Source organism: Allobosea sp. OK403 (assembly GCF_900113835.1).
Taxonomy (GTDB): Bacteria; Pseudomonadota; Alphaproteobacteria; order Rhizobiales; family Beijerinckiaceae; genus Allobosea.
In genome coordinates this window covers 955,637-1,013,307 of record NZ_FOQV01000003.1, presented here as the reverse complement: position 1 = coordinate 1,013,307, position 57,671 = coordinate 955,637, and the positions used below count along the sequence as shown (strand labels likewise).

Sequence of the window (57,671 nt, the reverse complement as noted above, 5' to 3'; positions counted from 1 at the left end):
AACCACACCAGCCCATCCCAGTTTGGAGAAGCCGTTTCAAGCAGCCGTCCGATGAACAGAAATCCTTCACGCGCCTCGAACGCGGGCGCTCCCTCTCTTTGCTCCGTAGGGAAGCTCAAAACACCCACCGGCGGCCGATGCTGCTCAGAAAAGCGATTGCGGAATATCGACGCTTCCGCTTCGGTCACGCAGACAATCGCGTCTGCGCTGTCGCAAATGGCCAGTTCGGAGGCTATCATCAATTCGGCTTCCTTCGCGGGCAAAGGCGTTCCTGCCACCTCGGCGCGGAGTATTTCCCTCAACGCGAATAGGGCCTCCGCATCGTAAATAATTCGCACGTCACTGTCCTTTGCGACGTCTCCGCGCAAATGAGCAGAAACAAAGGCCATATTGTGCGGCCGGCTAACCAGCGCCGTATCGAAATATCCTCGCCGAGCCGCCATGAAATCCGCAAATCCGGCGGCCCCGTCGAGTATGATTTCGACATTCTTCGGAATTTCAAGCCAGGTAGCGGACCATTCGATATCGGTGCGGCTAAGAGGGTAGAATACGACATTCCACCCCAGATCAGACGCCGTCCTTAGAATCGCCTTTGTGCGGGGTAACCCGGAGCCTAGGGAAGCGAGAGGGACGAGGTCATCGATAACCAGAAGGCAACGAGCCCGGCTAGCGGCTGCGCGCCTTGCCAGCAGGATATTATCAGCGCTTGGTGGAAGATGCTTCTTACGAAGCTCGGAGGCATGGCGACTTCTGAAGTGCTCTCGGTTCCGCAGGACCAGCTCAAGGGTGTCGCCCCGCTTATTTTCACTGCCAAATTCGAAATGATCAACGGCGGCCTCAGGTTCGTATATCGTACGCAAGCCAATTTCGGCTACCCGCATGCAATAATCTACTTCCTCATAGTATGCGGGAGCGTAGACCGTGTCGAAGCCATTCAGTTTGTTCCAAACAGCGGCAGGTGTCAGCAAGAACGCGCCCGAGCAATAATCGACGTCTCGACGAAACATGGCCTCCCCTGCATCGGGCTCTATCCCACGTCCATAGCCTTGCGTGCTTCCGTCAGACCAAATTATGCTTCCTGCCTCTTGAAGAGACCCATCGGGCAGGATCAATCGTCCGCCGACGGCCCCGGCGTTCGGCTCTTCGTTCAAGGTCGCGAAGGCAGCTTCAATCGCGCCGGGGCGCACGAACGCATCATTGTTTAGAAGCAAAAATGCGTGTCCCCGCGCGACGCTCGCCGCGCGATTGGTCGCGGTCAAAAACCCCTCGTTCACGTCGCTCACAATGACATGAATTCCGTCGACGCGGCTCAACATGTCGGTGGTTTCGTCAGTCGACGCATTGTCAACTAGGATGATCTCAATTCTTGACGAAACCGAATGCAATGCTTGAAGGCAACGTAAGGTAAAATAAGCTTTGTTCCAGACCACTATAAGAACAGAAATCTCTGGTTCTTCGTGGGATGGGAAGACAATTCTAGCGCCGGAATTTAGGAACTCGGTCAGGTCTCTCGTGGCAATATTAACAGATTGTTTTTTCAGATCCTCCAAAGTGGCTCGAGATTTGGGAACCTTGCGCGCTGTCTGTGAAGCGAGCGCCTGCCTCCTATCGGCAAGTCGCTGGCGAAGTTGCAGCGTCACAGTCCACCACAGAACTTTCGCGGTGCGCCTCGCCAACCTTTGCATCGTGGGTCGCTTGGCAAGAGCGGCGCGGATCGGCCCGTTGATTTGCCAGGAAGTCGATCCGACGCGTCCGCTGAGGCTCGCCGCCGATCTATCATGAGCGGGCGACAAGCCTTCAGGCTCGCTGACAGGGACCGCCATGTCGGCGGATGGCGGCGAGGTACGGTAAGCGATCGACGCTCGCAAGCGCCGGGGGAGTTGGCCGGTCACGGTCCAATAGGCGAGCTTTGCCCCCTGCCGCAGGCGGTGGGCGAGGCCTGGATAACGGGTCATGACATATCGCAAGGGAGCCGTGGCGCGCCAACTGAACGATGCCCGCAGGCGCTCGAATTCTTGTTGCACGCTGCCGAATGCCGCGACCGCCGCCGCGAGCTGCATTTCGAGTTCTTTAGCCGTCCGGTGAAGCTCGGCTTCGCGCTCCATGGTTGCTGCGTGACGCTGCCGGACGTTCTGCAATTCGGCTTCGAGCGTCTTGGTCGCTGCGTGCAACTGCTGGTTCTGCAATTGGGCTTGCGCTATCTGACGGGCGGCCTGCGCGTCCATATCGAAGTCGCTCCGATAGACGTACAGACTGCGAGGCGGCGACGGCAGTGCGGCGTCGGAGGCGAAGGCGATAAGATATGGCGCCCGCGCCATCAATTCGCCCGCTTCAATCTGATCGTCGCCTTGCGCTTCAAAGTGTCGTGTGGGTGCGCCCTCCTGGTCGCCCTCGATGAAGGACCCAATCAGCGAACGTTGGCGCGCGATCCGCACATTCCCGAAATGAGCAGACAGTGCGCTCTCGAACTCAGGCCGGTTCACTTCCCTGACGTGAAACGGGTTTGGTGGAATGCCGGGGCCGGAATAAATGTCGCGATCCGGCGTGCTGATGATGAGGAGCCCATTGGGACGCAGGACGCGGCGCAACTCCGCCAGGAAGAGCTCGTGTTCGCCGAAATGTTCGAAAGTCTCGAAGGACACCGCGACATCGATGCTGGCGTCCGGCAATGGAATCGCCCGTGCGTCGCCTTGAATGTAACGCAGATTGGAGCGGACGAACTCCGTGTTGGCGGCATCGACGACGGCTGGATCGATTTCGACGCCGACCACAGATCGCGCCACCTGCGCCAGGATGGCGGAGCCATACCCTTCTCCGGCTGCGATATCGAGCACATCAAGACCATCGCAGAAGTCGCGTGCCAGGAAATAGCGATGATAGTGCTCGACCGCCACCTCGCCCGAGATCGCTGATGTCAGCCTCTCGCCGCTGAAATCCATCGGCGTCGCAGCGGCTTCGCGCTTGAAAATTTCGGTCATCATCGGGTCTCGGGCATGGGGCTGGTGTTGGAGCGGGTTTTAGATGGTTCGCTCGAAACGAACCCGCATGTCAGTGAGTCCGAGCAGGCCGCGATGGCCATTCTTCTGCAGTGATCTGAAAATCAGCACGTCGTTGATAAAGTGATGTTGAGCATGGACCTCGGGCGTGCCGTCGGCGACCCCAACGCAGATGCTGTAGTCGCCATGGACCAGGTAGGGCATCCTGAAATGGAACGACGCCTGCAAGATTTCTCCGGGGGCTGCCCCAAGGTCGCTGCCCTGATAGGTGAGAAACGTGTTTTCACCGAACAGGTTCTGCCCCAGTCGATCGCGAACGTAGAAGCCGAGGATCGGGTTGGCCAGGGGAGCCTGAACGCGCACGCGAACCGCGAGTGTGACCTCCTCGCCGCCCTCTACGGAACGGATCGCCCGACCTGCCTCATTGGCCATCGTCACCTGATTGATCTCGGCTCCTCCGGCGCCAAAGGATGACGTTCCCTGTGCCGGAACAACGACGTTGTCGGCGTCGGCGTCGGCGTCGTGGTCGGAAGGAGGCGGCGTTTCGGGGGGGATAGTCGACACGCGCGTCAAGTTCAGGTCCAGGCCCTGCACCGCGGAATGCATGCGCACCAGATAGGATTCCGAAACGACCTTCGGGACCCCGTCCTCGACGATGGTTCCACCGTCGAGCCAGATGGCTCGATCGCACAAGGAGAGCACGGCTGCAGTGTCGTGGCTCACGAACAGCAACGTTCCCCGCTCGGCGAAACCCCGGAGAAAGCGCATGCACTTTTGAACGAACAAGGCGTCGCCGACGGCAAGTGCTTCGTCGATGATGAGAATTTCGGCATCGACATGCGCGATAACCGCGAATGCGAGCCGCACGGTCATGCCGCTGGAGTAGGTCTTTACGGGCTGATCGATAAAGTCGCCGATATCGGCGAAGGCCTCGATCTGCGGTAGCCGGGCGTTGATTTCGGCCGTGGAGAGGCCGAGCAGGCTGCCGTTGAGATAGACATTCTCGCGGCCGGTAAATTCCGGGTTGAATCCCGCGCCCAGTTCGAGCAGCGCGGCGACGCGGCCCGACGTTTGAACAGTGCCTGTCGTCGGCGCCAGCGTCCCGCATATGATCTGTAGGAGGGTGGACTTGCCCGCGCCATTTCGACCGATGATGCCGACGGTCTCGCCTTTCCGGATCGAAAAGGTCACATCTCGCAGCGCCCAGAACTCACGAAAGTAGCGGTGCACCGAGCGGCCAAGCAGGCGGGCAAGGCGGGGCATCAACGCTTGCTTGAGGCGATCCTCCGGTCGCGCATAGGTCCGGAAACCCTTGCTGACACCGTTGACCGCAACGGTGATGTCAGAGGACATCCGCGAACCCCTTGCGACTGCGCTGGAACCACCAATAACCGAAAGAAACCATGGCGAGGGCCAGCACGTAGTAGGCCGCGAGCGCGTTCCAATCGGGAAGCCGGCGCCAGATCAGGATATCACGCAGCTGCTCGATGGGTAGTGTGAGGGGGTTGAAAAGCACGAGGCCGCGTAGGCCCTCGGGCAAGGCTGACAATGGGTAGAATACCGGCGAGAGGAAAAGCATCATGGTGGTCAGCAGGCCGATGACCTGCCCGATGTCGCGGATATAGACCCCGAGAGCCGCAACGAACCAGGTCAGGCCGAGCGTCAGCAGCACGAATGGGGCGATGACGACGGGCAGCAGAAGCGCGGTGGCATGCACGGGGTTGCCGAAAAACAGCAGCGCGGCGAACAGGACAATCAGGCTGATGCCGGCATGAAACAGAGCCACGCCGACTGTGATGATCGGCAGCACCTCAAGCGGGAATACGACCTTCTTGACGAAATTCGCATGTTCAATCAGCAGCCGGGGCGATCGCGTCAGGCATTCCGCCAAGAACCCGTGCACGATCAGCCCGACAAAGAGAACGACCGCGAAGCTTACGCCGTTGTCCGGCGCTGCGCTGGACCAGCGGGCCTTGAAAACGACTGCGAATACGAAGGTGTACATCGCTAGCATCAGAAGCGGGTTGATCAGCGACCACAACAAGCCGCCGAACGACCCCCTGTAGCGTCCAACAATATCCCGAACCACGAAGCTCTTGATGATCTCGCGATTGCGCCAGATCGAGCCGGCCGCGTCGCTCCACCTGCGGCCCAATCGTCCGACCGTCCTTATACCCATCTCCAAGGTAACTTTCTCGACTTCCAGAATACAGGGACAGGCAGGCCGTTGGAGGTGACAGGAATCCTGATCGTATCGCGCGCATGCGCCTGTCTTACGGTCCGCCAAGGTTCAGGCTCTATATCGAATCGGGTCTGGCGCGTCCACTATCGCAGCTTGCCGGATCCCGGTTGGAAGCTCCCGAAGCAAGGCGGAGGCCCGTGGGGGCCGATCAAAAAGCCACTCCGCCGCGCTCGAAGAGGTTCGCACGGCGGGTCGCTTCGCCGCGGTGCGCGGAGACGGGCTCAAATCCGAACACCGGACCGATTGCAGCTGCGAGGGGCACGGGACTGAAATCCGCATGCTCCGCGGCTGATTAAATCTCTGACCGGTCAGCCGAGGTGCGCACAAGAGCCTCGTCATTCAGCTGCGCTTGTGAAGCGCTCGCTCCCGATCGTTGGTCTCGATGCGCCCGGCTATTTCTGACCATAGACGACCACGCGGGCGCCCCGCTGAAATTGCTCGTAGTCATCATCGGCCGAAGGCAGGACTTCGATCCGGTTGAACCCAAAATTCTTGAGCAGGAAGACGAGTGCGTTCAAGGAGGGGACGAGGGCGATATCGGTGGATCCGCCTTCGCGTCGCGCGGCGTAGTCAACCGACAGGCTGAAGACGCCCTGAACCTCCCGTTGCCATCTGTAGTTTCCATCCTCCAGCCGGCCGGATATGTCATACGGGAAGATTTGGGTTTCGATAAGGATGTGCTTGCGGGCGAGTTGGGATGCCAGGCGGATGACTTGGACGGGATTCTCAAGATGGTATAGGAGGCCATAGACCAGCACGAAATCGGACGTCCATCGATCGTCGATCTCGGTTTTCGTCAGGTCCGCCTTCTCGTAGGTCACGTTCGAAATGCCCAGGGTCCGCGTGATGAGGCGCGCCGCTTCGAGGCTCTCGGGGCGGATTTCAAGGCCCTGTACTGATGCAAAGTGCTTGCTCAGTTCGATCGAGAAAAAACCCTCGTGCGAGGCGAGATCAAGAGCGCTCGACAGTTCACTGCCCTCGACATACATCGAGATAACCTGGCGCAATTTTTCGATCCGCGACCGGTGTATGTGTCGGACTTCTTCTGGAATGTCTGATGTTGTCTTGGCGCCGTTAGGTAGTTCAAATTCATAGAACCACTTGCGGGCCTGGGCTTTACGCAAATCTTCGGTGTGATCGCTCACGACTATCTCCTGAATCGGCGCAACGCCAAATTCCGCAGCTGTTGCGCACTCATGCGATAAGGGGGCCTCATGGGCAAGCCCGAGCAGACCGCGACGACTTGATCCGGCCGGGAGCTACGCGTTGGCGCTCACGAAAGACATGAGCGGCCGCCCCTTGGATCCGAACGATTAGAGGCACCTCAACCCTCGGCTACGCGTAGCAGATATTGTCCATAGTCGCCTTTGGCGAGCTTCTTCCCCTGAGCTGTGAGTTCCTCGATGGAGATCCAGCCCTGCCGGTAGGCGATCTCCTCCGGGCAGGCGATACGCAACCCCTGCCGCGATTCAAGCGTGCGCACGAACTCACCGGCTTCGAGCAGGCTGTCGGGTGTGCCGGTGTCGAGCCAGGCGAAGCCGCGGCCCATGGTTTCGACCGAGAGTTCGCCGCGCTCGAGATAGACCCGGTTGACGTCGGTGATCTCGAGCTCACCGCGCGGCGAGGGCTTGAGATTCCCTGCGATCTCGACGACCTGGGCATCGTAGAAATACAAGCCCGTGACAGCCCAGTTCGACTTCGGGACTTTCGGCTTCTCTTCGATCGAGCTCGCCTTGCCGCTGGCGTCGAAATCAACCACGCCGTAACGCTCCGGGTCGCGCACATGATAGGCGAAGACGCTGGCGCCCTTGGCGCGCGCGGCGGCCGAGGCCATCATCTCCGGGAGCGTGTGCCCGTAGAACAGGTTGTCGCCCAGGATCAGCACAGAAGGCTCGCCGGCGACGAAATCGGCACCGATGATATAGGCCTGCGCCAGCCCGCCGGGATTGGGCTGTTCGGCATAGCTCAGCGTCATGCCCCAATCCGAACCGTCGCCGAGCAGGCGCTTGAAGTTCGGCAGGTCGGTCGGAGTCGAGATGATCAGCACGTCGCGGATGCCCGCCAGCATCAGCGTGGTGAGCGGATAATAGATCATCGGCTTGTCGTAGACAGGCAGGAGCTGCTTCGACATCGCCAGCGTCATCGGGTGGAGCCGCGTTCCGGAACCGCCGGCCAGGATGATGCCCTTCATCGTCGTTTATCCCGTCTGTTCTGTCATGAGCCGCGTCAGGCAGCTCGAAAGCGATCCGCGCCATTCAGGCAGCGTCACGCCATGGATGGTAGCAAGCTTGGTGCAATCGAGTCGCGAATTTGCCGGGCGCGTCGCTGGCGTCGGATAATCGCGGGTCGCGATGCGCTTGACCACAACCGGCGAGGCTCCCGTGGCGGCGCGTTGCGCAAAAATCGCCTCGGCGACATCGGCCCAGACGGCTTTGCCTTGGGCGCTCATATGGAAAACGCCGCGCAGGCGCTCATCCTGCGGCCGGGCCAGCAAATTCCTCGCCACGGAAAAGACGGCGTCGGCGATGTTGAGCGCATTGGTCGGACAACCCCACTGATCGGCGACGACGCCAATCTCGCTGCGGGTCTCGGCCAGGCGCAGCATCGTACGCACGAAATTCTTGCCAAAGGGGCTGTAGACCCAAGCCGTGCGCAGGATGGCGTGGTCCGGGGTCGCGGCCGCGACCGCCGCCTCGCCGGCGAGCTTGCTGCGGCCATAAGCCGAGATCGGCCCGACCGCGTCATCCTCGCGATAGGGCCGGTCCAGAGCTCCATCGAAGACATAATCGGTCGAGATCTGGATCACCGGCACGCGGAGTGCAGCAGCGGCCCTGGCCACTTCGCCGGCAGCCTGCCCATTGATCAGCATCGCGGTCTCGGCCTCGCTCTCGGCGAGGTCAACCGCGGTGAAGGCTGCTGCGTTGACGACGATGTCGGGGTGGCTGGCCGCAATGGCGGGAGCGATCGTCTCGATCCGCTCCAGGTCGAAGCCGGGTCGACCGAGCGGGATGACGACATCACCTGCCGATGCCCGCTCCAGCATGGCGAGCACGACTTGGCCGGCCTGTCCGGTGACTGCGATCCTCATGGCGCCTCAGCCGAAATAGCGCGGCAGGTCGGCAAGGCGCGGATGCTTGCGGTCCTTGTCGGACAGGACGAGCCGGTCATGCGGGATGCGCCAGTCAATGCCCAGCGCCGGATCATCAAAAGCGATGCCGTGATCGTTCTGCGGGCCATAGAGCGCGGTCACCTTGTAGAGCACTTCGGTATCCGGCTCGAGCGTGATGAAGCCATGGGCGAAGCCGACCGGAACCAGGAGCTGCTTCCAGTTCTCGGCCGAGAGCTCGACTGCGACATGGCGACCGAATGTGGGCGAGGAGGCGCGGATATCGACGGCGACGTCGAGGATACGGCCCTTGGCGACGCGCACCAGCTTGTCCTGGGCGAAGGGCGCCGACTGGAAGTGCAGCCCACGCAGCGTGCCGACGGTCGCCGACAGGGAATGGTTGTCCTGCACGAATTCGAGGTCGATGCCGGCTTCCTTGAAGCTCGCGCGGTTATAGGTCTCGGAGAAGAAGCCGCGATGATCGCCGAATTTCTTCGGCGAGATCAGCTTCACATCCGGGATGGCGGTGGCTTCGACGCTCAACATGGGGCGGGGGTCTCGATCCTGTTCGTGGCTGAAATCAGGCCGCGCCGAGGCGCTCGCCGCGATAGACACCACTGCGTATGTCGCCCCACCATCCGGAATTGGCCAGATACCATTCGACGGTCTGGCGCAAGCCGGTCTGGAAGGTCTGCTTCGGCTTCCAGCCGAGCTCGCGACCGATCTTCCCGGCGTCGATCGCATAGCGCGCATCATGGCCAGGCCGATCGGTGACATAGGTGATCAGGCGCTCGCGCGAGCCGGCCGGATCGGGCCTGAGTTCGTCGAGCAGGGCACAGATGCCCTTGACCACGTCGATATTGGCCATCTCGTTATGGCCGCCGATATTGTAGGTCTCGCCGACGACGCCCCTTTGCGCCACCGTCAGCAGCGCGTCGGCATGGTCGTCGACATAAAGCCAGTCGCGCACATTCAGGCCGTTGCCATAGACCGGCAGCGGCTTGCCCTCGAGCGCGTTGATGATCATCAGCGGGATCAGCTTCTCCGGGAAGTGGTACGGCCCGTAATTGTTCGAGCAATTGGTCATCAGCGTCGGCAGGCCATAGGTGTGGTGCCAGGCCCGCACGAGATGATCGGACGCCGCCTTCGAGGCGGAATAGGGCGAGTTGGGCTGATAGGCCGTGTCCTCGCGGAAGAAGCCCTCGGCGCCGAGCGAGCCGAAGACCTCGTCGGTCGAGATATGGTGGAGGCGGAAGGCGGCTTTGCGTGCCTCGTCGAGACCGCGCCAGTGCCGCAGCGCCTCCTGCAGCAAGGCGAAGGTGCCGACGATATTGGTGTCGATGAAGGCCGAGGGGCCGTCGATCGAACGATCGACATGGCTCTCGGCGGCCAGATGCATGACGATGTCGGGGTCGAAATCGGCGAAGATCGCGCGCATGCGCTCGCCATCGCCGATATCGGCCTGTTCGAAGCGATAGCGGTTGCTCTGCGCGACTGGCGCGAGCGAGGCGAGGTTACCGGCATAAGTCAGCTTGTCGACGACGCAAACCTGGTGCTCGGTCTCGCCGATCAGCTTGCGGACGACTGCCGAGCCGATGAAGCCGGCGCCGCCGGTGACAAGGAATTTCAGTGACACGCCGTTTCGCTCCGGGGGGCCGAGTGTGGATTACACGCCATCAGGCGCAGGGAAGAAACAGCCCCCCTATGATCTGTCAAGCATTTGCCGTCGCCGCGGTCGGTATCGGACGTTCTGCGCTTCTATCCGCGCGGTCATTCTGTCGGCCATCGATCAAGGCACGATCGTGCTTTGGCTGAGGGCGTAAGCGATTGCCGGCTCGAAGCGACACGTCAGTGCGCGTTCAAGCCACGCCCGCGGGGGCTGGGCCAAGCCGGCCCCTGAAACCATCGATGATCCCGGCGCGGACTGGGCGTAGCGACCCGGGTGGACCTTTGAGGGCGAGCAGGCTGATCTGGGCAACGAGCCCTGCGCATGATTTGATCCGCCAACCCAGCGGCACATGGCGCAGCCGCGCAGCCGCGATCACATTGCGGGCGTAGTAGTAGTTGCGGATCGGCGTATGCCGCAGGATTTGAGGCTTGCTCAGCTCGTCCTGGCCGACGCTTTCCCCCCACCGATGCGGGACCGTAAGATCGGTTGCGACATAGGATCCCCAGCCGCGATCCCAGGCCCGGAAGCCCCATTCGACGTCGATGCCGGCAATGAAGAAGTCATCCCTGAAGGGGCCGATCGCCTGATAGGCGGCGACGCTGACCAGCGAGCCGGAGGTTGGCGCGAAATCGACTGCGGCAAGGCCGCCGGCGCCGGTCTTGCCGCGCCATTCATAGCGGATTTGCTTGTAGAAACCCTCCTGCGGCGGGACGAGGCGAGGGGCCAGAACGGCAATCATGTCGCCCTGACGCTCCAGCGCGAGGGAGCGCTCGGTCAGGGTTTCGAGAATGCCGGCCGGGGGCTCGCTGTCCTGATCGAGCAGCATCACATGGGTGAAGCCCTGCGCTGCAGCCGCGTCCATCACGGCATTCAGGCCTCGTCCCAGGCCGACATTCTCCGGGCTGGATATCAGCCGCAGATCGGTCGGCGCCAGGGCTGCAATGGCATCGGAATTCACGGGCCCGTTGGCAAAGGCGAAAAGGGTGCACCCGCGCAGCCCCTCGGCTTGATGCGCGAGCAAGACCGTGTCCGGGTGATACAATACCACCGCCGCGCAGGCCCGGCCGCCTCTCTTCTCCACCTCTTGCGGTGTCATTCTGCCGTCATCCTTGTCGAGGGCACTACGCCATATCCGCATCCGCTACGCGACATCAACCTTGCCGCGCCACGCATTGAGGACGGCGAGGGCGTGTTCGCCTGGAGGTGACGAGTGCCTCTCATCAACCCTTCGCGGCCTCGGGTGAAAGCGAGGCTGGTATGGAGTGCGCAGTCAGCGCTAACGACCAATGCCGCTCTTTGCGCCACTTGAATTGCCCGTCGCGTCCACGATCGACAGACACTCCGGCACGGCCGCTTAGCGCGACGCACGATAATGGGCGGCTACTGCCCTTGCTCGCCCTACACCGCCTGCGCGATAAGACACTCGGCCTTGGACGCTCCACCTTGGCGGATTGGATCGGCGATGAGTTTCTTCAACATCCACACGCATGGCTTCGTGCGTATAGCCTGCGCCGCGCCGCGGCTGAAGGTCGCCGATCCCGCCTTCAATGTCGCCGAGACGGTTCGTCTGCTGCGTCGCGCCGACGCGCAGGGCGCTTCGCTTGCGCTGTTTCCCGAACTCGGCATCAGCGCCTATGCGATCGACGATCTTCTGCAGCAGAACGCGCTGCTCGATGCGGTGCTGGCGGCGCTTGGGGTGCTGGTTGAGGAGAGCCGGTCGCTGCAGCCTGTCGCCGTCGTCGGCGCGCCGCTGCGTATTGACGGGCGGCTGTTCAACTGCGCGATTGCGATCCATCGCGGCCGCATCCTTGCCGCCGTGCCGAAGACCTATCTGCCGAACTACCGTGAATTCTATGAGCGCCGGCAGTTCGCCTCGGGCGAGCGGGCGGCGGTGGAAAGCGTCGTGCTCTGCGGCCAGGATGTGCCCTTCGGCACGGACATCCTGTTGAAGGCTGCTGATGTCGCCGATTTCACGATCCATATGGAGATCTGCGAGGACGTCTGGACGCCGGTGCCGCCGAGCTCGTTTGCGGCGCTGGCCGGCGCGACCGTGCTGCTCAATCTCTCCGCCAGCAATGTCACCATCGGCAAGTCCGACTGGCGCCATGCCTTGTGCAAGGCCCATTCTGGTCGGTGCATTGCGGCCTATGCCTATTCCGCGGCGGGGCCAGGTGAGTCCACCACCGATCTCGCCTGGGACGGCCAGGCGATGATCTATGAGAGCGGGGTGCTGATGGCCGAGGCCGAGCGCTTCGCCGCCGAGCCGCAGCTCATCGTCGCCGATATCGATCTCGAGCGGTTGGTGATGGACCGCATCCGCCAGAACACCTTTGGCGATAATGCCGATGCGCTGCGCGACCGGCTGAACTTCCGCATTGTCAGCTTCGAGCTCGCTCCCGATCGCGTCTCCGATCTCGGCCTGGAGCGCACGATCGAGCGCTTCCCCTTCGTGCCGAATGATGATGTGCGACTGAACGAGCTCTGCTTCGAGGCCTACAACATCCAGTCGCATGGCCTGCGCAAGCGGCTGGAGAGCGCGCGCGTCGAGAAGATCGTCATCGGTGTCTCGGGAGGCCTCGATTCGACGCAGGCGCTGATCGTCGCCGCGCAGACCTTCGATGCGCTCGGTCTGCCGCGCAGCAACATCCTCGCCTACACCTTGCCGGCTTTCGCCACGAGCAAGGGCACCAAGGCCAATGCCTGGCGATTGATGACGGCACTCGGTGTCTCCGCGCAGGAAATCGACATGACGCCGGCCTGCCGGCAGATGCTGGTCGATATCGGTCACCCCTTCGCCAAGGGCGAGCCCGTCTACGACATCACCTTCGAGAACGTGCAGGCGGGCGCGCGCACCTCCGTCCTGTTCCGCCTCGCCAACCAGAATAACGGGCTCGTGCTCGGCACGGGCGATCTCTCGGAACTGGCACTTGGCTGGTGCACCTATGGCGTCGGCGACCATATGTCCCATTACAACGTCAACGGTTCGGTCTCGAAGACCCTGATCCAGCATCTGATCCGCTGGGTGGCGCAATCGCAGCGCTTCGGTGCGGAGGCCTCGGCCGTGATGCTGGACATCCTTGCGACCGAGATCTCGCCGGAGCTCGTGCCGGGCGAGGGCGACGGACCGAGTCAGAGGACCGAGGATTTCGTCGGCCCCTATGCGCTGCAGGACTTCAACCTGTTCTACATCACCCGCTTCGGTTTCCGGCCGAGCAAGGTCGCGTTCCTCTCGCACCACGCCTGGTCGGATGCGGCGCGCGGCGACTGGCCACCCAATATCGAGGCGGACAAGCGCGTCGCCTATGACCTGCCGACGATCAAGCGCTGGCTCACCGTCTTCGTGCGGCGCTTCTTCGAGACCAGCCAGTTCAAGCGCTCGGCCGTGCCCAATGGCCCGAAAGTATCTTCGGGCGGTTCACTCTCGCCGCGTGGGGATTGGCGGGCGCCGAGCGATGCATCAGCCGCTGCCTGGCTCTTGGATCTCGAACGCATTCCGTAATGCCTGCTGATGGCGCGCTCGCTGAGCGCCGATCAGGGTAGCTCTCCTGAGTGGAGCGCTTTCGGCTGCGCGCGCTTTGCCCTTGTGCAGCGCAATGCTAGACCGCTTGGAAATTCTGACCGGCAGCCGGGACTGACCGGTGCGCGGCGTTTGGGAGATGGTGGATGCGCCTTGTCATGGTGGGGTCGGGCTATGTCGGCCTTGTTTCGGGTGTCTGCTTCGCCGATTTCGGCCATGACGTGGTCTGTGTCGACAAGGATCCGGCCAAGATCGCGCGGCTGAAGAACGGCGAGGTGCCGATCTTCGAGCCGGGTCTCGATACGATGCTCGAGGCGAATATGCGCGCCGGGCGTCTCTCCTTCACCACCGATCTCACGGAGGCGGCGCGCGATGCCGATGCGATCTTCGTCGCGGTCGGCACTCCGACGCGTCGCGGCGACGGCCATGCCGATCTGACCTATGTCTATGAGGCGACCCGTGAGATCGCCGTGCTCGCGGCGGAGAACGCCGTCATCGTCACCAAATCGACGGTGCCGGTCGGCACCGGCGACGAGGTCGAGCGGATTCTGCGCGAGGTCCGACCCGGGGCCAATATCAGCGTCGTCTCCAACCCCGAATTCCTGCGCGAGGGCGCGGCGATCGAGGATTTCAAGCGCCCTGACCGGATCGTCATCGGCACCGACAGCGATCATGCCCGCTATGTCATGACCGAGATCTACCGCCCGCTCTACATCAACCAGGGCCCGCTGCTCTTCGTCAGCCGCCGGACCTCGGAATTGATCAAATACGCCGCCAACGCCTTCCTCGCGATGAAGATCACCTTCATCAACGAGATGGCAGATCTCTGCGAGAAGCTCGACGCCGATGTACAGGACGTGGCGCGCGGCATCGGCCTCGATAATCGCATCGGCGCGAAATTCCTCCATGCCGGCCCCGGCTATGGCGGCTCCTGCTTCCCGAAGGATACGCTCGCGCTGGTCAAGACCGCCCAGGACGCGAAGAGCCCGACCCGCCTGATCGAGACGGTGGTCGAGGTCAACGGCAGGCGCAAGAAGCGCATGGCCGAGAAGATCATCGCGGCTTGCGGCGGCTCGGTCGCCGGCAAGCGCATCGCCGTGCTGGGGCTGGCCTTCAAGCCCAACACCGACGATATGCGCGATGCGCCCTCCCTCGACATCATTCCGGCCTTGCAGGCGGCAGGCGCGGAGGTCATCGCCTATGACCCCGAGAGCATGGAGCAGGCGCGCCAGGTTCTGAATGTCGGCTTCGCCGAGGGGCCTTATGATTGTATCGAGGGGGCTGACGCCTTGGTGATCATCACCGAGTGGAACGCCTTCCGCGCGCTCGATCTGAAGCGCGTCAAGGCGTCCCTGAAGAGCCCGGTCGTGGTCGACCTGCGCAACATCTACCGGCCCCAGGAGATGAAGGCGCTGGGCTTCACCTATCACGGCATCGGCCGCGGCGCCTGACGGTTCAGCGCAGGAGGCTTGCCGTCCTTCACGGCTCTTCGCGGCGTTTATCTTTGGGCCGACCAAAGGTCGAACCCGAGGGCGAAGCTCCGGACGGCAGGCGGATTTTGATCTTGCATCGGCCTATCCCGAAAGCCGCTTCCCACTTTGCGGGCCGCTGCTCCAAGCCAACAAGAAGCCCGCGGCATCGCTGCCGCGGGCTTCTGTTCTTCACGGAGCTCAGAAAGCTCAGGCGGCGATGCCCTGCACGGTAGGCTTCTCCCACTCCTCGCCCCAGATCATCACGGCGTGGCCGGGCGAGACTTCGCGGTACTGGCGGATCGGCGGGATATAGTCGGCTGCGCGCACCGGGCTCTTGATTTCGTCGTTGGAGACCGGGTTCTTCTCGTGACGGCGCGTCGGATCGGCGATCGGCACGGCGGCGAGCAGGCGCTTGGTGTAGGGGTGCTGCGGATTGCCGAAGATCGCCTCGCGCGGGCCGATTTCGACGATCTCGCCGAGATACATCACCGCGACGCGATGGCTCACCCGCTCCACCACCGCCATGTCGTGCGAGATGAAGAGATAGGCGAGCTTCATCCTGGCCTGGAGCTCGAGCATCAGGTTGATCACCTGCGCCTTGACGGAGACGTCGAGCGCCGAGACCGATTCATCCGCCACGATCAGGCGCGGCTCGACCGCAAGTGCGCGCGCGATGCAGATGCGCTGGCGCTGGCCGCCCGAGAATTCGTGCGGGAAGCGGCTCGCCATATCCGGCTGAAGGCCGACGCGGCGCAGCAATTCGGCGACCTTGTCGCGCGCTTCCGAGCGGGTCGCGAGCTTGTTGATCAGCAGGGGTTCCGCGATCGCCGCACCGACATTCATGCGCGGGTTCAGGCTCGCGAAGGGGTCCTGGAAGATCATCTGCATGCGCTTGCGCTGCTCGCGCAGGTCATGCTGGTTGAGCTTGAGGACATCGACGCCGTCGAGCAGCACCGAGCCCGCCAGCGGCTCGATCAGGCGCATCACCGAGCGCCCGGTCGTCGATTTGCCGCAGCCGGACTCGCCGACCAGCGCCAGGGTCTCGCCGGCCTGCACGCTGAAGGAGACGTTCTCGACCGCATGGACGCGGCCTTGGACCTTGCCGAGCAGGCCGGAGCGGATCTCGAAGCGTGTGGTTAGGTTGCTGACCTCGATCACCGGCCGCTCGCTCGCCTCGACCGTATCGGGCGTCTCGGTCGGCACATCGGATTCGCCGGTCAGGCGATCGACGACGGGGAAGCGCATCGGCCGCCGGCGCCCGGTCATCGAGCCGAGCTTCGGCACGGCCGAGAGCAGGGAGCGGGTATAGGGGTGGTGGGCGCGGGCGAAGATGTCTTCCGTCGTCCCGGTCTCGACCGCCTCGCCATTATACATCACCACCGTGCGGTCGGCGATTTCGGCGACGACGCCCATGTCGTGGGTGATGAAGAGGACGGACATGCCTTCCTCCTCCTGCAGCAGCTTGATCAGTTCCAGGATCTGCGCCTGGATCGTCACGTCGAGCGCGGTCGTCGGCTCGTCGGCGATCAGGAGCTTGGGCTTGCAGGCCAGCGCCATGGCGATCATCACGCGCTGGCGCATGCCACCCGAGAAACGATGCGGATATTCGTGGAAGCGCGACTTGGCCGCCGGGATGCGGACCTTCTCCAGCAGGCGGATTGTCTCGGCCTCGGCCGCCGAGCGCGACAGGTTACGATGCAGGATCAGCGCCTCGGCAATCTGGAAACCGATGGTCAGCACCGGGTTGAGCGAGGTCATCGGCTCCTGGAAGATCATCGCGACATCATTGCCGCGGATCTTGCGCATGTCGGAGTCCGGCAGGGTCAGCAATTCCTGCCCGCTCAGCTTGATCGAGCCCTCGATGCGGCTGTTGCCCGAGGGCGTCAATCGCATGATCGAGAGCGCGGTCACGCTCTTGCCCGAGCCCGATTCACCGACGACGGCCAGCGTCTCCTTCGGCGCGATGTCGAAGGAGACGTTCCGCACGACCGGCTTCCACAGACCCTCGACGCGGAAAGACGTCGTCAGGTTGCTCACGGACAGGATGGGAGGAGTTGTCATGAGGGGTGCCTTCTAAGGTTTGTGTCAGATGACGCGGCGCGGATCGAGCGCGTCGCGCAGGCCGTCGCCGATGAAGTTGATCGAGAGCACGGTGAGGAAGATCGCAGCACCGGGGAACAGAGCCCAGTGCGGGGCGGAATCGAGATGGTCCTTGGCGTCGAAGAGCAGGCGTCCCCAGGTCGGGATGTCGGGCGGGAAGCCCAGTCCGAGGAAGGAGAGCGTTGATTCCGCGATGATCGCGGAGGAAACCTCGATGGTCGCCGCCACGATCACGGGGCCGAGCGCGTTCGGCAGGATGTGGTGGACCATCTGCCGGAACTTGGTCGCGCCCTGCGCGCGCGCCGCCTCGACGAACTCCTTCTCGCGCAGCGACATGAACTGGGCGCGCACCAGCCGCGCCACGGGCATCCATTTCAGCCCGCCGATGACGATGACGATCAGCACGAAGACGCCGCCCTCGACGCCGAAGGCCGCCTTGAGCTGCTCGCGGAAGAGATAGATCACGAGCAGCAGCAGCGGCAGCTGCGGCAGCGACAGGAACAGGTCGGTCACCCACATCAGGAAGGAGTCGACATAGCGGCGCGACATGCCCGCCAGCGCGCCGACGACGACGCCGACGAAGGTGGCGACGAACATGGCCGCGAGGCCGACGGCGAGCGAGATGCGGCCGCCATAGATCATCCGCGCCAGAATGTCCTGGCCGAGATCGTCGGTCCCGAAGGGATGGGCCCAGGACGGGGTCTGGAGCTGGGCCGAGAAGTCGATGTCGTTGATCGCAATCGGCCAGAGCCAGGGGCCGATGACGACACCGAGCACCAATATGGCGAGCACGACCGAGCTCGCCATGGCGAGCCGGTGGCGGCGGAAACGCCGCCAGGTCTCGCGCCCCGGCGAGACCGCAGCGCTCGTTTTCGCTGGTACCACCACGGGTTCAGCTGAAGGAGATGCGAGGGTCGAGCCAGCCATAAAGAAGATCCGCGATGAGATTGAAGATGACGACGAGGCAGGCGAAGACGAAGGTCACAGCCATGATCACCGGTGTGTCATTGGCGAGGATCGCGTCGATCAGCAGCGAGCCGATGCCTGGAATGCGAAAGATCTGCTCGGTGACGATGGCGCCGCCGAACACGGCCGGCATCTGCAGGGCGACGAGCGTGACGACCGGGATCAGCGCATTGCGTGTGATGTGGCGAAGCGTCACTTTCCTCTCGCTCAGGCCCTTGGCGCGGGCTGTGGTGACGTAATCCAGCCGGATGACGTCGAGCACCGCCGAGCGGACATAGCGCGTGTAGGAGGCCGCCTGGAACAGGCCGAGCACCATGATCGGCATGATCGCCTGGCGGAACATCTCCCAGTACCAGCGCCAGCCCGTGGCGGCGATGTCGGAGCGATACACGAAGGGGAACCAGTCCAGCGCCACCGAGAAGACCAGGATGAAGAGCAGGCCGGTGAAGAAGGTCGGCAGCGAGAAACCGACGAAGGCGAGCGTGTTGGCGATCTGGTCGAACACCGAATAGGGCCGCGTCGCGGCATAGATGCCGACAGGCAACGCGATCAACAGCGCCAGGATCTGCGAGGAGCCGACGACGAAGAGGGTGGTCGGCACGCGCTGCAGGATCAGCTTGTCGACATTGATGCGGCTGGCGAAGGAGAAGCCCCAGTCGCCCTGCATCATCGATGTCAGCCAGCGCAGATAGCGCACCATGATGGGATCGTTGAGGCCGAAGCTGGCACGCAGCGCCTCGCGTACCTCAGGCGGCACGTTCGGATTGGTCGCCATTTCCGAGAATGGATCGCCCGGCGCCATTGCAAGCACCGTGAACAGGATAAGGCTGATCCCGAGCAGGCTGGGAATGGCGATCAACAGGCGCCGGAGCAAATAACTGGCCATGAAACGGTCTCTGTGAGCACGCGGTTGGTCCGCGGACGAAAATGGCTCGCCGCCTGCGAGCACGCTGGTGCCTGCAGGCGGCGAACAGGCCCTTCACGAAGCGCTAGCTGCGCGAAGGACCAGGGTCTCAGCTACGATACCAGGCCGCGAGGTTCCAGGTGTCGACGTCCCAGCCGCTGTGATCATGCACGAGATTATGCACGGACGCGGCGACGCGGGTGCGCGACAGCAGTGGCAGGATCACATTCGCCTCGCAGAAGATCTCGTTGACCTTGATCAAGAGCGCTGCGCGCTTGGCCGGATCGAGCTCCTTCTGGGCGGCCTTGAAGGCCGCGTCCGCGGCCGGGTCGGAGTAGCGCGAGACGTTGCGGCCGAGCCACTTGTTCTCCTTGTTGGCGATCTCCTCGGTGGTGAACTGGTTGAGGAAGCGCTCCGGATCGGGCTGCGGCTGTGTCGTGGTGTACATCTCGATGTCGACATAGAGCTTGGTGTAGGTGTCGGGGTTGGCGACATCCGACGAGAAGAACACCGAGGCGGTGACCGACTTCAGCTCCAGCTCGATGCCGGCGCGCTGGCAGGCCTGCTTGATGATGGCCTGGGTCTTCTGGCGCGGGGCGTTGATCGAGGTCTGGTAGACGTATTTCAGCTTCTTGCCATCCTTTTCACGGATGCCGTCCGCGCCGCGCTTATAGCCTGCGTCGTCGAGGATCTTGTTCGCCTTGTCGACGCTGAACTCGTATTTGAGCTTCTGCGACTTGAACATTTTCGGCTCGTTCACGAAGCTCGCCGTGGCGATGCCGCCGCGGCCATAGATGAACTTCTGGATCGAGTCGCGGTCGATCAGCAGGTTGATCGCCTCGCGCACCTTCGGGTCTGACAGCGTCGGGTGCTTGGTCTTGACGCTCGAGCGCTCGCCATCGACCTCGGTCCACGGATCGGTGGTGTTGAGGATGATGAACTCGATGTCGCCGGATGCGACGGCGCTGATCTTGCCGCGGCCGCCGGTCTCCATGCGCTTGAGGACCTCGTCCTCGACCTGCAGGTTCCAGGCATAGTCGAATTCGCCGGTCTGCAACACGGCGCGCGCCGCCGAGACCGCGTCACCGCCGCCCTTCACTTCGAGCGTGTCGAAATGCGGCTGGTTCTTGACGTGGTAGTCGGTGAAGCGCTCCCCGGTGAGAATGTCGCCCGGCTTGAAGTCGACGAATTTATAGGGACCGGTACCGATCGGCTTGAGGTTGGCCGGCGCGTCGCGCGACTTGGCGCCGACATAATCGGCGAAATGATGCTTCGGCAGGATCTGGCCGGCCGTGCCGACGAAGGGATCGGCCCAGAACGGCGTGGCCTCCTTGAAGATGACCTTGATGGTCAGGTCGTCGATCTTCTGGACCGTGATGTCCTTGTAGGAGCCGGTGGTGTAGGCGGCGGTCGCCGGATCCTTGGCGTATTCCCAGGTGAAGACGACGTCGTCGGCCGTGAACGGCTTGCCGTCATGCCACTTCACGCCAGGCTTCAGCTTCCAGGTCACTTCCTTGCCGTCGGCGGAAAGACCGCCATTGGCCTTGCTCGGGGTCTCGGCCGCGAGCTGCGGGATCAGGTTGCCCTCCTTGTCCCAGCCGGCCAGCGGCTCGAAGAAGATGCGCGAGGCGATCTGGTCCTTGGTGCCGCTGGCGAAATGCGGGTTCAGCAGCGTCGGCGCCTGCCAGAGCAGGATCTTGAGCGGCCCACCGCCGCCAGCCTTGGTCGGCTTGTATTCAATGGTGGCGTTCTGCGCCATCGCGACGCCGTTGAATCCAAGCAGTTGGTTCGCGAAGGGAGCTGCCAGGCCGACAGTCGCCGCCTTCTTGATGAAGGATCGCCGCGACAGGCTACCGGTCTTGATCCCCTCGATCAGTCGTCGCAGATCATGATCTTTCATTCGTAACCTCCACTTCAAGCGACAGAAATCGACAGGCGGCGCTTACCGCACCGCTCTTTCCCCGATCGCCCTGAGCAAGGCATGTGCCAATCGATGCGTCAACCGTGCAGCGCAGCGGTGGATGCTGAGGACGCTTCCACCGCGCGGCGCGCGCATGTCATCGCTTGCGCGGAACGCTGCGATACGTTCGCGATGAGCTCGGGCGGCGCAATTTTATGCCGTTCAGTCGGTGAAGACGACGGTCTTCTTGCCATTGAGGATGACGCGATCCTCCAAATGATGGAGGACGGCGCGGGCAAGCACGCGCCGTTCGATGTCGCGGCCCTTGCGGACGAGATCGTCGGGCGTATCGCGATGCGAGATGCGCTCGACGTCCTGCTCGATAATTGGGCCTTCATCGAGATCGGGCGTGACGTAGTGCGCCGTCGCCCCGATCAGCTTCACGCCGCGCTCATGGGCCTGGTGATAGGGCTTGGCGCCCTTGAAGCCGGGCAGGAAGGAGTGATGAATATTGATGCAGCGGCCGAGAAGCTTGGCCGAGAAACCGTCAGACAGGATCTGCATATAGCGCGCGAGCACCACAAGATCGGTCTTGGTTTCCTGGACCAAGCGCCAGATTTCGGCCTCCTGTTCCATCTTGATCTGGCGCGTCACCGGCAAGTGATGGAACGGCAAATCTCCGATATCGGTCGAGGCGATGCTGTCGCGGCCGTGATTTGAGACGATGCCAGTGATCTCCATCGGCAATTCGCCGATGCGCCAGCGATAAAGCAAATCGGTCAGGCAATGGTCGAATTTTGAGACCAGCAGCATGACGCGCTTCTTCGCTCCGCGCTCGCGCAGCGTGAAGGCCATACCAAAGCGCTTGGCCAAATCGTCGACCGAGGCGGCGATTGCCGCCGGCTGTTGCCCGTCATCGAGACGGTTGAAGACGACACGCATGAAGAAGCGGCCGGTCTCGGTGTCGTCGAATTGCTGGGCATCGAGGATGTTGCAGCCGGCCTCGAACAGCAGGGTCGAGACGGCGGCGACGATGCCGGGGCGGTTCGGGCAGGAGAGGGTGAGGATCGCGGTACGGTCGAGCATGATCGATGCCGCCGGGGAGGCGGCCCTTCAAATCGAAACAGGAATGGTAGGAATAGAATGGGGAGAGGTGAGGCGGGCTGCGCGCGACGCGCTGCGCTCAACCTCGCCCGACGCGACAAGCTCTTGGAATCGTGACCTGGCAGCCGAATTCGGCGGCGGAGGCGGAGAACCAGGACCAGAAACTGCCCGCCATGCTGCGCGCGACCATGAACTCGAAAACCGCCCCATTGGGACCGTCCTCGGCCCGCCAGAGATGCACACCGATATGGGCGATGCTTGTCAAGGCCGAGCTGCCGACCGAGAAGGCGGATGGATGCAGGTCGATCATGCAGCCCTTGGCCAGCGCGGCGCGGATTTTATCGCCCGACAGGGTCAGGACGGCACGTCCGTCGCTCTGGTCGGCGATCGCAGCCAGCCCCGACAGCGCCTGAAGATCGTCGGCGAAACCGCCGCGATCCCCAGCGATGAACAGCCACTGGCCCGGGCCGGCCCAGACTAGCGCGCGCCCGGCCGAGATGGCCGCTTGCGGCGTCGACGGTAGCGCGAGCCCGAACCGCGCCTTCATCGCCTTGGCCAAGGCCGCATCGCCGCCCTCTGCGACGATCAGGCTGGCGATGCCGAGGCCTTCCCTGGCGGTTGCGGTAACGCCTGCCGGTCCCTTCGCGCCGAAAGACCCTTCGGACAGGATGCCGGCCCAGGCGCTCCTGGGCGTCCAGCCCGGCTTCATCGCTGCGTCAGACTTCGTCGCGGCGTCAGACATGCAGGCGCGTTCCTTCGGGATCGACGAAGACGGGCGAGCAGATCTCGACCTCGATATCGCCGTTGCGGACGGGGTCGACCGCGCGGATGCGCTCACCGATGCGGCTCGCGCCGTTCTTGAGCAGGCCGAGCCCCATCCAGTGCTTCAGGTTCGGGGAATAGGCGACCGAGGTCATGTAGCCCTCGTCATTCTCCATCGTCGCGGGCTTACCGATCGCGATGAAATGCGCTCCGGCGCGCAGTCGCTGGCTGGGATCGACCGCCTTGAAACCAATGAGGCTCGGCCGTTCCGCCTCGACCAGCGCCTCGCGCTTGGCCATGACGCGCCCGATGAAATCCTTCTTCGAGGACATCATCTTGCCGAGGCCGAGATCGCGTGCCGTGGTCTGGCCGCTGAGCTCGTTGCCGGCGACATGGCCCTTCTCGATGCGCATCACGCCGAGTGCCTCGGTGCCGTAAGCGCAGATGCCATGCGGCTCGCCCGCCGCCATCAGCGCCCGCATCATCGCGTCGCCGTAGTCGGCGGGCACGGCGAGCTCATAGGCGAGCTCGCCCGAAAACGAGATCCGGAACAGCCGCGCCGGAATGCCGCCGCCGACCGTGATCTCCCGCGCCGCGAGATAGGGGAAGGCCTCGTTCGAGATGTCGTGCTGCGGGTCGATCACGCCCTGCAGCACCGCGCGCGCCTTCGGACCGGCGATCGCGGCTTGCGCCCATTGCTCGGAGACCGAGACCATGCGGATATCGAGCGAGGGCCAGAGCACCTGGTGGCAGAATTCGAGGTGCTGCATCACCTTGCCGGCATTGGCAGTGGTGGTGGTCATCAGGAAATGCGTCTCACCCAATCGCGAGGTCGTGCCGTCATCCATGACGAAGCCGTCCTCGCGCAGCATCAGCCCGTAGCGCGCCTTGCCGACAGGCAGGGCCTTCCAGCCATTGATGTAGACGCGCTCCAGGATTTCGGCGGCGTCCGCGCCTTGGATGTCGATCTTGCCCAGCGTCGAGACGTCGCAGAGGCCGACGCCGTTTCGCACTGCCAGAACCTCGCGGTTCACAGTGGTCAGCCAGTCGGTCTCGCCGGCTTTGGGATAGTATTGCGCCCGCATCCAGGCGCCGCTCTCGACAAAGACCGCGCCCTGGTCCTGCGACCATTGATGCGTCGGCGCGAGCCGCGTCGGCCTGAAGTCGCGGCCGCGATGATGCCCGCCGAGCGCGCCGATCGCGACAGGCGTATAGGGCGGGCGGAAGATCGTCGTGCCCGTCTCGGGGATGGTCTTGGCCGTGAGCTCGGCCATGATCGCAAGGCCCGCGATATTGGAGGTCTTGCCCTGGTCGGTCGCCATGCCCAGCGTGGTGTAGCGCTTGAGATGCTCGACTGGCTTGAAGCCCTCGCGCGCGGCGAGTTCGACATCCTTGTCGGTGACGTCGTTCTGGAAATCGACGAAGGCCTTCCCCTTGCCGCCTTTCACACGCCAGACGGGTGAGAGCGCGATGCCTTCCGGATCGGTCTTGCGCGGCGGCAGCTCAGCTTTCGCCGCAAAACCGCAATCGATCGCGGCCTCAGTGCCCTGCCGCGCGCCGTCCGCCAGCGCCTGCGCCAGCGAGAACCGCCCGGCCGCGCTGCCGGCAACGGAGAGGCCCGCCGGCATCTGGCCGGGCACGAAGGCGTGGATGGCCTCGTCCCAGACCGGTCGCGAATTCTGGTGCGAAGTCAGATGCAGCGTCGGGTTCCAGCCATTCGAGACCGCGAGCAGGTCGCAGGCAATGCTCTGCTCGCGCCCCGAAGCGTCCCGGATGGTGACGCGGTCGAGCGCCCGCCCGCCCGAGGCGCTGCTGACCACGCTCCCTGCGAATACCTGCGCGCCAATCCGGCTTGCCAGTGCCATCAGTCCGGCATCGATTTCGACCCGCGGATCGACGATCGCGGCGACTTTCGCTCCGGCCGCCGCGAGGTCGCGCATTGTGGCCCAGCCATCGTCGCTGCTGGTGAAGACGACAGCCTCGCGCCCGGGCAGCACGGCGTAGCGGTTGACATAGGCGCGTACTGCACCCGCCAGCATCACGCCGGGCGTGTCGTTGCCGGCGAAGACGATCGGCCGCTCAATCGCACCCGCCGCCAGAATCGCGCGTTTGGCGTTGATGCGCCAGGCGCGCTGGCGCGGCTGATGCACGGGCGGGACCGGCAGATGGTCGTTCACACGTTCGACCACGCCATAGATGCCATGGTCGTAGACGCCATAGACCGTGCTGCGCGGCATGATCGTTACATCCGGCAGGCTGGCGAGTTCGGCCAGCGTCGCTGCAAGCCATTCAGCCGCCGGCCGGCCGTCGATCTCGCGTTTCTCGGCAAGCAAGGCGCCGCCCAGCCGGAAATCCTCGTCGCAGAGGATGACGCGTGCGCCGCTGCGCCCTGCTGCCAGCGCGGCAGCAAGGCCTGCCGGCCCGCCGCCGATCACCAGCACGTCGCAGAAGGCGAAGGCCTTCTCGTAATGGTCGGGATCCTCATGGGGCGCGGCCCGCCCGAGCCCTGCCGCCCGGCGGATCAGCGGCTCGTAGAGCTTCTCCCAGAAGGCTGCCGGCCACATGAAGGTCTTGTAGTAGAAGCCCGCGACCAGGCCGGCGCCGAAGAGCGAGTTGACCGAAAGCAGGTCGAAGGCGAGCGAGGGCCAGCGGTTCTGGCTGCGCGCCTCCAGCCCATGATACAGCTCGGCGACTGTCGCGCGGGTGTTGGGCTCGCGCCTTGCGCCGGCGCGCAGCTCGACCAGCGCATTGGGCTCCTCCGCTCCGGCCGAAAGGATGCCGCGCGGGCGGTGGTACTTGAACGAGCGGCCGACGAGCCGGACGCCATTCGCCAGGAGAGCCGAGGCCAGCGTGTCGCCGGCATATCCTTCGTAGCGCTTGCCGTCGAAGCGGAAGGATTGCGCCTGCGTGCGGTCGATCAGGCCGCCGGCACTGAGACGGAAGGGTTGCGAACTCATGCCGCGGCTCCGGCCTTGGTCGGTTTTGCCGGCTCGGCGGCCTCGATCGCGTGGGTTTTGGTGTCGCGCGTCACCACGAGCCAGGCATGGCAGCCCGCGCCGTGATACCAGAGCTCGCGAAACCGGCCGGCCGGGTTGTCGCGCTGATAGACATAGTCGAACATCGCGGCCTCGGTCGCTTCCATCCCGTCGGGACGCTTGGGATTGGCGTCGCCGAGATAGGTGAATTCCTGGGCGTCGCGGGCGCCACAATGGGGGCAGGGGATTCGCATGGTTCAGACCGTCCGGTCGAGGGTGAGGCGCATGCCAACCACGTCATGCTCGGCCTTGTGCCGAGCATCCACGTCTTGAACACCGCACGCTCCGAAGGAAGACGTGGATGGCTGGGACAAGCCCGACCATGACGGAAGAGGAAGCGTAGGCATCGCGCGCCTCAATGCAGGTTCGGCTGGGCGCCGACGCCCTTTTCGTCGATGACGCGGCCCGTAGTGAAACGGTCGAGCCGGAAGGCGGTCGCGACAGGGTGGGGCTCGTCGCGTGCGATCAGATGGGCGAAGCACCAGCCTGAAGCCGGCGTCGCCTTGAACCCGCCATAGCACCAGCCGGCATTGAGATAGAGCCCGTCGATGGGGGTGTGGTCGATGATCGGCGAGCCGTCCATCGACATGTCCATGATCCCGCCCCAGTGCCGCAGCACGCGCAACCGTCCGATACCGGGCCACAGCGCCATGGCCGATTCCATCACATCCTCGATCACCGGCAGGTTGCCGCGCTGGGCGTAGGAGTTGTAGCCGTCGATGTCGCCGCCGAAGACGAGCCCGCCCTTGTCGGACTGGCTGACGTAGAAATGGCCGGCGCCATAGGTCACGACAGTGTCGATCAATGGCTTGACGCCTTCGGAGACGAAGGCCTGCAGCACATGGCTCTCGATCGGCAGGCGCATCCCCGCCATGGCAGCGAGCCGCGAGGAGTTGCCGGCGACGGCGAGCGCGATCTTCTTCGCCTTGATCGGCCCGCGCGAGGTCTCGACCCCGGTGACGCGGCCATTCTCGATCGAGAGGCCGGTGACCTCGCAGTTCTGGACGATATCGACGCCGCGCTGGTCGGCGGCGCGGGCATAGCCCCAGGCGACGGCGTCATGCCGGACCGAGCCGCCGCGCCGCTGCAGCAACCCGCCCTGGATCGGGAAGCGTCCGGTCTCGTAGTTGAAGAAGGGGACCATGGCGCGCACCTGCTCGCGGTCAAGCAGTTCGGCATCGACGCCGGCGAGCCGCATCGCGTTGCCGCGCCTGGCATAGGCGTCGCGCTGCGCATCGGAATGGTAGAGGTTCAGCACCCCGCGCTGGCTGACCATGGCGTTGTAGTTGATGTCCTGCTCCAGCCCTTCCCAGAGCTTCATCGAATGCTCGTAGAAGGGCGTGTTGCCGGGCAGGAGATAGTTCGAGCGGATGATCGTGGTGTTCCGGCCGACATTGCCGGAGCCGATATAGCCCTTCTCGATCACCGCGACATTGCTGATGCCGTGCTGGCTGGCGAGGTAATAGGCCGTCGCCAGCCCGTGCCCGCCGCCGCCGATGACCAGCACGTCGTATTCAGGCTTGGGCGCGGCGTCGCGCCAGGCCGGCTTCCAGCCCTTATGGCCTGCCAGCGTCTGGGCGAGCAGCGAGAAGACGGAATAGCGCATGAGCGATCAGGTCCGGAGAGCTTGTCCGGCGGCCAGCGGCCGCTCCAGACTTGTCTTCCTGAGATTGACGATCATAGGCTGGTCAACATGACCATCAGCGACGCCAGGTTGACCAATAGCGACGGCCAGGGCCCGGCCCATATCGGCTTCCTGCTGATTCCGGATTTCGCGCTGCTCGCCTATGCCTCGGCGGTCGAGCCCTTGCGGGCGGCCAACCGCCTCTCGGGGCGCGATCTCTACCGCTGGAGCCATGTCTCGATCGACGGCCTGCCGGCGCCGGCCTCGAACGGCGTCAGCATCCAGGCCGATTATGGCCTGGGGGACGAGATCCGCTTCGACTATGTCTTCGTCTGCGCCGGCGGCAATCCGGCCGCCTTCCAGCATCCGGCGACCTTCGCCTGGCTCAGGCAATTGGCGCGGCGCGGCGTCAAGCTCGGCGGCGTCTCGGGCGGGCCCTATATCCTGGCGCGGGCGAACGTGCTCTCCGGCTACCGCTTCACCTTGCATTGGGAGCATGCCCCGGCCTTCCTCGAGGACTATCCCGATCTTGACCTGCGCCGCTCGCTTTACGAGATCGACCGGGATCGTCTGACCTCGAGCGGCGGCACCGCCCCGCTCGATATGATGCACGCCGTCATCGCCCGGGACCATGGCAGTCAACTCGCGCTCGCGGTCAGCGAATGGTTCCTGCAGACCCATGTCCGGGAAGGTGAGGGGCCGCAGCGCATGCCCCTGCGCGAGCGGCTCGGCATCGCCCATGCGCCGCTGCTGCGCGTCGTCGCCCGGATGGAGCAGAATCTGGAGAATCCCGTCGCTCGCGCCGAACTCGCCCGCACGGCGAATGTCTCCCTGCGTCAGCTGGAGCGGCTGTTTCGGCTGCATCTTGGCCGCTCGCTCGGCGAGCATTACTTGGCTTTGCGGCTCGACCGGGCCCGCGACCTGCTGCGCCAGACCAGCCTTTCGGTGCTCGAGACCGGGCTTGCTTGCGGTTTCGCCAGCGCGAGTCATTTCTCGCGGGCTTATCGCTTGCGTTTTTGCCATTCGCCGCGCGGTGAGCGCGCCCCGGAGACGGCGCGCACGCCGCGCTGAGGCGCGGGTGGTTCGCATTGCGCTAACCGCAATTCCGATGCGCAAAATTTCACCGATCTTGCCGCATTGTCAGCACGTTTTGCCGCCATTAAAGATAAGTTGGCTAATGAAAAACTAGGAATTTTGCGCTACGGTTTCGGCCTGAATCGGAGAAAGACCCCACGGCGATGACAAGCAGCGAGAGCGCCACCACTGTCCTGATCCACCTTGCCGGCGGCGTCGCGCTGCTGATCTGGGCGGTCAGGCTGGTGCGCACGGGCGCGATGCGGGCTTTCGGGGCCTCGCTGCGCCATGCCCTGGCGAGCTTCACACGCAATCGCTTCGCCGCTTTCGGCAGTGGCATCGCGGTCACCATGGTGCTGCAGAGTTCGACGGCGACGACGCTGCTGGTCTCCTCCTTCGCCGGTCGCCGCCTGATCGTGCCGGCTATGGCGCTGGCCGTGCTGCTCGGGGCCAATCTCGGCACCTCGCTCGCGGCCTTCGTGATCTCGATGGATCTGGGCTGGATCTGGGGGCTTTGCCTCGCCATCGGCGTCGCGCTCTATCTGGCCAATGAGGCGATGGACCGCGCCCGCAATATTGGCCGCGTCTTCGTCGGCATCGGGCTCATCCTGCTGTCGCTGATCGAGCTGAACGCGGCGGCGGCTCCCCTGGCCCAGTCACCGGTCTTCCGCACGCTGCTGGGGGCGATCGGCCATGAGCCGCTGCTGGCGGTCCTCGTCGCGGTTGCTGCGACCTGGCTGACCCATTCCAGCATCGCCGTCATCCTGCTGATCGCGACCTTCGCAGCGTCCGGCCTGTTTCCGCCCGCGACCGCGCTGACCCTGGTCATCGGCGCCAATCTCGGCAATGCGCTGATCCCGGTGCTGGACCAACTCGGCGCGCCTGCGCTGCAGCGTCAGGCCGCCGTCGCCAACCTGTTCACCCGGCTCGTCCTGGCGCTCCTGGTGCTGCCCTTCGTCGCGCCTCTGGCAGGCTGGCTTCAGACGCTGCCGACGCTCGATTCACGCCTCGCCATCGAGTTCCATGTCGCGCTGAACCTAGTCGGCGCGCTTGTGTTCCTGCCCTTTGTCGCGCCGGTGGCGCGGCTGGTCGAGCGTTTGATGCCCGGCAAGGAGGCGCCTGACGCGACCGTGCGGCCGCGCCATCTCGATCCCGCCGTGCTCGACAGTCCCTCGGAGGCTCTGGCCTGCGCGATGCGCGAGGCGCTGAATCTGGGCGACCGCGTCGAATTGATGCTGCGCGATACGATGACGCTGCTCGAAAAGGATGAGTTGAAGCTCTCGCGCGCCATCGCCCAGGCCGATGACGGGGTCGATGCAATCCATGAATCGATCAAGCTCTATCTGGTCCAGGTCTCGCGCAACGAACTGACCGAGGAGGAGGGCCGCCGCCTGCTCGAGATCATCACGCTGATCACCAATCTCGAGCATATCGGCGACATCATCGACAAGAACCTGCGCGAACTCGCTGAGAAGAAGATCCGCAAGCGCTATGCGTTCTCGCCCGAAGGCCTGGCCGAGATCCGCGACTTCCACCAGCGCGTCTCGTCGGGCCTGGTGCTGGCGCTCAACGTCTTTGCCACCCGCGATCTCGCTTTGGCGCGCCAGCTTTTCGCGGAGAAGGCGGTGATGCGCGATGCCGAGCGACGCGCGACTGAGAGCCATTTCCAGCGGCTGCGCAGCGGGCGGGCGGAATCGATCGAGACCAGCGCGATCCATCTCGACATCATCCGCGACCTCAAGCGCATCCACGGCCATGTCGCTTCGATCGGCTATCCGATCCTGGAAAGCGCCAATGCCCTGCGCGAGAGCCGTTTGCGGGAAGCGCAGGAGGCGCAGGCCCAGCAAGGGGGGCGTCTGCTGCCGGCCCCGCAATCGGGCTTCTGATCAGCCCGGCACCGGCATCGCCAGTTTGCGGATGGCCGTGCTCAATTCGGGCTCGTCGACCAGATCGGCGGCGTCTTCGGGCTTGAACCACCGGCTGCTCCGCTGGCCCTGCTCGGCCCAGCTTTCGAGCTGCCGCTCGACTTCGAGCAGATAGAGCTTCACCGTGCACAGCACGAAATGGTCGCGCATGCGCTTCCAGTAGATGTAACGGCCAGCCGGCTTGGCGCTGATCTTCCCAATCACCCCGGCTTCCTCGAAAGCCTCGCGCGCTGCCGCCTCATGGTTCTTCAACCCCTTGATCGGCCAGCCCTTGGGCACGATCCAACGCTGCGTCGTGCGCGAGGTCACGAGCATGATCTCGGTCGAGCCGTCGTCCATGCGTCTGATCGGCATGGCAGCGATCTGTAAGCGAGCCTCGCCGGGCGTGCGCTTGGCCTTCTTCATCGTGGGGTGGCGTCTCCATGGCTGCGCGAAATCGAGGGCGCCCGATGCGAATCAAGCGCAACCGAAGCCGGTAGAGTGTCACGCATCCGCGGCCGATTGGCGACGCCCAAGAGCAGGATGCGAAAAAGTGGGAACCGGTTTTTTCGCATTGATCCGGCTCTCGGCCTCGGTGCGGCCATTCGACAACAGCTTTGTTGGGCCGCCAGGGCAAAGCCGGCTCCAGATGGATCTGGCGATCTTTTGCCGTAGCAGGACCGCGCGCGTTTGTGGTGCTTCAGCCGCTCACGGCCTCGACGCCGCACCATTCCGCCACGAACAGCGCCATCGACCCGGTGATGCGCTTCAGCGAGGCCAGGCTGACGCGCTCGTCGAAGGCGTGGATGTTCTCGCCCATCGGGCCGTAGCAGAGCGCCGGAATCTTGTCGTAGAGCGCGTGTACGCGGGCATCGAGATAGGCTGCCGTCATGAAGCTCTTCAGCGGCGCTCCGAGCGCGGCCTCATGCGCGCGGCCGAGCACGGCCTCGGCTTCGCTGCCGGGCGCGAGCACATAACCCTCCGCCCAGAAGCCGTTGAAGGTCACCTTCGGCGGGTTGTTGGCGAGGAAGGCGTCGGCCCGCGATGCGGTTCGGATGCAATCCTCGATGCGCTTGGCCGTCTCCTCCGCGGCCACGCCGGGATAGAGGCCGACGCGGCAATCGACCCGGCACCAGCACGGTACCGAGGAAGCCCAGTCGCCGCCCTCGATCTTGCCGATATTGAGGTTGATCGGGTGGGGCTGGTCCTCGAAATGCTCGCGGCCGGCCTTCTCGGCGTTGAACTCTTCTTCCAGCTTGCGCAGCGCCGCGACGACGCGATAGGCAGCGTCGATGGCGTTGGCCCCAGTGCCCATCTCGCGCACATGCACCGGGACGCCGCGGACCTCGAACTGGAACCAGAGCACGCCGGCATTGGCCCGGGCCAGCATCTCGTATTCGGGCTCGGGGATCAGCGCCGCATCGGCGCGGTAGCCACGCAAATGCGTCATCAATGCGCCGTTCCCGGTCGATTCCTCCTCGACGACCGATTCGAGATAGAGCGTTGCCGCCGGCTGCAGGCCGATGCGCTTCAGCGCGTCCAGGCAGTAGAAATTGGCGCCGGCCCCGGCCTTCATGTCGGCGCTGCCGCGGCCATACATCCAGTCGCCCTCGATCACCGGGTCGAAGGGCGCATGCCTCCACTGGTCGACAGGGCCGGCCGGTACGACGTCGACATGCGCCTGCAGGATCAGCGAGCGGCCGGTCTCCGCGCGCGGATGATGGATGCCGACGACGATCGGGGCGTCGGAATGCGTGTCGGAGAAAGGCGCGCCGCCGGGATGGGCCGCGATCGCCGCCCTGTCCATCGCAAAGCGGTCCATGGTGAAGCCGCGGTCCTTCAGCGCCCGGAAGACGAAGTCCTGGCAGGTGTGTTCCTGGCCCCGCAACGAGGGAAAGCGGATCAGCTCCTGCGTGAAGGCGATCTGCTCGGCAAAGCCGGCCTCGACGGAGGCGAGAATTTTTTCACGTAGCGCGGGATCGAGAGGCATGGGCTGGGCTCCGGGGCTATTGCCGTCATGCTCGGCCTTGTGCCGAGCATCCACGTCTTGCGGCGCGGATGAAGGGGAGACGTGGATGGTCGGGACAAGCCCGACCATGACGAGGAACGAGGCCCCGTTCTCCAATCAATGCCCGAACCGCCCGCCGCCGGGAACGGCCGCCAGCAACTGCCGCGTATACTCGTGCTGCGGGGCGGCGAACAAAGCCGCAGTCGGGCCGGTCTCGACGATGCGGCCGCGCTGCATCACCGCGATGCGGTCGCAGATCTGCGCGGCGACGCGCAGGTCGTGGGTGACGAACAGGATGGCAAGACCGAGCCGGCTCTGGATGTCCTTGATCAGGGACAGGATCTGCGCCTGCACGGAGACGTCGAGCGCCGAGACCGCCTCGTCGGCCACCAGCACATCGGGTTCGAGGGCGAGCGCGCGGGCGATGCCGATTCGCTGGCGCTGGCCGCCGGAGAATTCATGCGGGTAGCGGTCGACCGCATTGGCGGAGAGGCCGACGAGTTCGAGCAATTCGCGCGCCTTCATCAGAGCGGTCACGCGCGCCACGCCATGCGCTACCGGCCCGTCGGAGATGATGCGGCCGACGGTCTGGCGCGGGTTGAGCGAGGCGAAGGGATCCTGGAACACCATCTGGATGCGCTTGCGGTGTCGGCGCAGCGCGGCGGGACCGAGATCGCTGAGCACGAGATCTCCTGAGCCTTGACCACTCAGCACGATCCGCCCGCTATTGGGTTCGATCAATCTGAGGCAGCAGCGCCCGACGGTCGATTTGCCGGAGCCGGACTCGCCGACGAGCCCGAGCGTCTCGCCCCGGACCAGCGAGAACGAGATGTCCTCAGCTGCCCTGACCTCGCGCGCCGTGCCGAAGAAGGAGCGCTTGCGATAGATCTTGCCGAGCCCCTCGACGCTGAGCACGGGGGGACTCTCCGGCAAGGCCGGTCGCACGGGCGGCACGAGCGAGGGCACCGCGGCGAGGAGTTTTTGCGTATAGGCATGGCGCGGGGCGCCCAGCACCTGGTCGGCCGTGCCTTCCTCGACCAGCACGCCCTTCTCCAGCACGGCGATGCGGTCGGCGATCTCGGCGACGACGCCCATGTCATGGGTGATGAACAGCACCGCCGTGCCGTGCTTGTGGCGCAAATTGTCGAGGAGCTTGAGGATCTGCGCCTGGGTGGTGACGTCGAGCGCGGTCGTCGGCTCGTCGGCGATCAAGAGCTTGGGTTCAAGCGCCAGCGCCATCGCGATCATCACGCGCTGGCGCTGCCCGCCCGAGAGCTCGTGCGGATAGGCCTTGGCGAGGCGCGGCGGGTCGGGCAGGCCGACCTCGGTCAGGAGGGCGATGGCGCGCGCGCGGCGTTCGGAGGCTCCGTGCAGCCCATGCGCCTCGAAGGTCTCGATGATCTGGTCGGCGACCCGCATCACCGGGTTGAGTGAGGTCATCGGCTCCTGGAAGATCATGCCGATCTCGCGCCCGCGTACATCCTGCATAGCCTCCTCGTCGAGGCTGAGCAGGTCGCGTCCGGCGAGCCTGATCGCACCGCCCGCAGGCTTCACCGCCTTGGGCAACAAGCCCATCACGGCATGGGCGATCATCGATTTGCCCGAACCGGATTCGCCGACGACGCAGAGCGTTTCGCCGGGCGCGATCGCAAGCGTCACGCCTTCGACCGCATGCGCCCGGTCGGCCAGCGCCGGCAGGGCCAGCGTCAGTTTTTCGATGGAGAGGACCGGCGGGGCCTTTGGAGAGATATCGCTCATTCGCGGCCTCGTGCGAGGCGCGGGTTCAGCGCATCGTTCAGCCCCTCGCCGGCGAGGTTGAGCGCCAGCACGGTGAGGAAGATCGCAAAGCCCGGGAAGAAGCTGATCCACCAGGCGTCGAGCAGGCGGGTGCGCCCCGCCCCCACCATATAGCCCCAGCTCATCAGGTTGGGGTCGCCCAGGCCCAGGAAGGAGAGGGCGGATTCGAGCAGGATCGCCGAGCCGATCATCAATGAGCCCATCACGATGATCGGCGCCACCGTGTTGGGTAGCACCTGGCTGAAGATGATCCGCGGCGTCGATTGGCCGATCGTGACCGCGGCCTGGACATATTCGCGCGTCTTGAGCGAGAGCACCTCGCCGCGCACCAGCCGCGCCACCGGCGGCCAGGAGACGACGCCGATGGCGAGCACGATCGAGCCCAGTTGCGGCTGCAGGATCGCGACCAGCACGATCGCCAGCGCGAAGGAGGGAATGGTCTGGAAGAACTCGGTGAAGCGCATCAGCGCGTCGTCGACGAAGCCGCCGGCATAGCCGGCGATCGCTCCGAGCGGCACGCCGATCAAGAGCGAGACGATCGTCGAGACGACGCCGATCATCAGCGAGACGCGCGCGCCATGGACCATGCCCGCCGCGATGTCACGGCCGAGCGTGTCGGTGCCGAGCGGGAAGCGCTCCAGCGCGAAGGGCGCCATGAAGGGCCGCCCGACCATGCGCCAGGGCGAGCTCGGATAGAGCGAGGGCGCCAGCAGCGCGAAGGCGACGACCGCGAGCAGAATCACCAGGCCGAGGACCGCGCCGCGATTGCGGCAGAAGCGTTTGAGGAAGTTCATGACGCGGTCTCCTCGCCGTCATGCTCGCCCTTGTGGCAAGCATCCACGTCTTGAACGCGGCATTCGGCAAAGGAAGACGTGGCAAATGAAGACATGGATGCTCGGGACAAGCCCGACCATGACGAGCTGGTAAAGCGACTCACGACGCGGCCTCGATGCGCGGATCGGCGATGCGGTAGACCAGATCCGTCAGGATGTTGAAGCCGACGACCATGGCCGAGGACATGAAGAAGACGCCGAGCAGCACGGAATAGTCGCGCTGCACCAGCGCGTCGAACATCAACCGGCCGATGCCAGGCCAGGCGAAGACCGTCTCGGTCAGCACCGCCCCGCCGACGAGCTGGCCGGCCTGCAATCCCGCCAGCGTCACCACGGGCAGGATCGCGTTGCGCGCCACATGCCGCCGCGAGACGATGCCAGGCGAGAGGCCCTTGGCCCGCGCCGTCTTGACGAAATCGGCGCCGGCGACCTCGAGCATCGAGGCGCGCATCATCCGGGCATAGAGCGCGGTGAAGAACAGTCCGAGCGTCAGTGCCGGCAGGATCAGGTGGTGGCCGATGTCGAGCGCCCGCGCCAGGCCGGTATAGTTCGCGCCAATCGTCTCGTACCCCACATTGGGCACGAGGCCGAGCTTCAGCGAGAAGACGATCTGGCTCATCAACGCGATCCAGAACAGTGGCGTCGCGTAGAAGACGAGGGATAGCGTCGTGATCAGGCTGTCCGACCAGCGCCCGGCCCGCCTTGCGGCCAGCGCGCCCATGACGATGCCGAGCGCGAGCGAGACGACGAAGGCCGCTCCTGTCAGCAGCAGCGTCGCGGGCAAACGGTCGAGCACGAGGCTGAGCACCGGCTGCTGCTGGCGATAGCTGAAGCCGAGATCGAAGGTCATGTAGCCCTTGATGTAGATCCAGAGCTGCGTGGTGATCGGCTCGTTCAGCCCGAAGCGCTGGCGCAACTGCTCGAGCAACTGGGCGTCGGCCGCGCCCGCTTCGCCGGCCAGCACCTGCGCCGGGTCGCCTGGTGCCGCGCGGATCAGGAAGAAGTTCAGCACGGCGATGGCGAAGAGCACGAGAACGCCCTTCACCAGTCGGCCGGAGAGGAAGTGGAGGAGGTTCATTCAGATATCCGCATTGACGTGGACCTCGCCGTCATGCCCGCCCTTGTGGCGAGCATCCACGTCTTGAACACGGCATTGGAAAAGTGAAGACGTGGATGGTCGGGACAAGCCCGACCATGACGAAGGACGTCGCGCCTGTTCGTCAGGCGCGGCCCACGTCACTCCTTCCACGCATCCCGGAAGCCGTCATTCACGCCGATCGCGCTGTTGACGAGGTTCTTGATGTTGCAGCGATAGATCGTCGGGAAATCCATCTCGAGCTGCCAGAGCACGGGCACGTCGTCGGCGAGGATCTTCTGCACTTTCGTGTAAAGTTCCTGTCGAGCGGCGTCCGAGGGCGCGATCGCGGCGTCGGCGAAGAGCTTGTCGACCTCCGGGTTCACATAGGCGCCCTGGTTGCCGAAGGGATTGCCCTTGACGATGTTGGTCGAGATGTAGTTGCGCGCCACGCCCGTCGCCGGATCGCCGAGTTGGTAGAGATAGTTGAAGGTCATGTCGAAATCGCCGTTGCTGGCCTTCTGGGTCCAGCCCGGCACGTCGGTGGTCTCGATCGAGACGTTGACCCCGGCATCGGTGAGGTTCTGCTTGATCGCCTCGGCCCAGCGGCTCCAGACCTCGCCATAGGGCAGGGCGAGCAGCTTGATCGGCTCGCCCTTATAGCCCGAGGCCTTGATCAGCTCCTTCGCCTTGGCGACATCGTAGGCATATTTCGGCACATCGGCCGAATAGAACTTGGTCTTCGACGAGACCGGCCCGGTTGGGATCTTGCCGAGCCCGCCCCAGACCACGTCCTTGCCGAATTCGCGGTCGATCGCGAACATCATGCCCTGGCGGAACTGTTTGTTGGCGAGCGGACCGCCCTTGGCGATGTTGGGCGTCAGCCAGGCATGGGGCGCGAACATCTCCCAGCCCTTGGTGGTGACGCAGCTATTGGGCAGCTTGGAGAGGCGGGCGACGTCGTAGACGTCGACCGAGCCGCCGGTCAGCACGTCGATCTTGCCGGTCTCATAGGCGACGGCGCGGGCAGCCGCATCGGGGATGATCTCCCAATAGATCTCGTCGAGGTTCGGCTTGCCCTTCTGCCAGTAGGTCTCGTTCTTGACGAGGTGGATATAGGAGCCCTTCTTCCACTCCTTGAACTTGAACGGGCCGGTGCCGATCGGCGTGTTGTTGGCCGGGTTGGCGCGGTAATCCGTGCCGTCATAGATGTGCTTGGGGATCATCGGCGCGCCGCCGACCTCCTGCGACAGGATCAACGGGCCGAAGGGCTGCTTCAGCGTGATCTTGACGGTGAGGTCGTCGATTTTCTCGATCTTCTCGACCTGGCCGTTGGCGATCGGGCGCCAGCGCGGATGCACCTCGCGCAGGAACTTGTCGAGCGAGAACACCACATCGTCGGCGGTGAAGGGTTTGCCGTCATGCCAGGTCACGCCGTCCTGGAGCTTGAAGGTGTAAACCTTGGCATCCGGCGAGATTTCCCAGCTCTTGGCGAGCGAGGGCTGCGGGTTGAGCTTCTCGTCATAGCGCAGCAGCGATTCGTAGATGTTGCCCGCGACCATGTTGGTCGGGCCGTTCTGGTTCAGCCCCTGCATCAGCATTGGCGGTTCCGGCTGCACCACGACATGGATGCTGCCGCCCGTCTTGGGTGTCTGCGCCGGTGCCATGGACGGCGCCAGCGCGACGGCTGCCAGCGCGGTCGTCACGGCAAGATGCCGGCGGAATGCTGAACTCGTCATCATTATCTCCCACTGCCTCGACTGTCTTGATCGTCGGTCGCATCTTTTTCGCGATCCGCCCCGCCTCGAACTAGATCATAGCTTGGTCGTGCCGCACAGGGCTGGAGCCTCTGCCGGATATGAGTAATCCCCGCCGATGGCCTCTCCGGCCCAGCTCGCAAGGAAACGATAGCGAGGCAGCACGGCGATCGTCCAATAGCCTCTGCCTATGCTAGCGATAGCCGCCCGAGCGGCCTTTGCAGGCAGCCGCGACGGCATTCTGCCCGCTGCGATGCAGGTTCTGTCGTCCCTGTCCATTTTTGCCGCAATGCAGGAAGAATGCCGCAAGGCGTCCGCCGTCAGCCCTTCCGCGACAATGCGAAGGCCTCTGCCGCATCCGCTGGCATTGCCTCGCGTAAAGCGGCGATAAAGGCCGGCTGCGCGATCACGGCCAGCGTCTTCATCGCATCCGGGCCTGTCTCGCGGTCCTCGACCAGCATCGGCACGCTCTCGCGGATCGCCTCGTAGAGCACCCTGGTGGCGGGGGCGAGCCGGGGCCGCTTGCCGATATCGACGGCTTGGGCTGCGACCACGGCCTCGATGGCAAACAGCATGCGCAGGGGCACGAGCTGCTCCTCCAGCTTGCGGATCGTCAATGCCGTCTGCGGCGCATGGTCCTCGACGCTTTCCGAGACCGGGAGAGCGTCGCAGCTCGCAGGCGCGGCCTTGAGGCGGATCTCGCCATGCAGATAGGAGGCGGTCTTCTGCAGCGAGTTGTAGCCGTTCGAGGCGCCGCCGATCGGCGAGAGATATTTCGGCAGGCCGGAGAGATGGTGGTTCATCATCTTGATGGTGCGGTAGGCCGAGGCTGTCGCCAGATGCGTGTTGACGATCGCCATCATGTCGAAAGCCAGTGCGATCGCCGGCGTATGAAAATTCGCCGTGGACAGGATCAAATCGTCGTCGGTCATGACCAGCGGGTTGTCGGCCGCCGCGTTGATTTCGGTCTCGACGCTCTCGACCGCCGTCTCGAAGCTCGTCAGCGCCGGCCCGTAGATCTGGGCGAGCACGCGGAAGCAAAGCGCGTCCTGGATCGAGCGCGCCGCGCCTTCGTCATGGAGATAGCTGCCCGCGAGAACCGCGCGGAACATCGCCGCCGCCCGCTCCTGGCCGCCGGCGGGCCGCGCGGCTGCGAGCCTGGCGTCGAAGATCTGGGGATTGGCGGCATAGCCCTCATCCGTCAGCCCTGCGATCGCGACGGAGGCGAGCAGGATGTCGGAGAGTTCGGCCAGCACCTTGGCGGCGTGGCCGCAGCTGACCGCGCTCGCATTCAGGATCGCGAGCCCGTCCTTGGCGGCGAGCGTCGCCGGCTGCAGCCCGGCCGAGGTGAACGCCTCCATGGCGGGTCGCTTTTCGCCCTTCACGAAGATCTCGCCGAGCCCGATCACCGCTGCGCCGAGATGGGCGCAAAGCCCGAGATCTCCGGCGCCGATCGAGCCGCGTCCGGGAATGACCGGCGTCAGTCCCGCATTGAACATCGCCACCATCGTGTCGAGCACCGGTGGGGAGATGCCCGAGCCGCCCTGGGCCAGGCCGATCAAGCGGCACAGCCACATGGCGCGCGCCGTCGCCTCGGGAAAAGGCTCGCCCATGCCGATGCAGCGCCCGCGCACCATCTGGACCTGGAACGCCTCGATCTGAGCCTTGTCCAGGCGGAAGGCGACGTTGCCGCCGAGGCCGGTGTTGAGCCCGTAGATCGGCGCGTCGCCTTGCGCATAGCGCTCCACCACCTTGCGCGCCGCGGCCACCTTGTCGCGTGCTTCAGGCGCAAGCGCGACCGTCGTGCCGGGGCGGCTGGCGGCCATGACGAAGCCGAGCCCGACCGGCGCGGCGCCCAGAAGGAATTCGCTCACGCTGAAGGATCTCCGTCGATGGCTTGCGATGTGCAGGCGGTGGAAGGCGGCGCCGATGGCGCCTCGGCTGGAACGGTAGCCGCAGCCTCAACAGCCGCGCAACAGACCTCCCATCCACAAAAGGCGCGAAGATGTGAGCACTGCCGTTGCGATTGCTGACAGAACTGGCAGCGCGGCCCTTTACCTCACCCCTCGATCCGGCTGACGATGGCGGCAAGGGGGATCTTCCCGGCGGCTCGCTCGTTTGACGACGGAGGCCGTCTGAAGACCGATGGACAGAGGAGAGCGATGATGCAGAACGATCTGGAGCTCAGCGTGTCCCGGCGCGCCTTTGTGGCAGGCTCGGTCGCCGCCACTGCAAGCCCTCTGCTCGGTGCGATGCCGGCCCTGGCGCAGGCCAAGACGAGCATCGCGGTGCGCATCGAGCGCGACATTACCGTGCTCGATCCCGCCTTCCGCGGCGGCCCGCATGACGCCAACGTCATCCGCTGCGTCTATCAGCGCCTGATCAAGCAGAAGGACGGCTCGGTCGAGACGGAGCTCGATGCCGCAGCCGAGCTGAAGCAGGTCAGCCCGACCCTGATCGAGTTCACGCTCAAGCCGGGGCAGATGTTCACCGACGGCTTCGGCGAGATGACCGCCGAGGACGTGAAATTCTCCTTCGAGCGCTTCGCCGTCGCGCCCGTCGACGGCAAGATCTCGCCCTATAAGGGCGACTGGACCGGCCTGACCGGCGTCGAGGTCACCGGTACATATACCGGCAAGATCAACCTCTCGCAGCCCAATGCCGGGCTGCTCGCGATCGCGATCGCCGATGCTTCGGGCTGCATCGTCTCGAAGAAGGCGGTGATGGCGCGCGGCGTCGAGCACAACACCAAGCCGGTCGGCTCGGGCCCCTATCAGGTCGTCTCGGTCGAAAAGCAGCGCGGCGCGGTGCTGAAGCGCAATCCGACTTATTCGGGTACAAAGCCGACATTCGAGGAGATCAAGGTCAACTTCATCCAGGATCCGAAGACGGCGGAGCTGGCGCTGCGGTCAGGCGAGCTCGATTTCGCGGTGCTGCCGCCTTCCGTCGCCGAGCCGATGCGCTCGGCGCAAGGCATCGTCGTCGATCAGTCGCCGGGGCTGGCCTATGTCTGGCTCGGCATCAACATGGAGAAGGCGCCCTTCACCGATCTGCGCGTGCGCCAAGCGGTTAGGCTCGCGCTCGATGTCGATCAGATGCTGCTCGCCGGCTTCAACGGCAAGGCGCCGCGACTGAACACGCTGGTCATGCAGCCGATCCTCGGCGCCTGGACGGAGGCGCCGGTCTACAAGCGCAATGTCACTGAAGCCAAGAAGCTCCTGGCGGAAGCCGGCCAGACCGCGATCAAGACCCGCATCACCATCCTGAATCAGCCATCCTACCAGACCATGGCGCTGGTGGCGCAGGCGCTGCTGAAGGAGGTCGGCATCACCGCCGAGCTCGATGTCCAGGAAGGCGGCACCTATTGGGACGCCGGCAAGGGCGAGGCCGGCAAGAATCTCGATCTGTTCATGATGCGCTTCAACGGCAAGCTCGACCCCAATTTCCTGATGCAGTGGTTCGTCTCGAGCCAGATCGGCACCTGGAACTGGCAGCGCTTCAACAGCCCGGAATTCGACAAGCTCTATCAGGAGGCGATCGTCGAATCCGATCCGGCCAAGCGCGCCGCGATCGTCATCAAGGCGCAGCAGGAAATGGACAAGTCGGCCGCTTTCGTCTGGCTCACCAACGACGTCGCCTTCGCCGTGCACCGCGCCTCGGTGAAGCCGGCCTATCTGCCCGGCGCGCTCGACTGGCAGCTCGACCGCTTCACGAGCGTTTGAGCGGTTGGTGCTGACGCCGTGATTTTGGGTCGTAATTGGTTTGCAGAATCTGCGCTGCAAGCTCGCAACTTGAAAACCCACGCTGTCATCCCGGGCGGAGCGCAGCGCAGAACCGGGATCCATTCCGGAACGCTTGCCGGCGAGATTCAGGAATGGATCCCGGGTCTCCCTCCGGTCGCCCGGGATGACGGCGCGGGTTGTTGTGATGTGGGAGCCGATAAAGCAAGGCGAAGCATAGCTGGCTTCCCAATGGCTGCGCCATGAGCGACACCGCGCGCTACCTCCTGAGCCGTCTTGTCACGACGTTGTTGATCGTGCTCGGCGCGATGCTGCTGCTGTTCACGCTCTCGGCGATCGTGCCGGGCGATCCGGCAACCGCTCTGCTCGGTCCGCAGGCGACGGCGGAATATGCGAAGCGCTTCATCGTCGAGATGGGGCTCGACCAGCCCTGGTATCGCCGCCTGCCCACCTTCCTCGGCCATGTCCTGACCGGCAATCTCGGCACCGACGTGCTCTCCGGGCGGCCGGTCGCGGGCATCGTCGGCGCGGTGCTTCCCTACACCTTCATCCTGACCTTCGCCTCGATCGGGCTTGCAGTCGTGATTGGCGTGCCGCTCGGCTGTTACGCCGCAACGCATCGCGGCTCGGCTCTCGACCATGCGCTGGCTTTCATCAGTGTCGCCTTCATCGCGATCCCCTCCTTCGTCATCGCGATCTTCCTGCTGCTGATCTTCTCGATCTGGTTGGACTGGCTGCCCGTGCTCGGCGCCGGCCAGCCCGGCGATTGGCTCGACCAGGCCAAGCGCCTGATCCTGCCGACGACAGCGCTGAGCGTCGGCTGGATCGGCTTCATCGCGCGCCTCATGCGCAGTTCCATGCTGGAGGTGATGGGCGAGAACTATATCCGCACCGCGCGCGCCTATGGCCTGCCGAACCGGATGGTGACCTATAAATACGCGCTCAAGAACGCCTGCATCCCGACCATTGCCGTGCTCGGCATGGGCATCGGCCGTTTGCTCGGCGGGGCCGTGCTGGTCGAGATCGTCTTCGCGCGGCCGGGTCTCGGCCGCCTGATTTTCGATGCGATCGCGACCCGCAATTTCCCTGTCCTGCAGGGGGCCGTGCTCGTCGTGGTGCTGATCTTCGTCGTCACCAACCTCCTCGTCGATCTCAGCTATTCCGCGATCGACCCGCGCATCCGCCGCGATGGCGCGCCGCAGGCGGCCGGGCAATGAATGCGCTGGCAGTGACAGCCGGCACCATCCGGCGCATCGGCTCGCATCTCGGCGGTGCTGTCGGGCTCGTCATCGTCGCGGTCGTGGTGCTGTCGGCCGTGTTCGCGCCGCTGGTGGCGACGCATGATCCCGATGCGCTGGATGTGCTGAACCGCTTCTCCGGCCCCACCGCCCAGCATTGGCTCGGCACCGACCATCTCGGGCGCGATCTCTATAGCCGCCTCGTCCATGGCGCGAGCGTCGCCATGGCGGTGGCGCTGACGGCGATCTCGACGGCGCTCATCGCCGGCACGCTGCTCGGCATCCTCGCGGCCTCGCTGCCGGCGCGCTCCGAGCGGCTCATTCTGATCCTGTTCGACGTGGTCTCGTCCTTCCCCAGCCTCGTGCTGGCGCTTGCGGCCGTCGCGGTCTTCGGCCCCTCGACCATGCTCGTGGTGATCATCGTCGCGGTCACGCTGATCCCGCATTTCGGCCGTGTTGCCCGCGCCCAGGTGCTGACCGTGCGCAATGCGCCCTATATCGAGGCCGAGCGCCTGCTCGGCGCATCCTCCTGGCGCATCGTCTTCTCGCATATCCTGCCCAATATCGCCGGGCCGCTCGTCGTGCTCGCTTCGATCGACATTCCCGTGGTCATCACCATCGAGGCTGGACTGTCCTTCATCGGGCTCGGCGTCAGGCCGCCGCTCGCGAGTTGGGGCACGCTGATCTATGACGGCTATGCCTATCTCTCGGATTCCAAGCTCCCCGTGGTGATCGCCAGCAGCGCGCTCGGCCTCGCCACGCTCGGCTTCACGCTCTTCGGCGAGGCGCTTCGCGACGCGGTCGATCCGCGCCTGGACGGGGAGCGCTGAGATGATGGTGTCAGTCCCCGCTGTCATTCCGGGGCAGGCCGCAGGCCTGAACCCGGAACCCACGACCGGGCGAGTGTTCTTCGGTTGCCGACGCGTGCCACCCGGTCGTGGGTTCCGGGTTCTTTGCGGAGTTTATCCTTGGGCCGACCAAAGATCGGACCCGAGGGCAAAGCCCCGGAAGGACAGGGGAGGGCGGCATGACTGACGCTTCCCCCCTCGTCAGCATCCGCAAGCTGACGCTCGACGCTGCGACCGAGCGCGGCCCGGCTCACATCCTGCGCGGGCTCGACCTTGAGATCGGGCGCGGCCGCATTCTCGGCGTCGTCGGCGAATCCGGCTCCGGCAAATCGACGCTTGCCGCCGCCTTGCTGCGCTTGCTGCCGAGCAATATCAGCCGGCTCGACGGCGAGATCCGCTTCGACGGCATCGATCTGCTCGCGCTCCCGGCCAATGAGATGCAGGCCTGGCGCGGTGTGCGCATCGCCATGATCTTCCAGGATCCGATGACGGCGCTGAACCCGCTTTTCACCGTCGGCACCCATATGGTCGATGTGCTGCGGCGGCGTTTTCCCGATCTGTCGCGGCGCGAGGCGCTGGCCCGCAGCGAGGCGATGCTGGTCAAGGTCGGCATCGCCGATCCGCATCTGCGCCTGAAGGCCTATCCGCACCAGTTATCGGGCGGCATGCGCCAGCGCGTGATGATCGCCATGGCGCTCTCGGTCGAGCCAGACCTGCTGCTCGCCGATGAGCCGACGACGGCGCTCGACGCCACGGTCGAAGCCCAGATCGTCGCATTGTTCGACCGGCTCAGGCAGGATTTTTCCGGCTCGATCGTCTTCATCTCGCATCATCTCGGGCTCGTCGCCGAGCTCTGCGACGATCTCTGCGTGATGTATGGCGGCGCGATCGTCGAGACCGGCCCGGTCGCAGAGGTGCTGAGGGCCCCGCGTCACCCCTATACCCGCGCCCTGCTCGACTGCGAGATCGAGGATGGCGACGAGGGCCGGCTCGCGACGATTCCCGGCGAGGTGCCCAACCCGCTGAGCGAATTGACGCAATGCATCTTCGCCAGCCGCTGCGCCCACACCGCCGATATCTGCCTGGAGCGGCACCCGCCGCTTGCAGCCATGGGGCAGGGCAGGCAGGCGGCCTGCATTCGCTCAGCCCAAGTGCTGCCATATGAGGTGCTGCCATGCGAGGTGCTGCCATGAGCGCACCAGGGGCAGAGCGCGCGCCATTGATCGCCTTCGACGAGGTCTCGCTCGTCTATGGCGGCAAGGTGCGGGCGCTCGACGGCGTCTCCTTCGCGATCGACAGCGGCGAGATCGTCGGCCTCGTCGGGGAATCCGGCTCGGGCAAGACCACGCTCTGCCGCGTGCTGATGGGGCTGCTGCCCGCTTCATTCGGACGCGTAACGATCGCAGGCGAGCCATTGGCGGTGCGTCTCGCGCGCGATGCGCTCGGCTTCCGCCGGCAGGCGCAGATGCTCAAGCAGGAGGCGGTCGCCTCGCTCTCGCCGCGCATGCGCATCCGGGCGCTGGCCGAGGAGCCGTTGAAGATCCACGGATTGCCGATGGCCGAGGGCCGCGCCCGCTTGCTGCGCATCCTCAAGCGCCTCGGCTTGCCCGAGGCGACGCTCGATAAGTTTCCGCATCAGGTCTCGGGCGGACAGGCGCGCCGCGTCGCGATCCTGCGCGCTTTGGTGCTGGAGCCGCAGATCATCGTCGCCGATGAACCGACTGCGGGTCTCGACGTCTCCGTGCAGGGCGAGCTGCTCAATCTGATGCGCGACCTGCATGAGGAGTTCGCGCTGACCTATCTCGTCGTCAGCCACAACCTCAATGTCGTGCGCCGGCTGACCGGCCGGACGATCGTGATGTATCTCGGCCAGATCGTTGAGGAAGCGCCAACCAGGGCGCTGTTCGAGGCTCCGGCACACCCCTATGCGGCAGCCCTGCTCTCGACCAACCCCTCAGTCGATCCGGCCAGGCGCCGCGAGCGCATCATCCTGAAGGGCGAGATCCCGAGCCCGATCAATCCGCCTTCCGGCTGCCGCTTCCACACGCGCTGCCCGCAGGTCGCGGAGCGTTGCAAGATCGAGATGCCGGAGCTGCGCGAGATCGGCACCGGCCGCCGCGTGCGCTGCCATTTCCCGCTGACCGACGCCGCGGCCCATACGGCCTGATCCCGAGGAGCAAGAGCCATGTCCGTGCCCGCTGCCATGCCGCCGATCTACATCACTTATATGAACCGCCTCGACATCGAGGCTCTGGCCATCACCGATGACGAGATCCTGGCCGCGATCGAAGGCTCGCTGGCGACGCAGGGGCGCGGCGAGGCCGTGATCGAGCCGCGCATGCATCTCGAGCCGAAGGCGGCGAACGGCCATTTCAACGTGCTGCGCGGCGCGCTCGGAGGCGAGATCGACGCAGCCGGCGTCAAGGTCGTCGGCGACTTCGTCGAGAACTACAAGATCGGCCTGCCCTCGGAACTCGCGGTGCTGACCCTGTTCGACCGCTTCAACGGCAGCCCCAAGGCGATCCTCGACGCATCCGGCATCACCGATATGCGCACGGGTGCGGTCACGGCCATCGGCGCGAAATATCTCGCTCGCAAGGGCTCCAAGGTGCTCGGCCATATCGGTGCGCGCGGCACCGCCTATTGGAATGTCCGCCTGCTCGATCATCTCTTCGATTTCGACGAGATCCGCGTGCATTCGCGCCGGCCCGAGAGCCGCGACGGCTTTGCGGCGAAACTCTCCGCCGATCTCGGCAAGCGCGTCATCGCCACGCCGGACTGGCGATCCTGCGTCGAGGGTGCCGATATCGTCGTCGAAGCCTCGCGGCTCGATCAGCCCGAGCCGATGCTGAAGACCGACTGGATCAAAAAGGGCGCTTTCGTCGTGCCCTATGGCACGATGAGCGCGGTCGAATTCTCGCTGACCGACATCATGAGCAAGCTCGTCGTCGATGATTGGGGCCAGTGCAAGGGCGGCAAGTTCGGCAGCTTGCGCGCCCATGTCGAGGCCGGCAAGCTCTCGGAGGCGACGCTGCATGCCGAGATGGGCCAGATCGTCGCCGGCCTGAAACCCGGCCGCGAGAGCGAGGACGAGACCATCCTGTTCTGGCATCGCGGCCTGTCGCTGTCGGATATCGCGCTCGGCCACGCCATGCTGGAGAAGGGCAAGCGGCTGGGCATCGGCCAGCGCCTGCGCTTCGCCTGAGCGGGATCGGGCCGGTGCTCGTCGCCAATGCGCGGATGTATGGGGTCAATGCCGGGGTTCGCGCCGCCTGGGCGGAACTGTTCGCGCTGGTCTCTAAGAAGGCCGGCGTGCCGCTCGCGCTGATCGAGCACGCCGCGCCCGCGCCGCTTGAAGCGCTCTGGCGGCGCGAGGATCTCGGCCTCGCCTTCATCTGCGGCTTTCCCTTCGCCGGTGGCGGCTTTGCCTTGCAGCCGATCGCGGCGCCCATCCCCGCAAGCCCGCTCGCATCCGGAAAACCTCTCTACGCCAGCGACCTGATCGTGCGCGCCGACGGCCCGCTGCGGACGCTGCAGGATACTTTTGGTGGCCGCATTGGTTGGACGGCAAGGCATTCGCAATCCGGCTTCCAGGCGCTGCGCCGGCATCTGCTGCCTTATGTCAAAGCGTTTTCGAGCGAAGTGGACGCCGGTTCGCGTGAAGAAAACGCGTTAAAACAAAGGGCTAGAGCAATTGAACGATCCAATAGGATCGGAAACTGCTCTAGCGCTGGTGGACCGCTCTATCGCGAGAGCATCGGTGAGCTGATGACGCCGCGCCGGGTGATCGAGGCTGTGCTCGATGATCGCATCGATATCGGGCCACTCGATTCCTATTTCCACGATTTGCTGAAGCGGCATGAGCCCGAGACGGCAGCAAGGCTGCGCGTCGTCGCGACGACGCAAGCAACGCCGATACCGTTGCTGGCTGCGTCGGCCGGGCTCGACCCAGCGATTGTTGCAGCCTTGCGCGACGCGTTGCTGGGGCTTGGTGCGGCCTCGGCGGCAAAGCCTGCCCTCGCCGAATTGTGCCTCACTGGCTTTGCCACTGTGGCGCTTGACGACTACAGGCCTTTGCTGGTGCAGGCCGCAGCCCTCGACGAATCCGGATATGGCGAGCCAGGATAGGGCGCGCTCAGTCGTTCCAGAGGCCGCCGGTGATGCTGATTGTCTCGCCCGTGATGTAGTCGGCTTCGTCTGAGGACAGGAAGGCGACAGCCTTGGCGATGTCGTCGGGAACGCCCGGCCGCCGCAGCGGGATCGCCTGCGCGCGCTCATAGGCGTCGGGCAGTCCCTCGGCCTTGCGCTTGATCTCGGATTCGTCGCGCATCTTGGTGTCGACAATCAAGCCCGGCCCGACGGCGTTGACGCGCACACCGTGCTCCCCGAGTTCGGTCGCGAGCGATTGGGTGATGCCGACGATCGCGAATTTCGAGGCGCAATAGGCGCTGTACGAAGCCACGCCGGATTTTCCCATCCAGGAGGCGATGTTGACGATTGCGCCCTTGCGGTTACCGACCATTTCGGGCGCGACGGCGCGCGTCATGTGGAACAGCCCGTCGACATTGACCGAGAAATGCGCCTTCCAGTCCGCCTCGCTGGTCTCAAGCAGCTTGCCGACCTTCAGGATGCCGGCATTGTTGACCAGGATGTCGATGGGGCCGAGCGCCGCGCGCAGCGTCTCGACGGCGGCCTTCACTTGGCCGCTCGACGAGACGTCGCCGGCTGCCACCGCGACCTTGCCGCCATCCTTGCGCAGGCTTTCAGCCGTCGCCTGGGCGGCTGCGAGATCAAAATCCAGAATGCCGACATCGCAGCCCTCGGCGAGCAGCCGCGCCGCGATGGCCCGGCCGATGCCATGAGCGGCGCCGGTGACGATCGCCTTGCGTCCTTCAAGTCCGTACATGCGCGGGAATCCTGTCGATCGGAGTCTGGTGAGCGGGCCGCTCCTTATAATATATCAGCGCGCTGTCCAACCACCATCGGCAACCAGCGTCGTTCCCGTGCAGAACGACGACTCGTCGCTGGCGAGAAAGAGCATCGCCCTGGCGATCTCGACGGGTTGTCCCAGCCGCTCCATGGCCTGGCGCTGCTCGAGGCCGCGTCGGAGTTCGGCGCCGTCGGGTCCGCTCAGGATCTTGGCGAAATAGGGCGATTCAATCGTGCCTGGCGCGACGCAGTTGATCCGGATCTTGGCCGCGACATGGTCGATCGCCATCGCTCGCGTCAGCGCGGCAACCGCGCCCTTGGAGGCGACATAGGCTGCGCGATCGGTGATGCCGACATTGGCGACGGCAGACGCCGTGTTGACGATGACGCCGCCACCCTGCTTCTCCATCACCGGGATCGCATGCTTGCAGCCAAAGAACACGCCCTTGACGTTCACCGCCATCAGCGCGTCCCAGTCCGCTTCCGATGTGGTGACGACCGTGCCGGCAAATCCGAAGCCGGCATTGTTGACGAGGATGTCGAGCCGGCCATGATCGGCGACGACCTTGTCGATCATCGCCTTGATCTCGGCTTCCTTGCCGACGTCGATCGTATGTGCGCTCGCCTTGCCGGAATCGCTCGTGATCTCGGCCGCGACGCGTTCCGCGGCAGCCCCGTCACGGTCGGCGACGATCACGACCGCACCCTCTGCAGCGAAGAGCTTCGCCGCCTCGTGGCCGATGCCGGAACCGCCCCCGGTGATGATCGCGATCCTGCCAGCAAGCTTCATCCTGTCGGTCCCTCGTCTCGTCACGGGATTGCGTCGTATTTATATATCAGGTGCGAATGGCCGTCACAGCATCATCACGGGAGCGAAGAACTGCTCGATCGCCGCCAGCAGCGAGCGGCCGACGATCCAGGAGGATTTCGGATTGCTCGGCGAGGGCCGGTTGGCGATGGCAAGATGCATCGTGCCGAATTCGCTGCGCGCGGTCACGACATGGGTGTTGCCGGTCGCGGCGGGGTCGCAGACCACATCGACGCCGGTCGCCTCGAAGCCCGGCCCCGCCAGCGCCAGCGCGGCCGCGACATTGAGGTTTTGCGGATAGGCGGCCGCCGCCTCGCGCGCATTGCCCGAGAACAGGGTCACGGGGGCGTCGAGCCTGTCGGGATCATGGCCGAGCGCCTTGAGTTCCGCGCTCCAGGCGGCGGGAGGCTTGCGCGATTCATAGCGTAGCGTGAGCTCGCCTGCGTGCCGAACCGCGCGGACATAGTCGAGCGCACCGAGCGCGCCCGAGGGCAGCAGCAAGCGCCCGCCATGCTCGCGCGCCGTGGCGACGAGGCTCGCAAGCAAGGCCTCGTCATGCAAGGCGCCGATCGAGGAGATCAGCACGGGCAGGCCAAGCGCAAGACAGCCCGGAACGCTGCCGCGCACCGCCTCATGTCCCGCCGCCTCGACGACGAGGTCGGGGGCGAAGGCGGCGAGCTCGGCGAGGTCCGAGAGCGGGGTACAGCTCCGCGGCAGGCGCTGGCGCGAGGCCGATCCTGGCTTCAGCAGCACACCGAGCGCATAGCCCGGCTGCGGCGCGTCGAGTAGCGCCGCAGCGAGATCGCTGGCGATCGCGCCAAAGCCGATCAGGACGAGGCGGCGCGGCTTCATATGAGCTCGCCGATCCATTCCGCGACATTCGCCGTGAAGGCGTCGGGCCGCGAGACCGGGAAGAAATGCCCGCCCGTGTCGAGCATCGTCTTGCGCGATCCAGGCAGCGCCGCGGCCAGTTCCTCCTGCAGGAAGGCTGGCACGATCATGTCGTCGCGCGCGCCCAGGACCAGGATCGGCATCATCAGCGAGGCGGTGCTGCCCGAGCCGTCGAAGGACATCAGCGCGTCGATGCGCTCGCGCACGACCTGCCGCGCCTGCGCCGTCACTGGGGCGGCGGCGAGGGCGGCCTCGTAGGTGCCCCAGTTCGCCTCGATCCAGGCTGGCGGGTAGGCCATCAGCGCAGCGGTTGCGGCATAGGCATGCGGGTTCTCGTCGAGGATCGCGCGACGGGTGCCGAACAGGCTGGTCATGTAGCGACTGGGCTTGAGCCAGGTCGCGCTCAGGATCAGCCCGTCGAGCCGTTCGGGCGCGAGCCGGCCCAGCGCCTGGCCGATGCAGCCGCCGGTCGAATGGCCGAGCAGGACAGTGCGATCGGCGCCGGCGGCATCGAGCACGCTGAGGCAGTCCTGCGCCAATTGGTCGATGGTGCAGGCGGCGGTGCCGCGCGTGCTCGCGCCGATGCCGCGCTGGTCGAAGCGGATGATGCGGAAGGAGCGCGCCAGCGTCGCGGCATTGCTCTTCCAGAAGCCGGCTGTGCCGCCGAGCCCGCTGACGAGCAGCAGCGTCGGGCCCTGGCCCTCGCTGGTCACGTGCAGCACGGCGCCGTCGGGCGTTTCGGCGGTGAAATGTCCGGCCATACCGGATTGCGATGCGGTGCTCATTGCAGTGGCGAATAGGAAACAGGGGTGAGGATGCGCGTGTTCTGGATGTCGATCAGCCCATCGACACGCTTGAGGTAGTCCTGCCAGCGCGGATCGGCCAGCATCGTCTTGCGTTTGGCCGTGCGCTCGTCGAGGCCCTGGTAGCTCCAGAGCGCGACGACATGGTTCAGCTCGCCGATCTCGGTGGTGAAATAGGCGATGAAATTGCCCAGATGCTCTTTCTGCAGCGGCAGGCCGTGCTCGCCATAGATCTTGACGAATTCGCCAAGCTTGCCGGCCTTGATGCGATAATCGCGCTCTTCATAGATCATCGGGCGATCCTCCCCTCTCACACATCGGGCATGAGGATCTGCGCCCTCACGCTCATGCGTCTGCTGCATCACGCTGAGCCGTTCGCCGCAACTGCGGCTTCGGTCATGCCCGCTAAGCATGGCCTAGCTGGCTCGCCGCCGCCATGCACGCAAAGACGGGGCCGGGGCGCGGGCCATGCAGATCACCTTTCGGGAAGCAGGGCAGGCAGCGGCTTCTCAACTAAAAGTTAGAGCAGGATCAATGCGAAAAACCGGTGTCCACTTTTTCGCATCCTGCTCTGGCCGAGACCGCCGCAGAGTCCGGTCCGGACTGCGTTCTCGGGTGCGGACGGCTGTTCCGGAACAACGCCGCAGCCCCACGCGGCGTTGGGTCTCTTACGGCTGCGGGCCGGCCGGCGAAGCCGGGGCCGCGGGGATCTCACTGGCAGCCGGCGTGGGCGAGCTCGGACCTTCGAGCCCGACCAGCGCGATCTTGAGATAGCCTGCCGCACGCAGCGTGTTCATCAGCTTCACGACCTCGCCATAGGAGACCGACTGGTCGGCGCGCACGAAGATGCGCTGCTCGCGGTCGGATTTGGTCTGGGCGTCGAGCGCCTGGGCGAGCTGCTCGGTGGCGACTGGCTGTTCGCCCAGCACCATCGCGAGATCGGCTTTCAGCGTCAGGAAGACTGGCTTCTCCGGGCGCGGCTGAGGCTTGGCGGTCGAGACCGGAAGCTCGACTGGCGCATCGACGGTGGAGAGCGGGGCTGCGACCATGAAGATGATCAGCAGCACCAGGATCACGTCGATGAACGGCGTGACGTTGATCTCGCTGGCCTCGGGCAGGTCGTCGTCGCCGAAGCCGCCATTCGCATTGATGCCGCCGGCCATGGCCTCACTCCGCCGCGCGCTGCAGCGCGCTACGGCCGCGGTCGAGATCGCGTGAGACCAGCCGGGCCACGGTCGCGGCGGCGTCGCCGACCTCGGCGCGGTAGCCGGCGATACCGCGGCTGAACAGGTTGTAGATGATCACGGCGGGAATGGCGGCGACGAGGCCGATCGCGGTGGCGAGCAGCGCCTCGGCGATGCCCGGAGCGACCACGGCGAGGTTTGTGGTCTGCGCCTTGGAGATACCGATGAACGAATTCATGATGCCCCAGACGGTGCCGAACAGGCCGACGAAGGGCGCAGTCGAGCCGATCGTCGCCAGCCAGCCCGTGCCGCGCGCGATCTCGCGGCTGGCGGCGAGCTCGATCCGGTGCAACCGCGAGACGACGCGCTCCTTGATGCCGTCCTTGTCATAGGCCTGCTTGGAGGCCTGCATCTCCTCCACCCCTGCGTCAATCAGCTTGCGGCCGAGCCTTTGCGTCTCGCCGAGCGCCAGCGAAGCCTCACTGAGGGCGGTCTGCTTTGCCAGGATCCGGGTCGCCTGCCGCAGCCGGCGCTTGGCGGCGCTCAATTCAAGCGCCTTGGCGAGCCCGATCGTCCAGGTCACGACCGAGGCGAAGGCCAAGCCCACCATCACCGATTTCACGACGATATCGGCGGCCATGAACATCGACCAGGGCGAGAGGTCGTGCGGCATGGTCGAGGCCTGCGCATGGGCAAAAGCGGGAATGAACAGGAACGTCACAGCGGCTGCGAGGCGCAGCATCCGGCGCTGTCCAGTGGTTGATTGGCGCGTCATGGTCACATCTCGGCCCGGTGGCGAATGAGGTTGTGGTGGCTTCCCGTCAGGCGGCCGCTGGCCCGCGCCGCGGTGGTTGCTCGGGTTCGGCGATCTGGCTGGCCGGGGAGCCGTGGCGGCCTGTCGCGAACAGGCTTGTCTTTAAGGCGCGATGTTGGCGAGTCAATGGCTCGAATGCAATGCAGCATACGAAATATATATTCAATATCAGTATCTTAGAGAGATTCTAAGGAGGGGCCGAGTGACCGGGGGGCGCGCTGACCGACCGCGAGGTGATCGACCTCTTCACCGCCCAGACCGATATTGGCGGCTATCTCCTGTTCTACACCGGCTCCTTCGCCTACGCCTCGGCCGAGCCGATCATCGCCGACTGGGCCAGGACGGCGCAGGTCGACGAGGTTGCGAGCTTCAAGACGCTGCGGGTGTTCCGGAAGACCGGTTGAGGGGGCGGGTTTCAATCATGAAGCTGCGCACTCCAACTATGCGCCGTTTATGCTCGGAACCATGCCGTCATCCTGGGCGACCGAAGGTCGTCCCGGGATCCATCGTAAAGCTCAGTGGCCTCCGATGGATCCCGGATCTGCGCCGCTGCGCGGCTTGTCCAGGATGACGGCGTGGTTCCGAGCCAGGACAATACGTGCGAAGCGGTGAGGATTGCTTGCCGTCGCGCGCGGCGTTACGTTTATCCCGCAACTCGTCGAGAAAGGAGGGCCGCGTGATCACGTTTGTTCGTCACCATCATACGCGTGGCCCGGTCAACGCCCTGCAAAGCTGTTTGCAGGGCTGACCAGAGACGATTGCTTCACGGTTCTCTTCCCGGTCTGCCCTTCGTGGTAGCGCAGCGCTGAGCCTTCGATGGCTCGCGGCCCGCGTCCCTTCACAACATGTCGAGCTTGGGAGGCTGCGGCCCCCAGCCCCGCATCCCGCGGCAGCAAGGCTGCCTGCTGTGAATGCCGGCGATGGCTCGGGCAGACCGGACAACGACAATGGCATTGATCAATCTGAGGAATCTCGGCGTCACCTTGGGCACGCCGCTCTTTTCAAATCTGGACCTGACGATCGGGGCGAATGACCGCCTCGGCCTCGTCGCCGCCAATGGCCGGGGCAAGTCGACCCTCCTGCACTGTCTCACAGGCGGGTTCGAGCCCAGCGCCGGAGAGATCACGCGCTCGCGCGGCTTGCGCGTCGGGCATGTCGAGCAGGATATCCCGGCTCGGTTCGCGGACACAGCCTTCCATGACCTCGTTCGCCAGGCCTTGCCGGCGGAGCAGGCCGACAGCGAAAGCTGGCGCGTCGATGTGGTGCTCGACTCGCTCGAGGTTCCCGAGCCGCTGCGCCAGCGCCCGCTCTCGCGCCTGAGCGGCGGCTGGCAGAGGCTGGCGATGCTCGCGCGCATCTGGGTGACCGAGCCCGATCTGCTGCTGCTGGACGAGCCGACCAACCATCTCGATCTCGCCCGGATCAAACAGCTGGAAGACTGGCTCAACGCCCTGCCGCGCGAGGTGCCCGTGGTCATTTCGAGCCATGACCGCGCCTTCCTGGACGCGACGACCAACCGGACGCTGTTCCTGCGCCCGGAGCGCTCCCTGGTCTTCGCTTTGCCCTATACGAGGGCGCGCCTGGCGCGCGACGAGGCCGATGCCTCGGAGGAGCGCCGGTTCCAGCGCGACCTGAAGACTGCCCAGCAATTGCGCCGGCAGGCCGCGAAGCTCAGGAATATCGGGATCAATTCCGGCAGCGACCTCCTCGTGGTCAAGACCAAGCAGCTCAAGGAGAGAGCCGAGCGCCTGGAGGATGCCGCCTTGCCCGCGCATCGCGAGCGCTCGGCGGGTGCGATCAGGCTCGCCAATCGCGGCACCCATGCCAAGGTCCTGGTTACGCTCGACGATGCGACCATCGCGGCGCCCGACGGAACGCTGCTGTTCAAAACGGGCAAGCGCTGGATCAACCAGGGCGATCGCATCGTCCTGCTCGGAGCCAACGGGACCGGCAAATCGCGCCTCGTTAGCCTGGTCAGGCGCGCGATCGTGGAACCGCAAGGAGCGTCGGGGGCGATCAGGGCGACGCCGTCCCTGACGCTCGGCTATAGCGATCAAAACCTGTCCGAGCTTGCGCCTGACGACACGCCCGGGGCGGCGATTGGCCGGCGCTTCGATGTCGGCGATCAGCGCGCCCGCTCCCTGCTGGCCGGCGCGGGCTTGACCATCGAGATGCAGGACAGCCCGATAGGCCGCCTCTCCGGCGGGCAGAAGGCGCGGTTGATGATGCTGGTCCTGCGCCTGGCCAATCCTAACTTCTACCTCCTGGACGAACCGACCAACCATCTCGACATCGAGGGGCAGGAGGCGCTGGAGGCCGAGTTGATGGGCCAATTGGTGGGCCATGAGGCGAGCGGCCTGCTGGTCTCGCATGACCGCAGCTTCGCCCGGACGGTCGGCAATCGCTTTTGGCTGATCGAGAACCGGCGCCTGGTCGAGGTCGAGGGGCCCGGTCAGCTCTTCGCCGCCGTTGCCGGACGGGATACTTGAAAGGATCCTCGCCTGAAGGATCCTTGCGCTATGAGGCGGCCGCAAAGGCTGCCGCATGGCAATGGGCCGCGTCCCGGAAAAGCCGCCGGGCGCGACCTGCGTCAGCCTCATGGCGCGCATTCGCCGCGCCGTTCCGGCTTGTGCATCCCGGTCGAGGCGTTATCTGTCGGGCAGGGTCGCGTCCTGCGGCCTGTCGCCCCGCCCGGGGATCTGGCGCAGCAGCGTGCGGTCCCGTTCAGCTTTCGAGCGAGTTCGCATATGTCCTTCGGCCCGCATGAGCCAGGTATGCCCTTGCGCAGGCGCAGCCGTTGGTGGTGGCTCGGCCCACTGGCGAGCGCGACCATCTTTGCCACCTCGCTGGTCGTGCTCTGGTTCATCATCCGCGAGATCGAGCCCGGCGCGCTCGCCGGGGCCTTCGCCAATGCCAGCCAGCGCCAGCTCGGTCTTGCGCTCGGCTTCACCGCGCTGAGCTATCTCCTGCTCACCGGCTATGATGCGCTGGCGCTGAAGCGATTGGGGCTCTCCATCCCCTATCGCACCACGGCGCTCGCCTCCTTCACCAGCTATTCCGTCTCCTTCACGCTCGGTTTCCCGATCGTGACCGGCGGCACGGTGCGGTACTGGATCTATTCGCCCAAGGGCGTGCGCGCCTCCGAGGTCGCGAGCCTGACGGTGATTGCGGGCCTGACCTTCTGGCTCGGCCTCGGCGCGATCCTGTGCGCCTGCCTGTTTTATGATTCCGAGGGCGTCGCACGGCTGGCGCGCACCTCGCCGCTTGTGGTGCAGGGCGTCGGCGCGGCGGTGGCGGTCGGCACGCTGGGCTATCTCGCCTGGGTCGCGAGCGGCGAGCGCACCATCCGCGTCAGTGGCTGGAACCTGCCGCTGCCGGGCTTGGGGATCACGCTCGGTCAGATGTGCCTCGGCGCCTGCGAGGTCTGTGCGGCCGCGGCCGTGCTCTTCGTCCTGCTGCCGGGCGGGCACAATATCGACTATCCGAGCTTCCTGGCGGTCTATGTCTTCGCCTGCCTGATCGGTATCGCCAGCCACGCACCGGGAGGGCTCGGCGTCTTCGAGGCGACGATGCTGGTCGCGCTGAGCCGCCTGCCTTACGAGGGCGTGCTCGGCGCGTTGCTGCTCTTCCGCATCATCTATTACCTGCTGCCTTTCATCCTGGCGCTGGTCCTGCTGGCGCTGAACGAGATGATCAGGCGGATCAGGCGGCGGGAGCGCTGAGCGCCGCCCGCCTCCCCGGATCTCGCTTATTTCTCCCCGCCCTTGTCGAGATAGCGCGTCGCGCTCAGCGTGATCTTGTGGTCGAGTTCGCCGATCGCCGCCTCATCCTTGTCCTTGTAGGGAATGGCCTGGAGCACGAGACGGATGGCATTGAGTCGAGTGCGGAACTTGTCGTTGCCGCGCACCACACTCCAGGGCGCCCATGAGGTCGAGCTGCGCTCCAGGATTTCGTCGAAGGCCTCGGAATAGGCGTCGAAGCGCGGGATCGCCTCGAAATCGATCGGCGACAGCTTCCAGCGTTTGAGCGGGTCGTGCCAGCGCGCATGCAGCCGCATCATCTGCATCTCGCGGCTGATCGTCAGGAAGATTTTTATCATGCGGATGCCGTCGCGCGTCAGCATGCCCTCGAAGACGGGGGCCTCGCGCAGGAAGGCGTCGGTCTGGTCGGACGTGCAGAACTCCATCACACGCTCGACGCCGGCGCGATTGTACCAGGAGCGGTCGAAGAACACGATCTCGCCCGCCGCCGGCATTTCCGCGGCATAGCGCTGGAAATACCATTGTCCCTTCTCGGTGTCGGAGGGCTTCGGCAGCGCCACCACGCGCGCCTGGCGCGGGTTGAGATGCTGGGTGAAGCGGGTGATCGTGCCGCCCTTGCCGGCGCCGTCGCGGCCTTCGAGCACGATGGCGATACGCTCGCCGGTCTCGCGCACCCAGGCCAGGAGCTTTTGCAATTCGATCTGCAGCGGCTCCATCTCCTTGTTGTAGTGCTTGCGCTTCATGCGCTTGTCATAGGGGTAGCCGCCGCTGTGGAAGGCGGCATCGACGATGTGTTGGGGCAAGGTGTCC

47 protein-coding genes (2 of these 47 running past the window's edge) are annotated in these 57,671 nt (G+C 65.0%); 14 read left to right on the top strand and 33 right to left on the bottom strand.

Annotated features, from left to right (window positions below; all coding sequences use genetic code 11):
- From BMZ97_RS15925 to BMZ97_RS15885, 9 genes are all read right to left on the bottom strand, one after another.
- Nucleotides 1–2,978 carry the 5' portion of a methyltransferase domain-containing protein gene (locus tag BMZ97_RS15925; protein ID WP_175525576.1) on the bottom strand. 511 nt of this gene lie to the left of the window's left edge, so 2,978 of the gene's 3,489 nt are visible here — the first part of the coding sequence; its start codon is at nt 2,976–2,978; the stop codon falls past the left edge of the window.
- A 39-nt stretch (nt 2,979–3,017) separates the two neighbouring features.
- The gene (locus tag BMZ97_RS15920) at nt 3,018–4,349 is read right to left on the bottom strand and encodes an ABC transporter ATP-binding protein (RefSeq protein ID WP_092171174.1); all 1,332 of its coding nucleotides are present in this window, start codon (nt 4,347–4,349) and stop codon (nt 3,018–3,020) included.
- The gene (locus tag BMZ97_RS15915) at nt 4,339–5,151 is read right to left on the bottom strand and encodes an ABC transporter permease (protein ID WP_244546426.1); all 813 of its coding nucleotides are present in this window, start codon (nt 5,149–5,151) and stop codon (nt 4,339–4,341) included. Before BMZ97_RS15915 ends, BMZ97_RS15920 begins: the two co-directional genes overlap by 11 nt.
- 479 nt (nt 5,152–5,630) lie before the next feature.
- Nucleotides 5,631–6,383, bottom strand: coding sequence for a class I SAM-dependent methyltransferase (locus BMZ97_RS15910; protein ID WP_092171169.1), 753 nt, complete (start codon nt 6,381–6,383; stop codon nt 5,631–5,633).
- Nucleotides 6,384–6,562: 179 nt separating this feature from the next.
- Nucleotides 6,563–7,429, bottom strand: a complete 867-nt coding sequence (gene rfbA / locus BMZ97_RS15905; RefSeq protein WP_092171166.1) for a glucose-1-phosphate thymidylyltransferase RfbA — start codon at nt 7,427–7,429, stop codon at nt 6,563–6,565.
- A 6-nt stretch (nt 7,430–7,435) separates the two neighbouring features.
- On the bottom strand, nt 7,436–8,326 hold the full coding sequence (rfbD, locus tag BMZ97_RS15900; RefSeq protein ID WP_092171163.1) for a dTDP-4-dehydrorhamnose reductase: 891 nt from the start codon (nt 8,324–8,326) through the stop codon (nt 7,436–7,438).
- A gap of 6 nt (nt 8,327–8,332) precedes the next feature.
- On the bottom strand, nt 8,333–8,890 hold the full coding sequence (gene rfbC / locus BMZ97_RS15895) for a dTDP-4-dehydrorhamnose 3,5-epimerase (RefSeq protein WP_092171161.1): 558 nt from the start codon (nt 8,888–8,890) through the stop codon (nt 8,333–8,335).
- Between the two features lie 34 nt (nt 8,891–8,924).
- A complete protein-coding gene (rfbB, locus tag BMZ97_RS15890; RefSeq protein WP_092171158.1) occupies nt 8,925–9,980 on the bottom strand; it encodes a dTDP-glucose 4,6-dehydratase in 1,056 nt (351 codons plus the stop codon).
- Nucleotides 9,981–10,203: 223 nt separating this feature from the next.
- The gene (locus BMZ97_RS15885; RefSeq protein ID WP_139221229.1) at nt 10,204–11,034 is read right to left on the bottom strand and encodes a glycosyltransferase family protein; all 831 of its coding nucleotides are present in this window, start codon (nt 11,032–11,034) and stop codon (nt 10,204–10,206) included.
- Between the two features lie 441 nt (nt 11,035–11,475).
- Between BMZ97_RS15885 and BMZ97_RS15880 the strand changes: the two genes are divergently transcribed.
- Together BMZ97_RS15880 and BMZ97_RS15875 are read left to right on the top strand one after the other, a co-directional pair.
- The gene (locus BMZ97_RS15880; protein ID WP_092171153.1) at nt 11,476–13,512 is read left to right on the top strand and encodes an NAD(+) synthase; all 2,037 of its coding nucleotides are present in this window, start codon (nt 11,476–11,478) and stop codon (nt 13,510–13,512) included.
- Nucleotides 13,513–13,676: 164 nt separating this feature from the next.
- Complete coding sequence (locus BMZ97_RS15875; protein ID WP_092171150.1) at nt 13,677–14,981, top strand: UDP-glucose dehydrogenase family protein; 1,305 nt, start codon at nt 13,677–13,679, stop codon at nt 14,979–14,981.
- A 228-nt stretch (nt 14,982–15,209) separates the two neighbouring features.
- Here BMZ97_RS15875 and BMZ97_RS15870 read toward each other — a convergent pair whose 3' ends face one another.
- The 9 genes from BMZ97_RS15870 to BMZ97_RS15830 form a co-directional block, all read right to left on the bottom strand.
- A complete protein-coding gene (locus BMZ97_RS15870; protein WP_092171148.1) occupies nt 15,210–17,063 on the bottom strand; it encodes an ABC transporter ATP-binding protein in 1,854 nt (617 codons plus the stop codon).
- Between the two features lie 24 nt (nt 17,064–17,087).
- Nucleotides 17,088–18,029 carry an ABC transporter permease gene (locus BMZ97_RS15865; RefSeq protein WP_092171145.1) on the bottom strand — a complete coding sequence of 314 codons (942 nt, stop codon included), beginning with the start codon at nt 18,027–18,029 and terminating at the stop codon, nt 17,088–17,090.
- Entirely contained in the window at nt 17,995–18,954 is a 960-nt protein-coding gene (locus tag BMZ97_RS15860) for an ABC transporter permease (protein WP_092171144.1), read from the bottom strand. Before BMZ97_RS15860 ends, BMZ97_RS15865 begins: the two co-directional genes overlap by 35 nt.
- 127 nt (nt 18,955–19,081) lie before the next feature.
- The gene (locus BMZ97_RS15855) at nt 19,082–20,872 is read right to left on the bottom strand and encodes a peptide ABC transporter substrate-binding protein (protein WP_092171141.1); all 1,791 of its coding nucleotides are present in this window, start codon (nt 20,870–20,872) and stop codon (nt 19,082–19,084) included.
- A 222-nt stretch (nt 20,873–21,094) separates the two neighbouring features.
- Complete coding sequence (gene purU / locus BMZ97_RS15850) at nt 21,095–21,958, bottom strand: formyltetrahydrofolate deformylase (protein ID WP_092171139.1); 864 nt, start codon at nt 21,956–21,958, stop codon at nt 21,095–21,097.
- A gap of 97 nt (nt 21,959–22,055) precedes the next feature.
- Nucleotides 22,056–22,718, bottom strand: coding sequence for a sarcosine oxidase subunit gamma (locus tag BMZ97_RS15845; protein WP_092171136.1), 663 nt, complete (start codon nt 22,716–22,718; stop codon nt 22,056–22,058).
- Complete coding sequence (locus tag BMZ97_RS15840; protein WP_092171133.1) at nt 22,711–25,695, bottom strand: sarcosine oxidase subunit alpha family protein; 2,985 nt, start codon at nt 25,693–25,695, stop codon at nt 22,711–22,713. Before BMZ97_RS15840 ends, BMZ97_RS15845 begins: the two co-directional genes overlap by 8 nt.
- Entirely contained in the window at nt 25,692–25,967 is a 276-nt protein-coding gene (locus BMZ97_RS15835) for a sarcosine oxidase subunit delta (protein WP_092171131.1), read from the bottom strand. The genes BMZ97_RS15840 and BMZ97_RS15835 overlap by 4 nt, the downstream gene beginning before the upstream one ends.
- Before the next feature lie 161 nt (nt 25,968–26,128).
- Entirely contained in the window at nt 26,129–27,379 is a 1,251-nt protein-coding gene (locus tag BMZ97_RS15830) for a sarcosine oxidase subunit beta family protein (RefSeq protein WP_092171128.1), read from the bottom strand.
- An 87-nt stretch (nt 27,380–27,466) separates the two neighbouring features.
- On the opposite strand from BMZ97_RS15830, the gene BMZ97_RS15825 reads away from it, so the two are divergent.
- Nucleotides 27,467–28,468: a GlxA family transcriptional regulator gene (locus tag BMZ97_RS15825; protein WP_092171126.1), complete on the top strand. Its 1,002-nt coding sequence runs from the start codon at nt 27,467–27,469 to the stop codon at nt 28,466–28,468.
- A 167-nt stretch (nt 28,469–28,635) separates the two neighbouring features.
- On the top strand, nt 28,636–30,357 hold the full coding sequence (locus BMZ97_RS15820) for a Na/Pi cotransporter family protein (RefSeq protein ID WP_092171123.1): 1,722 nt from the start codon (nt 28,636–28,638) through the stop codon (nt 30,355–30,357).
- On the opposite strand, the gene BMZ97_RS15815 is transcribed toward BMZ97_RS15820, so the two are convergent.
- The 7 genes from BMZ97_RS15815 to BMZ97_RS15785 form a co-directional block, all read right to left on the bottom strand.
- Nucleotides 30,358–30,750: an NUDIX hydrolase gene (locus BMZ97_RS15815; RefSeq protein ID WP_244546425.1), complete on the bottom strand. Its 393-nt coding sequence runs from the start codon at nt 30,748–30,750 to the stop codon at nt 30,358–30,360.
- 325 nt (nt 30,751–31,075) lie between these two features.
- Nucleotides 31,076–32,365 carry an ArgE/DapE family deacylase gene (locus BMZ97_RS15810; RefSeq protein WP_092171118.1) on the bottom strand — a complete coding sequence of 430 codons (1,290 nt, stop codon included), beginning with the start codon at nt 32,363–32,365 and terminating at the stop codon, nt 31,076–31,078.
- A 135-nt stretch (nt 32,366–32,500) separates the two neighbouring features.
- Nucleotides 32,501–34,141 (bottom strand): ABC transporter ATP-binding protein, encoded by a 1,641-nt coding sequence (locus BMZ97_RS15805; protein ID WP_092171115.1) that lies wholly within the window; start codon nt 34,139–34,141, stop codon nt 32,501–32,503.
- A complete protein-coding gene (locus tag BMZ97_RS15800) occupies nt 34,138–34,974 on the bottom strand; it encodes an ABC transporter permease (RefSeq protein ID WP_092171112.1) in 837 nt (278 codons plus the stop codon). Before BMZ97_RS15800 ends, BMZ97_RS15805 begins: the two co-directional genes overlap by 4 nt.
- A 139-nt stretch (nt 34,975–35,113) precedes the next feature.
- Nucleotides 35,114–36,091 (bottom strand): ABC transporter permease, encoded by a 978-nt coding sequence (locus BMZ97_RS15795; RefSeq protein ID WP_092171110.1) that lies wholly within the window; start codon nt 36,089–36,091, stop codon nt 35,114–35,116.
- 158 nt (nt 36,092–36,249) lie between these two features.
- The gene (locus tag BMZ97_RS15790) at nt 36,250–37,755 is read right to left on the bottom strand and encodes an ABC transporter substrate-binding protein (RefSeq protein ID WP_244546451.1); all 1,506 of its coding nucleotides are present in this window, start codon (nt 37,753–37,755) and stop codon (nt 36,250–36,252) included.
- Nucleotides 37,756–38,165: 410 nt separating this feature from the next.
- Complete coding sequence (locus tag BMZ97_RS15785; RefSeq protein WP_092171107.1) at nt 38,166–39,719, bottom strand: HAL/PAL/TAL family ammonia-lyase; 1,554 nt, start codon at nt 39,717–39,719, stop codon at nt 38,166–38,168.
- A 291-nt stretch (nt 39,720–40,010) separates the two neighbouring features.
- Between BMZ97_RS15785 and BMZ97_RS15780 the strand changes: the two genes are divergently transcribed.
- The 7 genes from BMZ97_RS15780 to BMZ97_RS15750 all read left to right on the top strand — a co-directional run bounded on the left by BMZ97_RS15780 (nt 40,011) and on the right by BMZ97_RS15750 (nt 47,799).
- Nucleotides 40,011–41,567, top strand: coding sequence for an ABC transporter substrate-binding protein (locus BMZ97_RS15780; RefSeq protein ID WP_175525575.1), 1,557 nt, complete (start codon nt 40,011–40,013; stop codon nt 41,565–41,567).
- A 260-nt stretch (nt 41,568–41,827) separates the two neighbouring features.
- Entirely contained in the window at nt 41,828–42,802 is a 975-nt protein-coding gene (locus tag BMZ97_RS15775; RefSeq protein WP_210188260.1) for an ABC transporter permease, read from the top strand.
- The gene (locus BMZ97_RS15770) at nt 42,799–43,653 is read left to right on the top strand and encodes an ABC transporter permease (RefSeq protein WP_092171102.1); all 855 of its coding nucleotides are present in this window, start codon (nt 42,799–42,801) and stop codon (nt 43,651–43,653) included. Before BMZ97_RS15775 ends, BMZ97_RS15770 begins: the two co-directional genes overlap by 4 nt.
- 197 nt (nt 43,654–43,850) lie before the next feature.
- Complete coding sequence (locus tag BMZ97_RS15765) at nt 43,851–44,864, top strand: ABC transporter ATP-binding protein (RefSeq protein ID WP_092171100.1); 1,014 nt, start codon at nt 43,851–43,853, stop codon at nt 44,862–44,864.
- Nucleotides 44,861–45,838 (top strand): oligopeptide/dipeptide ABC transporter ATP-binding protein, encoded by a 978-nt coding sequence (locus BMZ97_RS15760; protein WP_092171098.1) that lies wholly within the window; start codon nt 44,861–44,863, stop codon nt 45,836–45,838. Before BMZ97_RS15765 ends, BMZ97_RS15760 begins: the two co-directional genes overlap by 4 nt.
- 36 nt (nt 45,839–45,874) lie before the next feature.
- On the top strand, nt 45,875–46,876 hold the full coding sequence (locus BMZ97_RS15755; RefSeq protein WP_092171521.1) for an ornithine cyclodeaminase family protein: 1,002 nt from the start codon (nt 45,875–45,877) through the stop codon (nt 46,874–46,876).
- A gap of 14 nt (nt 46,877–46,890) precedes the next feature.
- Nucleotides 46,891–47,799 (top strand): phosphate/phosphite/phosphonate ABC transporter substrate-binding protein, encoded by a 909-nt coding sequence (locus BMZ97_RS15750; RefSeq protein WP_092171096.1) that lies wholly within the window; start codon nt 46,891–46,893, stop codon nt 47,797–47,799.
- A gap of 7 nt (nt 47,800–47,806) precedes the next feature.
- On the opposite strand, the gene BMZ97_RS15745 is transcribed toward BMZ97_RS15750, so the two are convergent.
- From BMZ97_RS15745 to exbB, 7 genes are all read right to left on the bottom strand, one after another.
- Complete coding sequence (locus tag BMZ97_RS15745; protein WP_092171093.1) at nt 47,807–48,577, bottom strand: SDR family NAD(P)-dependent oxidoreductase; 771 nt, start codon at nt 48,575–48,577, stop codon at nt 47,807–47,809.
- A 54-nt stretch (nt 48,578–48,631) separates the two neighbouring features.
- Entirely contained in the window at nt 48,632–49,390 is a 759-nt protein-coding gene (locus BMZ97_RS15740) for an SDR family oxidoreductase (RefSeq protein ID WP_092171091.1), read from the bottom strand.
- Between the two features lie 63 nt (nt 49,391–49,453).
- Nucleotides 49,454–50,260, bottom strand: a complete 807-nt coding sequence (locus BMZ97_RS15735) for an aspartate dehydrogenase (protein ID WP_092171089.1) — start codon at nt 50,258–50,260, stop codon at nt 49,454–49,456.
- Nucleotides 50,257–51,084, bottom strand: coding sequence for an alpha/beta fold hydrolase (locus tag BMZ97_RS15730; RefSeq protein ID WP_244546424.1), 828 nt, complete (start codon nt 51,082–51,084; stop codon nt 50,257–50,259). Before BMZ97_RS15730 ends, BMZ97_RS15735 begins: the two co-directional genes overlap by 4 nt.
- Nucleotides 51,081–51,395, bottom strand: a complete 315-nt coding sequence (locus tag BMZ97_RS15725; protein WP_092171085.1) for an NIPSNAP family protein — start codon at nt 51,393–51,395, stop codon at nt 51,081–51,083. Before BMZ97_RS15725 ends, BMZ97_RS15730 begins: the two co-directional genes overlap by 4 nt.
- Nucleotides 51,396–51,770: 375 nt before the next feature.
- Nucleotides 51,771–52,265 (bottom strand): TonB system transport protein ExbD, encoded by a 495-nt coding sequence (gene exbD, locus BMZ97_RS15720; protein ID WP_092171083.1) that lies wholly within the window; start codon nt 52,263–52,265, stop codon nt 51,771–51,773.
- 4 nt (nt 52,266–52,269) lie between these two features.
- Nucleotides 52,270–52,959, bottom strand: a complete 690-nt coding sequence (gene exbB / locus BMZ97_RS15715; protein ID WP_244546450.1) for a tonB-system energizer ExbB — start codon at nt 52,957–52,959, stop codon at nt 52,270–52,272.
- Nucleotides 52,960–53,333: 374 nt separating this feature from the next.
- Between exbB and BMZ97_RS31275 the strand changes: the two genes are divergently transcribed.
- The 3 genes from BMZ97_RS31275 (at nt 53,334) to BMZ97_RS15705 (ending at nt 56,822) form a co-directional block, all read left to right on the top strand.
- Nucleotides 53,334–53,504, top strand: coding sequence for a hypothetical protein (locus BMZ97_RS31275; protein ID WP_175525574.1), 171 nt, complete (start codon nt 53,334–53,336; stop codon nt 53,502–53,504).
- Nucleotides 53,505–54,047: 543 nt separating this feature from the next.
- Complete coding sequence (locus BMZ97_RS15710; protein ID WP_092171079.1) at nt 54,048–55,589, top strand: ABC-F family ATP-binding cassette domain-containing protein; 1,542 nt, start codon at nt 54,048–54,050, stop codon at nt 55,587–55,589.
- A gap of 285 nt (nt 55,590–55,874) precedes the next feature.
- Nucleotides 55,875–56,822, top strand: coding sequence for a lysylphosphatidylglycerol synthase domain-containing protein (locus tag BMZ97_RS15705; RefSeq protein WP_244546423.1), 948 nt, complete (start codon nt 55,875–55,877; stop codon nt 56,820–56,822).
- Between the two features lie 26 nt (nt 56,823–56,848).
- Here BMZ97_RS15705 and ppk2 read toward each other — a convergent pair whose 3' ends face one another.
- Nucleotides 56,849–57,671, bottom strand: the 3' portion of a protein-coding gene (gene ppk2 / locus BMZ97_RS15700; protein WP_092171075.1) for a polyphosphate kinase 2. Its footprint extends 143 nt past the window's final position; 823 of the gene's 966 nt are visible here — the last part of the coding sequence; the start codon falls outside the window, past its right edge — the gene reads right to left on this strand; its stop codon occupies nt 56,849–56,851.

Bases quoted from the DNA above. Each gene is read 5' to 3' on its own strand.
- BMZ97_RS15920 (WP_092171174.1), bottom strand. From the start codon at position 4,349: ATGTCCTCTGACATCACCGTTGCGGTCAACGGTGTCAGCAAGGGTTTC.
- rfbA (WP_092171166.1), bottom strand. From the start codon at position 7,429: ATGAAGGGCATCATCCTGGCCGGCGGTTCCGGAACGCGGCTCCACCCG.
- rfbD (WP_092171163.1), bottom strand. From the start codon at position 8,326: ATGAGGATCGCAGTCACCGGACAGGCCGGCCAAGTCGTGCTCGCCATG.
- rfbC (WP_092171161.1), bottom strand. From the start codon at position 8,890: ATGTTGAGCGTCGAAGCCACCGCCATCCCGGATGTGAAGCTGATCTCG.
- BMZ97_RS15880 (WP_092171153.1), top strand. From the start codon at position 11,476: ATGAGTTTCTTCAACATCCACACGCATGGCTTCGTGCGTATAGCCTGC.
- BMZ97_RS15875 (WP_092171150.1), top strand. From the start codon at position 13,677: ATGCGCCTTGTCATGGTGGGGTCGGGCTATGTCGGCCTTGTTTCGGGT.
- BMZ97_RS15870 (WP_092171148.1), bottom strand. From the start codon at position 17,063: ATGACAACTCCTCCCATCCTGTCCGTGAGCAACCTGACGACGTCTTTC.
- BMZ97_RS15865 (WP_092171145.1), bottom strand. From the start codon at position 18,029: ATGGCTGGCTCGACCCTCGCATCTCCTTCAGCTGAACCCGTGGTGGTA.
- BMZ97_RS15860 (WP_092171144.1), bottom strand. From the start codon at position 18,954: ATGGCCAGTTATTTGCTCCGGCGCCTGTTGATCGCCATTCCCAGCCTG.
- BMZ97_RS15855 (WP_092171141.1), bottom strand. From the start codon at position 20,872: ATGAAAGATCATGATCTGCGACGACTGATCGAGGGGATCAAGACCGGT.
- purU (WP_092171139.1), bottom strand. From the start codon at position 21,958: ATGCTCGACCGTACCGCGATCCTCACCCTCTCCTGCCCGAACCGCCCC.
- BMZ97_RS15845 (WP_092171136.1), bottom strand. From the start codon at position 22,718: ATGTCTGACGCCGCGACGAAGTCTGACGCAGCGATGAAGCCGGGCTGG.
- BMZ97_RS15840 (WP_092171133.1), bottom strand. From the start codon at position 25,695: ATGAGTTCGCAACCCTTCCGTCTCAGTGCCGGCGGCCTGATCGACCGC.
- BMZ97_RS15835 (WP_092171131.1), bottom strand. From the start codon at position 25,967: ATGCGAATCCCCTGCCCCCATTGTGGCGCCCGCGACGCCCAGGAATTC.
- BMZ97_RS15830 (WP_092171128.1), bottom strand. From the start codon at position 27,379: ATGCGCTATTCCGTCTTCTCGCTGCTCGCCCAGACGCTGGCAGGCCAT.
- BMZ97_RS15825 (WP_092171126.1), top strand. From the start codon at position 27,467: ATGACCATCAGCGACGCCAGGTTGACCAATAGCGACGGCCAGGGCCCG.
- BMZ97_RS15820 (WP_092171123.1), top strand. From the start codon at position 28,636: ATGACAAGCAGCGAGAGCGCCACCACTGTCCTGATCCACCTTGCCGGC.
- BMZ97_RS15815 (WP_244546425.1), bottom strand. From the start codon at position 30,750: ATGCCGATCAGACGCATGGACGACGGCTCGACCGAGATCATGCTCGTG.
- BMZ97_RS15810 (WP_092171118.1), bottom strand. From the start codon at position 32,365: ATGCCTCTCGATCCCGCGCTACGTGAAAAAATTCTCGCCTCCGTCGAG.
- BMZ97_RS15805 (WP_092171115.1), bottom strand. From the start codon at position 34,141: ATGAGCGATATCTCTCCAAAGGCCCCGCCGGTCCTCTCCATCGAAAAA.
- BMZ97_RS15800 (WP_092171112.1), bottom strand. From the start codon at position 34,974: ATGAACTTCCTCAAACGCTTCTGCCGCAATCGCGGCGCGGTCCTCGGC.
- BMZ97_RS15795 (WP_092171110.1), bottom strand. From the start codon at position 36,091: ATGAACCTCCTCCACTTCCTCTCCGGCCGACTGGTGAAGGGCGTTCTC.
- BMZ97_RS15790 (WP_244546451.1), bottom strand. From the start codon at position 37,755: ATGGCACCGGCGCAGACACCCAAGACGGGCGGCAGCATCCATGTCGTG.
- BMZ97_RS15780 (WP_175525575.1), top strand. From the start codon at position 40,011: ATGCAGAACGATCTGGAGCTCAGCGTGTCCCGGCGCGCCTTTGTGGCA.
- BMZ97_RS15775 (WP_210188260.1), top strand. From the start codon at position 41,828: ATGAGCGACACCGCGCGCTACCTCCTGAGCCGTCTTGTCACGACGTTG.
- BMZ97_RS15770 (WP_092171102.1), top strand. From the start codon at position 42,799: ATGAATGCGCTGGCAGTGACAGCCGGCACCATCCGGCGCATCGGCTCG.
- BMZ97_RS15765 (WP_092171100.1), top strand. From the start codon at position 43,851: ATGACTGACGCTTCCCCCCTCGTCAGCATCCGCAAGCTGACGCTCGAC.
- BMZ97_RS15760 (WP_092171098.1), top strand. From the start codon at position 44,861: ATGAGCGCACCAGGGGCAGAGCGCGCGCCATTGATCGCCTTCGACGAG.
- BMZ97_RS15755 (WP_092171521.1), top strand. From the start codon at position 45,875: ATGCCGCCGATCTACATCACTTATATGAACCGCCTCGACATCGAGGCT.
- BMZ97_RS15745 (WP_092171093.1), bottom strand. From the start codon at position 48,577: ATGTACGGACTTGAAGGACGCAAGGCGATCGTCACCGGCGCCGCTCAT.
- BMZ97_RS15740 (WP_092171091.1), bottom strand. From the start codon at position 49,390: ATGAAGCTTGCTGGCAGGATCGCGATCATCACCGGGGGCGGTTCCGGC.
- BMZ97_RS15735 (WP_092171089.1), bottom strand. From the start codon at position 50,260: ATGAAGCCGCGCCGCCTCGTCCTGATCGGCTTTGGCGCGATCGCCAGC.
- BMZ97_RS15730 (WP_244546424.1), bottom strand. From the start codon at position 51,084: ATGAGCACCGCATCGCAATCCGGTATGGCCGGACATTTCACCGCCGAA.
- BMZ97_RS15725 (WP_092171085.1), bottom strand. From the start codon at position 51,395: ATGATCTATGAAGAGCGCGATTATCGCATCAAGGCCGGCAAGCTTGGC.
- exbD (WP_092171083.1), bottom strand. From the start codon at position 52,265: ATGGCCGGCGGCATCAATGCGAATGGCGGCTTCGGCGACGACGACCTG.
- exbB (WP_244546450.1), bottom strand. From the start codon at position 52,959: ATGCCGCACGACCTCTCGCCCTGGTCGATGTTCATGGCCGCCGATATC.
- BMZ97_RS15710 (WP_092171079.1), top strand. From the start codon at position 54,048: ATGGCATTGATCAATCTGAGGAATCTCGGCGTCACCTTGGGCACGCCG.
- BMZ97_RS15705 (WP_244546423.1), top strand. From the start codon at position 55,875: ATGCCCTTGCGCAGGCGCAGCCGTTGGTGGTGGCTCGGCCCACTGGCG.